Consider the following 56,568-nt stretch of genomic DNA (forward strand, 5'->3'; position numbering starts at 1 on the left):
GCGTTCGTCGCTTTCGCTCCTCGCACCTCAGGGGGCGGGCGGCTCGTCGGTCCCGGAAGCGACTCGTACGCTCATCCCGCCGACGGACACCACGTCGCCGATCACCAGTTGCCGGCCCCGTCGGGTCTCCACCTCGTCGTTGACGCTGACCAGACCGTCGGCGATCACCTCTTTGGCCTCCGCTCCTGATTCGATCAGGTTGGCGAGTTTGAGGAACTGGCCGAGGCGGATGGACTCGTCGCGAATCGTCACGTCGTACACGGCTTCGATCATGCCGGTACGGTGCGGGCGCGGCCACCCCGGCCGGACCATGCCGGGACGAGCGCGCCCCGGCGAGACGATCTGAGCCGGACAGGGCCAATCCGCGTGGAGTGCGGGGACATATCCCTGTTCCCGACTACCGTTTACGCATGGCCACCGACACCCCCCTCGCGCCGGTCGACCCGGAGAACCCCGACGAGCACCACGTCGGTCCCTCGCGCGCGCCCACTGCCGCCGATCGCCGCTCCCTGGCGCTCCTCGACAAGATCCGGCGGCCCACGGGTTTCGGAACCCGCGCGCCACAGATCGCCGGCACGGTGGTGGGCGTACTCGCCGCTATCGCGTTGCTGTCCAGCCTCTTTCCGGCGATCCGACATCTGATCCACGCCCCGCGACGCTATGTCGACGACTACATCATCACCCTGCCCGACACGAGCTTCGCCTGGGCGTTCGTCCTCGCGCTGCTCGCGGTCGCGCTGTCGGCACGCAAGCGGATCGCCTGGTGGATCAGCGTCGTCTACCTGATCTTGTTCATGGCGGCCAACGTCCTCTATCTGGTGCCGTCGCTGGAGGACGACCTGGGTGTGACGCGGTGGGACCGCACCAACATCTACCTCGGCCTGTTCATCGACGCTCTTGCGCTGATGTTCCTGTTGGCCACGTATCGCCAGTTCTACACGCGGGTGCGTAAGGGGGCGATCCCCGCGGCGTTCGGCACCCTCATCGCCGGGCTGGTCATCGCGACGCTGCTGGGCTGGGCGCTGGTGTGGGCCTTCCCGCATACGCTGACCCGGGGAGATCGGTTGCCCTACGCGTTCAACCGCGTGGTCGCCTTCGGGGCCATCGACCAGGACGCGTCGTTCGACGGCCGGCACACGCACCTCTTCGTCAACGGGTTGCTGGGGTTGTTCGGTGCGCTGGCGCTGATCGCGGCGGCGATCGTGCTGTTCCGCTCGCAGCGGTTGCGCTGGCTCATGACCGCCGAGGACGAAGCACTGATCCGCGCACTGATCGCGCGGTTCAACGACGACGATTCGCTGGCGTACTTCTCGACCCGGCGCGACAAGGCCGTCGTGTTCTCGCCCGACGGTCGCGCGGCCATCACCTATCGGGTGGAGATGGGCGTCGGCCTCGCGGGCGGTGATCCGATCGGCGATCCGGAGTCGTGGCCCGAGGCCATCGCCGAGTTCCTCACGCTCTGCGAGAAATACGGGTGGCATCCGGCGTCGATGGGGTCGAGCCCCCGCGGCGCGGCGGCCTTCGATGCCGCCGGTTTCGTCTCGCTCAACATCGGCGACGAGGCCATCCTCCACACGCGCGAGTTCAGCCTCAGCGGGTCGGCGATGAAGGCGGTGCGCCAAGCCGTGACCCGCACGCGCCGTGCCGGTGTCGGCGTCCGCATCCGGCGGCACTCCGAGATCTCGACGAGCTCGATCGACGGAAAACCGTCGGAGATGGCGCAGATCGTCGCGCGCGCCGACGACTGGCGCGACACCGACGAGGAACGCGGCTTCGCGATGGCGCTCTCGCGCATCGGTGATCCCGCGGACGGTGACTGCCTGCTGGTCGAGGCGGTGATGGACGAGGGCGGGCCCGACGAGAGGGTCGTCGGCATGCTGTCGTTCGTTCCGTGGGGGCGCCGGGGCGTCTCGCTCGACCTGATGCGTCGCGACCGCCACGGACCGAATGGTGTCGTGGAGACGATGGTCGCCGAACTGTGCCGCAACTCCGAACAATTGGGCATCACCGAGGTGTCGCTCAACTTCGCCGCGTTCCGTGCGTTCTTCGAGCAGGGGCCGCAGATCGGTGCCGGACCTGTCATGCGGATGGGTTATTCGGTCCTGATGTTCGGCTCGCGGTTCTTCCAGATGGAGTCGCTGTACAAGTCGAATGCGAAGTACCTGCCGGACTGGCAGTCGCGCTACCTGTGCTTCGAGGACAGCCGGATCCTGCCGCGCGTGGGACTGGCCGCGATCGTGACCGAGGGGTTCATCACGCTGCCCCGCTTCGGCCGGGCCAAGCATTACACGCAGGGTCCGCCGTCGATCCCGCCCGGTGTCGACGCCCCTGCCCTCATCGCCGAGCTCGAGGCCGAGACGGCGACACCCGAGGGTGCGGTCGTCCATCGACCGGAACAGGTCCGTGTCCGGCTCGAGAAGATGGACCGGCTCGTCGAGCGGGGTTTCGATCCGTACCCCCCGGCCGATCAGCCCACCCATACGATCGCGCAGGCGAAGGCCGAACCCGAGGGAACCGTCGTCACCGTCGCCGGTCGCGTGACGCGGCTCCGCGACTTCGGCAAGGTCGTGTTCGCCAACGTCCACGACTGGTCCGGCGAGGTCCAGGTGCTCGTCGAGGATTCCCGGGTGATCCCGGGAACCCCCGATTTCGGAACGGATGTCGACCTCGGCGACCTGATCCAGGCTCGTGGCATCGTGGGCACCAGCCGCAAGGGAGAGCTGTCGATCCTGATCGATGCCTGGCGGATCAACGGCAAGTGCCTGCGCCCCCTGCCCGACAAGTGGGCCGGTCTCACCGATCCGGAAGCGCGTGTCCGCCAGCGCTACGTCGACCTGGCGATCAACGAGCAGACGCGGTCGTCGCTCGCGACGCGCAGTCTCGTCGTGAAGTCGTTGCGCGACTTCCTCTCCGCGCGCGGCTATCTGGAGGTGGAGACACCGATCCTGCAGCAGATCCACGGCGGCGCCAACGCGACCCCGTTCCAGACGCACATCAACGCCTACAACCTCGATCTGTATCTGCGCATCGCCCCGGAGCTCTACCTCAAACGTCTCTGCGTCGGCGGCGTGGAGAAGGTCTTCGAGATCGGCCGCAACTTCCGCAACGAGGGCGTCGACTTCAGCCACAACCCGGAGTTCACGAGCCTCGAAGCCTACGAGGCGCACAGTGATTACCTCAAGATGCTCGACCTCACCCGGGAGATGATCCAGCACGCGGCAACAGCGGCCTACGGGGAACCGGTGATCGTGCGTACCGACGCCGACGGCAACGAAGAGCGCGTGGACATCTCGGGGGAGTGGCCGGTCAAGACCGTCCATCAGGTGGTCTCCGAGGGGGCGGAGCAGGAGATCACCCCGGAGACCTCTGTCGAGGAGCTGCGAGCGGTGTGCGATCGCCTCGAGATCAACCACCGGCCGGACTGGGATGCCGGGCAGATCGTGCTGGAACTCTACGAGCACCTCGGCGAGGACCGCACGACCTTCCCGACCTTCTACACCGACTTCCCGACGTCGACATCGCCGCTCACGCGCGCACACCGGAGCAAGCCGGGCGTCGCCGAGCGGTGGGACCTCGTCGCCTGGGGCGTCGAACTCGGTACGGCCTACACCGAGCTCACCGATCCGGTGGAGCAGCGCAAGCGTCTCACCGAGCAGTCGATCCTGGCCGCCGACGGTGATCCCGAGGCCATGGAGCTCGACGAGGACTTCCTGCAGGCGCTCGAATACGCGATGCCGCCGACCGGAGGTCTGGGTGTCGGTGTCGACCGGGTGGTCATGCTCATCACCGGACAGTCGATCCGCGAGTCGCTGGCGTTCCCGCTCGCGAAACCGCAGGACTCCTGAGTCGCCCGTCGCCCATCGTTCGCCTCAGCCGCCGAGGCGGACGACGGCGTCGTGGTCGTGCGTCGGGCCCGGCTGCCGGAACGTGGAGGCGGGTATCACTACCGCGCGTCGAGGTCAGGCGCTCCCCAATCGAGGGCATCACCGCGTGAGCCGGCGGTGCCGCTCCTTCTGGAAAGGTGTTCCCGACACCGTGGAAAGCGCGGCGTGCGCTACACCTAGCCGATATGTGTAACGGTGCGATAGGGCCGAACGACCTACTCGTCGACCCCCCCGTCTGACGAGAGGTGCCCGGAATGATCCTCGATGAGCCCATCCGCCAGGTCCGCCGGACGCGCCGACCTTGACATGCACACCGCCCTCACCGCGTCGATCGCGACGCTGCAGCTGAGCCGGTCCGTACCTCGTCTCCGACGACCCCGAAGCACCTGACACATGGCGCCGAGGGGGAGCGACGCAACCGCGAGAGCGGATGATGGGGGACCGGGGGGTGAATCGCAGATCCTGCGCGATCTGCTCGCCTCGATTGCCGCAGGGGATCGTGCCGCGTTCACCCGCCTGTACGACCTGACCAGTTCCCGGATCTACGGGCTGGCCGTCCGGGTGGTCCGTGACCGGCACTACGCCGAAGAGGTGGTCCAAGAGGCCTACCTGCAGTACTGGCAGCGGGCGACCGACTACGAACCCACCCGCGGGTCGGTGATCACCTGGATGATGACGATCGCGCACCGGCGCGCCGTCGACCGGGTCCGCACCGAGAACATGCAGGCCGAGAAGATGTCCGAGTACGGGGTCCGCAGTGCGGAACCCGAAGCCGCGCAGAACCTTCCGCTGGAGGCCGTGGTCCGGTCGGCGGAGGTGAGCGCGGTGCGCACCTGCCTCGGACACCTCACCGACCTGCAGCGAGGGAGCCTCGAGTTGTCGTACTTCGGCGGGCTCACCTATCCCGAGGTGGCCGCGCGCACCGACACGCCGCTGCCCACCACGAAGTCCCGGATGCGGGACGGGCTGCGCCGTCTGCGGAGCTGCCTGGACGCGCAGGAGGGTCGCTGATCCGGGGTGCGCCGGCGGCCGGTCCCATCGTCCGACGGCGCGGCCCCATCCGCCCAGGCACACTGAACGCGTGCACGAGACGACAGGCGACGACGATCTGAGGTCACCCGGCACGTTCGTGACGGTCGGGGAGCATCGTCTCCATGTGCTCGACGAGGGCTCGGGACCGCCGCTGTTGCTGATGGCGGCGCTCGGGAGCAACTGGTTCGACCTCGATCCGCTCGTCGCGCGGCTCTCGGCGTCGTGGCGGGTCGTGCGGTACGACCGGCCGGGATACGGGTTGTCCGATCCCATCGGCCGGGACCACCATCCCTCGTTGCTGGGCGAGGTGGAACGGATGGCCGCCGTGCTCGACGCGCGCGGCGTCGACGAGCCGGTCGTGGTCGTGGGTCACTCGCTGGCATCGCTGTACGTCGAGGCGTTCGCGCGGCGGTATCCCGAGCGGACCGCCGGTGTGGTCGTACTCGACGGGTCGTTCGTCCTGTTGCCGTGGCGGATCGTCCCGCTGTCGTTCCGCGTCGGCAACGCTCATCGGCTGGTCGGAGCGGCACGTGCGGTGACCAGTCGCGTCGGCATCCGACGCTGGCCGAGCTTCCAGGTGTGGAGCCGTGTGGTGCCCGCACCGCCCGAGGGGCGCGGCGATCAGCAGCGCAGATGGAGCACCCACGTCTTCGGGCAGCCGCCCTATCTGCTCGCCCTGCTCGTGGAGAACGCCGCCTTCGGGTCGATGAACCAGACGTTGCGAAGTCTGCGCCGATCCGCACCGATGCCCGGTGTCCCGACGATCGTCGTCGTGGCGTCGTCGAGGCTTCCCGGGTGGCGCCACTTCTGGGAATGGAAGCAACGGCGATACGCCGAGGTGCTGGGCGCCGGTGAGATCGCCGTTCTCCCGCGGGCGAGGCACTTCCTCGTGTCCGAACGGCCGGACGACGTCGCCGAGATCATCGACGGCGTCCGATCGATCCCTACCCGCGAGTAACCAGCTACTTGCGGTTACACCTAAACTGTTCGGCATGAGCGAGCTCACCTTCACCCCGACGGCCGACCTCGTCGACGAGATCGGTGCCGATGTCCGCAGCTGTGACACCCAGTTCACCCAATTCGGCGGAAACCGGGAGTTCGTCGGACGGGTGTCGACGGTCCGATGCTTCCAGGACAACGCCCTCCTGAAGTCGGTCCTCGGTGAGTCCAACCCCGGCGGGGTGCTCGTCGTCGACGGCGACGCATCGGTCCACACCGCGCTGGTGGGAGACCTGATCGCCGAACTCGGCCGGTCCAACGGCTGGGTCGGGATCATCGTCAACGGCGCCATCCGCGACGCCAAGACCATCGGTGGGATGGAGATCGGGGTCAAGGCCCTGGGCACCAACCCGCGCAAGTCGACCAAGACCGGCGCCGGTGAGCGCGACGTCCCGCTGACCATCGGCGGCGAGACGTTCACCCCCGGCGACATCGTCTACTCCGACGACGACGGCATCGTGCTCGTCGCGGCGGAGACGCGGTAGACCCGAACAGCAGTAAGACCCCGGTCGCCGAGACCGACGATCGTCATCGAACAGAACACCGGATATCCGACAGCGCTGAGGAGCACCGCCATGCCGAAGCCCACCGCCGACTATTTCGCTCGCCTCGGTGCGCTCGTCGCCATCGACGACGCCGCGAGTCGTCCCACGCGTCCCGTCCTCGAGGCGTTCAGCGGGACGGAGATGGCCACCATCCCGGTCGCCACCGCAGACGATCTCGAGGTCGCGGTCGCCCGTGCCCGCCAGGCCCAGCAGGGATGGGCGACCCGCACGCCGGCCGACCGCGCCGCGATCATCGACCGCTTCTCCGAGCTGGTCCACCGCAACGCGGCGTCGCTGATGGACATCGCCCAGGCCGAGACCGGCAAGGCGCGCATCTACGCGCAAGAAGAGGTCATCGACGTCTCGATCACCGCGCGGCACTACGCGACGAACGGACCCAAGCTGCTGGCCGATCGCAAGGTCAAGGGCATGCTGCCGGGTGCGACCAGCGTGCGCGTCCGCTACCTGCCCAAGGGCGTGGTCGGCATCATCAGCCCGTGGAACTACCCGCTGACGCTGGCGGTGTCCGACGCGGTGGCAGCGCTGATCGCCGGCAACGCCGTGGTCATCAAGCCCGACAGCCAGACTCCGTACTGCGCACTGGCCCTCGCCGAATTGCTGTACGAGGCGGGCCTGCCGCGTGAGCTGTACGCCGTGGTGCCCGGCCCGGGCGGGGTCGTCGGACAGGCCATCATGGCCAGCACCGACTACGTGATGTTCACCGGCTCGTCGGAGACCGGGGCCACCCTCGCCGAGCAGGCCGGGCGCCGACTCATCGGGTTCTCCGCCGAACTCGGCGGCAAGAACCCGATGGTGGTCACGGCAAGCGCGGACATCGCCAACGCCGTCCGGGGTGCGGCGCGGGCGTCGTACTCCAACTCCGGACAGCTGTGCATCTCGATCGAACGGATCTACGTCGACAAGAAGATCGCCGACGACTTCGCCGAGCGGTTCGCCGCGTATGTCTCGACGATGAAGCTGTCCGCCTCCTACGATTTCAGCGCCGACATGGGTTCGCTGGCCTCGGCCGCCCAGATCGACACCGCCGAGGCACACGTCGAGGATGCGGTCGCCAAGGGCGCAAAGGTGCTCGCCGGCGGTAAGCGCCGTGCCGACCTCGGGCCGTTCTTCTTCGAGCCGACGGTCCTCACCGACGTCACCGACGACATGGTGTGCTTCGCGAACGAGACCTTCGGACCCGTCGTCTCGATCTACCCGGTGGACTCCACCGACGAGGCGATCAAGCTCGCCAACGACACCGACTACGGACTGAATGCCAGCGTCTTCGCCGGCAGCAGCGACGAAGCACAACATGTTGCCGAGCAGCTCCGGGCCGGGACGGTCAACATCAACGAGGGATACGCGGCGGCGTGGGCGTCGACGGCGGCTCCGATGGGCGGCATGGGCATCTCCGGCGTGGGGCGCCGCCACGGTGACGAGGGCCTGCTGAAGTACACCGAGCCCCAGACCATCGCCGAGCAGCGTTTCCTCGGCATCGACCGCATGCCGGTGGTCCCGACCAGCATCTACCGGGCCATCACGCCGACCGCTGTCCGCGCGCTGAAGTACCTGCCCGGGCGCTAGGCGAGCACGTTCGGTCCGCCTGAACCCTGATCCGGAAGAACCACACCCACTGGCCCCTGAGGTGCGAGGAGCGCAAGCGACGAGCCACGAAGGGCTGGCGACGCGTCTCGCCACGACCCTTCGTGACGGCCTCCGCAAGCTCCGGCCTCCTCAGGGAGCGGGGGGGCTCGGACCGGCCTCCGCAAGCTCCGGCCTCCTCAGGTAGCGGGGGGGGCTCGGACCGGCCTCGGCACGCTCCGGCCTCCTCAGGGAGCGGGGGCGCGAGTGGGTCTGCGGTACTTCCGGATCAGGAAGCACGAGTGTCGTCGCCGGCGAGACGCCGGATGTCCTGCCCGATCGGTGTGAGCGTGGTTACGGTAGGCCCTGTGACCCGGAGCCCCCGCACGCGCAGAGATCCCGTAACCCGATCCCGCCGGACGCGTGTGGGTGTGCTGACCGCGGCCGTCTCGGCCGCCCTCGTCGGCGCGCTGGTGTCCACGCCCGCCGCCGACGCGGCTCCCGCGCTGCGGGTGACCACCGTCGCCGATGGGCTGAGCATCCCGTGGGGCGTCGTGGTCGCGCCGGATGGGACCGTACTGACCGGTGAGCGGGCGGGACGATTCGTCGCGGTACGCCCGGGAGGGCAACGCGTGAACGTCCGTGCCGACCTGTCACGCATCTTCGCGCAGGGCGAGTCCGGGCTGATGGGCCTTGCCATCGATCCGCGGTTCGAACAGACCCGCCGGGTGTACTCGTGCCAGGCGGAGGCGACCGTGCCCGGGGCGCCGGGCGTGCCCGGATCGCTGTCGAACCTCCCGATCGAGTTCCCGCAGACCGGGCAGACCATCCAGGTCGTGTCCTGGCGGGTCGGCGCCGACTGGACCCAGATGGCCCGTGAACGCACTGTGCTGAGTGGGATTCCGGTCAACTCGTCGGGACGGCACGGCGGTTGTGGTCTGGCGGCCACCGGCGACAGCCTCTGGGTCGGTACCGGCGACAACGCCACCCCGTGGATTCCGCAGTCCCGTACCTCGCTGGGCGGCAAGGTCTTGCACATCAAGCTCGACGGCACCCCGGCACCGGGTAACCCGAACCCGCGCAGTCCGATCTACAGCCTCGGGCACCGCAACGTACAGGGCGTGGCGGTCCAGCCCGGCACCGGTCGGGTGTATGCCATCGAGCAGGGCACGAGCCGCGACGACGAGCTGAATCGCATCGTCGCCGGCGGCAACTACGGGTACAAGCCGGATCGCACACCGATCATCTATGACGAATCGGTGCCGATGACCGATCCGGTCCGGGTCCCGGGCGCGATCGGTCCGGTCTGGAGTTCGGGCGACGAGACGATCGCGCTGCCTGGAATCGCGTTCGTGCCCGAAACCGGCTGGGGCGCTTACAACGGCGGCGTCGTGCTGACCGCCCTCAAGGGCAAGCGACTGGTGTTCCTGAAGCTCTCCGACGACAGTCGGCGCGTGGTGTCGCAGGCCGAGGCGCTGACGAATGCGCACGGCCGCCTGCGCGGGGTGGCCGTCGCGCCCGACGGCTCATTGGTCCTGACGACCAGCGACGGCGAGGGCTCGGACCGCATCCTGCGCGTGCGCTGGAACGGCTGAGGCATGTGCGACGACGCGATCGTCGGCCACGCGCACGACGAAGCCGGTCGGATGTCTCGTCGAACCGCGCTACGGGTGGCTGCGGGTGGCGCCCACACCGCGATCCTCGGTGGCGGACGGTACGCCGTCGAGGCGATGGCGAATCTGGAAGCCGTCCCCGCGCAGGGTTCGACCGTGGTCGTCGGTGCGCCGAGGTTCGCCGGCGGGACCGGTGGCCCGGCGCGGGTACTCGCACTGGTGTGAACAGACAGGAAGGTCATCGATGACGACACGCCTCACCCGATTCGATCGCGGACCGTACACCTTCGATGTCATCGACGAGGGTCCGGCAGACGGTGAACCGATCGTGCTGTTGCACGGATTCCCCCAGCGTGCCTCGTGCTGGGAGCTGGTTGCGCCGATACTGCACGACAAGGGTTTTCGTACGATCGCACCGGATCAGCGTGGTTACTCACCCGGCGCCCGACCTGCGCGGCGACGAGACTACGTACAGGGGGAGCTGGTGTCCGATGTGCTCGCCCTGCTCGACTCCGCCGGGATCGAGCGAGCACATGTCGTCGGCCACGACTGGGGCGCGATCGTCGGGTGGAGCGTCGCGGCACACCATCCCGACCGGGTGACAACGCTGACCGCCCTCTCTGTCCCGCACGCCGCGGCGTTCCTGCGTGCCATGCCCCGGGGTCAGATCCTCCGGTCCTGGTACATGGCCGCATTCCAGGTGCCGGTGCTGCCCGAGACGCTTCTCGGCTGGGCGATGCGAACGCAACCGGACTTCGGTGAGCGGATGGGACTCCCGCAACCGTTCGCATCGAGGGTGGCATGCGAGATCGGCGACTACGGCGCACTTCCCGGGGCGCTGGGGTGGTATCGCGCGATGTTCCTGCCGGACAGGCGGTCCGCGCCCCGACCGGTCCGGGTCCCGACCACTTTCGTGTGGGGCGATGCCGATGTCGCGATCGGCGAGACCTCGGCCCGGTTGTGTTCGGGCTGGGTGGAGGCGAACTACGACTTCATCGTGCTCCCGGGTGCGGACCACTGGCTACCGGAGGCGCACCCCGACGACGTCGCGGCCGCGATCCTCGCCCGAATCGACCGCCCGCACAGGGGTTCGGGCGCTACGGTTTCGAACCCGAAGCGCGAACCGGGTGCAGGGTCGTCGGAGTGAATCCCTCAGCGGAGGACACGGCGTAGCACGACGAAGACGATCAGGGCGACCGCGGCAGCCAACCCGGCGAATGCGGGCGTCAGATTGGTGGTCGGGGGTTCGGTCGGGGAACCCGAGCGCAGTTGCGCGAAAGTCGCCCGGGCCGCGTCGGATTCGGCAACCACATCGACCGGCGGGTGTGCGGGCGGTGTCGTGGGTGTGGCAGGCGTGGCGGCCGGGGGAGCGGAGGCCGGCTCCGGGGAACGGGTCACCGGCGGACCGGAGGGCGACGCCGGGGCCGACACCTGTGGCGCTTCGGGTTCGGGAGCCGGAGCCTGCGATTCCGGTACGGGCGGCGCCGACTTGGGCGGCGCCTTTTTCGCCGGTGCCTTCTTGGCTGCCGACTTCTTCGCCGGTGCGACGCCCGCGGCCTTCTTCGCCGGACTCTTCTTGGCCGGTGCCTTCGTCGGTGGTGTCTTCTTCGCGGCCTTCTTCGACGGGAGCTTGTCGCCGCCGGACTCCGCGGCCGCCGTCTCCGGAGTGGCCTTCTTCGGGGGCGCCTTCTTGGCCGCCTTCTTCGCTACCGGCTTCGCCGGAGCGGGCGCCGGCGCATCGGCGTCGGGAGAGCTGCCGGGTCCGGGATCGCCGGGTGCGTCGATCGGGAACAGTGCCTGCTCGTCGCGGTTCGGGTCACCGTCGGACGGCGTGGCGTTCGGATCCGGCTCGGTCATTCGGCGCTCCCTCGCAAGTGTCCGGCACGCGCTCGGCGACTGCTCCACCGCGCGCCCCGTGTGGGGCCATCCTAGTCTTTGCGCTTCCGGGGACTCGTGTCAGGAACGGACGCCGAGCCGCGCCAGGATGTCGGCGTCGACGGCCTCGAGCTCGTCGGCGATGGACTTGTGCGCGGTGCGACGCTGACCGGCCGACATCGTCTCGGCGGTCTGCACCGCGATGTCGAGGTTGTCCAGGCGCTTGGTCATCGCAGCGACGAAGTCCTTGGCATCGGCACTGGTGTCCTGGGCAACGACCTTCTCCAGCGCCGTGCGGGTGGTGGCGATACGCGCGGACAGGCCGGCGCCGTGACCGCTGAACTGGCGCAACACTTCCGGCGAGACCCCGGCGCGATTCGCCTGCAGTGTCGAGAGCTGCTCGCGTCCGGCGACCGCGGCCCGGTAGACGACGGGTGCGGCGATCGGCGCCACGAGCCGCGCGACGGTGAGGTAGCGCTTCACGCTGGCCGGGCTGAGCGCCTTCGCGTCGGCAGCTGCCTGTGCCTCGACGGCGAACTTCTTCGCCTCGGCCTTGCTCACCTTCGTCTGGGACTTGGCGAGATGCTTGGCGGTCTTGCGCTCGGCCTTCATCTCCTTCTGGAAGTACTTGTGCTCGTTCTTGCGTCGAGCCTTCTGTTCCTTGCGCCGCGACTTGGCGTCGAACTTCGCTTCCAGCTTGGCTTTCGCCTTGAGAGCCTTGGCCTCTGCCTTGCGCTGCGCACGCGTCGTACCGTCGGAGGAGAACAATCCCATCGAATGCCCTTTCGCTGCTGCCGAGAAGACCGCAGTCGACCCCCGGCCCGCTCTCGTTCCGCTCCCGGCGCCGGTCGACCGGCTCGCTCGCCCGCGTCCGGCGCCGCACTTCGTGGCCCCGCTCGCATCGCTCCCGGCGTCAGGTGCGCGTGATAACAAGTACAAGCATGACATGTGGTTGTATCCGACCACGTGTCCGTCTGCTCGAGCCCAGAAAGGGATGGCGTGGTCCCTGTCGTGTTGTCGCCGCGCGACCTCGCCGGCTGCGAGCACCGCGTGGCCCTCGACTTCGCCCACGCCAGGCGTCCCGTGGACGAGCCCGACCCGCCCGGTGTGCAGCGCCGGAAAGAGGCCGCCGCCGATCACCGTGCCGCGGTCCGCGAACTGCTGCGTGGCGTGCACAGCGATCAGCCCGGGGTGTTCGTGGTCATCGACCCCGACTCGAGTGCGTCGGACCGCGTTGCGGCGACGCTGCGAGCGTGTGATGACGGTGCCGCCTGGATCTGGAACGCGACACTGCCGATCGACGAGGAGCACGGGCGCCGCGGCCACTCCGAGCTGCTGGTCCGGGCCGGCGACGGATATCTCCCGGTCATCGTCGTCAACCATCGGGTCAGCCATCGGGTCAGCCAACCGGCGAAGTCGGCCCCCGACCCGGCCGGCCGGCCGGCCAGCCTCGTGACCAGTCCCTTCTGGACGTGGGCGCCGAGCCCCGATCCCTATCGGACCGGCCGGCCCAACCGCCGGGACAACCTCCGGCTGGCGCAACTCACCGCCATGCTCGTCGAGATCGGCCGGGCGTCGTCGACCGACACCGCGGATCTCCGCGGCGGGGTGATCGGTGTGGACGCCGACTGCATCGTCGTCCTGGACACCGGAGCGATGCTCGACGAGTACTCGGCGATCCTCGAGCGCAGGCTGGCGATCGCGGCGGGGGAGATCCCGACCGAGCCCCGCCGGGTCAGCGAATGCCGATCGTGTCCCTGGTGGGTCCGCTGCGGGCCTGAGCTGGAGGAGAAGCGCGACGTCAGTCTCGTGGCGTCCGGCAATCAAGGAACGGTGCTGATCGATGCCGGGATCACGACGATCGATCAGCTCGCCGCCCAGCGCGGGGCGCCCCCGGAGGGGTGGCCGGGCGGCGTTCGGTTCGGCGACGCGATCGTCAACGCGATCGCGTGGCTCACCGGCACCGAGCTCGTGCGTCGCGTCGACTCGCCCCGGGTCCACCGCGCCGACATCGAGATCGACGTCGACATGGAGAGCTATGGCGAGCACGGTGCGTATCTGTGGGGAACACTGCGCACCGACACGACTGATCCGTCGGTGCCCGTGGAGTACCGCCCGTTCGTCACCTGGGATCCGTTGCCGACCCGCGACGAGGCGCGGTCCTTCGCCGAGTTCTGGGGCTGGCTGATGACCGAGCGGGACGCGGCGCGGGACGCCGGCAAGACCTTCGCGGCGTATTGCTACTCCCAGCAGGCCGAGAACCGGTGGCTGCTGGGGTCGGCCGACCGTTTCCCGGGCGAACCGGGCATCCCCTCTCGTGCCGAGGTCCAGGCCTTCATCGGATCGTCGGAGTGGGTGGACATCTACGAGGCCGTGGGCGAGAACTTCATCTGCCCCCGAGGCAAGGGACTGAAACGTGTGGCGCCGGTCGCTGGGTTCTCCTGGCGCGACGACGACGCGAGCGGCGAGGCGTCGATGGAGTGGTATCGGGCGGCCGTGGCGCTCGGCGGGGGACGCCCCGACCACGGTCAGCAGCAGCGCCTCCTGGAGTACAACGAAGACGATGTCCGTGCCACGAAGGTCCTGCGCGAGTGGATGTCCGACGGCGCGGCCACGCAGGTGCCCCATGAGCGGGAGCTCCTCGAAGGGTTCGCGGGCGGACACGACGCGGCGCCGGCCGGGAACGACTCAGGGACGCATGGAGCGCAACGAGTCGAGGAACGACCCGCTGCCGAACAGGGCGACGGCGCCCAGCAGGAGTAGCGCGCCGGGCGCGACCCCGAGGACGAATCTGCGCATCGACGTCAACGTCGAGTTCTCCGGCGCGCCGGGCGACGCCTGAGGCGGGCCCGCCGGTGGGAGCTGCGCACCCGCGACCGTCTGCGACTCGTCGGTGTCGTCGGATGCGTTGTCGGGGTCGGCGCCGTCGTCGGCTTCCGGCCGGTCGGCACGCGACTCGCCCGCCGAACCCGCGGACGGGGGCGATCCGGACGCCGCGGCGGAACCGCCGCCGCTCGGCGGGGCGACCGACGGCACGTCGCCGAGCGCCGGTCCGGTGCCGGACGGGACGCCTGCCGGATCGGACCCACCCGCACCGCCGTCCGACGTCGACGTGGCGGCCTCCGGCGCGCGGGTGCCGCGGATGGTGACGCCGCCCTCACCGTCGCCTCCAGGAGTGGTCTGGGGTTCGCTGGTCGTCGGGTCCGGGTCGTCGGTTGCCGTGGTGGTCGTGGTCGTCGTCGTCGTGTCGCTGGTGTCCGTGGTCTCGGTCGTCGTCGGGTCCGATGTCTCGGTCGTCGGCGTCGACGGTCCGCATCCGCAGGGATGGGACGGCGACGAGGGCTCGACGGTCGTCTCGGGGTCGGTCGTCTCGGGGTCGGTGGTGTCCGGATCCGTGGTGTCGGACTCGTCGGTCGCCGAGGCGTCGGTCTCGTCGGTGTCGGTCTCGGTGGCGTCCTCGTCGTCGGTGGCCTCGCCGTCGGTGGCCTCGAAGATCGAGCCCGAATCCGTGTCGGAGTCCGAATCCGCGCCGGCGGAATCGGCGGAGTCGGGCCCGGACGAGCCGGGGTCCGAGGGCGCGGGCGATGCGACACCGGGCGCCAGGACGATGAATGCGATTGCGGCGATGACGACGAACAGGACGGCGAGGCCGCGTGGCCTGCTACGGGCTCCGGTGTCGGGCGGGAGGCGATGGGTCATGGTTCGTCAGGCGTACAGTCGGTAAGGAGAGACAACGCCGCTGACACCGCGCAGCAGACCGCCAGACGCCCCGCGTCGGAGCCGAATGTTCACCCGCCGGATCCGTGTCGGCAACCGATAACCCCCAAGAATGTGAAGAACGCCACACTAACGATCGTTACACCATCTTCACAGGTGATACGCGTCGAGCGCGGCAGTCCGGTACTTTCTGATCGTACCGACCGTTGCGACGGCCGTGTACAGCGGGCTTTAATGCTTGCAAATTCAAATTTTGCGTTTCGGAGAAGATTGTCATGACTTCAGGAGGGGCGGAGAAGCCGATGGGCGACACCGGACGCACCGACTCCGATCGTTCGAGGACGACGGACACGGATGCTCTCGACCCCGGGCTGTTCGCCCGGCGGCTCGAGGAACTGTTCCGGACTGTTCCTGGTCCGAACGGTAGGGCGTACAGCGCGAAAGCGATCGCGGCGCGATCGACCGAGCGGGGATTCCGGCTCGGGGAGTCATACCTGAGCCAGTTGCGATCGGGGAAGGCCAAGTCCCCGTCGTTCCGCACGGTCGAGGGCATCGCGGCCGCTTTCGGGGTCGATGTGCACTATTTTCTCGAAGACCGGGCGGCACAGCGCACCCGCGACGAGATCGATCTGATGCGGTTGCAGGCCGACACGAACGTCCAGCTGGCGGCATTCCGCCTGGCGGGATTGTCGAGCGATTCGGTCACGGTGGTGAACGAGCTGATCAAGGTGCTGCGTGAGCAGCAGGGTCTGCCCAAGGATCCGCCGGACGTCATCGCGGCCGGACTCAGCGAGAGCAAGCCGTCAGCCGACTCGCGTCTGCGTGTCGTCGGGGACAACAGCGACGACTGACCGCGGTCGAGGCGTTCGCGGAGCCTGATTGTCCGGACCGAGGGGTGTCGGCCCGGACAGGCCCGAGAGGCCGATCGCAGTGGGTGGATCGCGCCGACGTGCGCGCTCGTGATTCGATGAGGCCATGCGTCGATCCGAGCGCGCATTGCGTACGTTGTGCCGCACCACGTTGAAGGGGCTCGATCTCGATCTGCCCCTCGACGTCACTCAGTTGTGCGAGCGGTACGGCGAACGCCGCGGTCGGCCCATCCGGCTGATCGCGCATCCGCTGCCCGCGGGTCTCCCCAACGGCATCTGGTTGGCCGCGACCGACGCGGATTATTTCTTCCACCAGGCCGAGACGTCGCGGCTGCACCGCGATCAGATCGTCATCCACGAGTTCGGGCATCTGATCGCCGGCCACCAGGTTCTGGGTGAGGCCTCGGCCCAGGGCATCGCCGCACTGACGCAGGACGAGTCCACGGCCGCGCTCCGGCGCACGTGCTACTCCGACGACGCCGAGTGGGAGGCCGAGATGCTGGCGTCGTTGATACTCGGCTGGGCCGAGGACGCCAGCACCGGCGTCGGGAGCACCGCGTCGCACGACGAACTGCGCGGGCTGCAGCGACTGCTCGGCGGACACCGCGGGTGGTTGTGACGTGCCGGCCGGTTGCGACTGCGCGGAGAATGTGAGTCCCTGTTGGGCGTGATCACTGTCGCGGGCGGGGGCCCGACGGTCAATCCCCTGTCGACGCCCGTCCTGCCCTCTGACGTCCGGGCGTCGTCGGTCGATGTCGCGTCCGGGGTGGACGTCGGCATCGGCGCGGTCAACGCGGTCGCCGCCGTCGTCTTCGCCTTCGCGTTCTGCTGGCGCCTCGATCAGATCCGGCGCGGCGGGTGGGGGCTGCAACCGCTGGCGATGATGGTTGCCGTCGCGGCGCTGACCCTGGCTTTCGTCGTCGTCGACGAGTCGGTCGCCGACGTGTTGAACGAACTCGGCTTCGCCGGCCTGTCCCGGGTGGCGTTCTACGCCCTCCTCGCGGTCGGGGTCGCGGCGCTCGTGGTGGTGTTCTTCTTCCCGGGGCAGGTCACGCGTGAACGCCGGGCCGGTTGGGAGGCGCTGCCGCTGGTGATGGCACTCGTCGGGTTGCAGGTGACCATGCTGGTCATCCCGGTCGAGATCCGCACCGCGACCATCGACGAATGGACCGTCCAGAACTGGGGTTTCGCGCTCTTCATGCTGATCGCGAGCGGCTACCTGACGTACGGCTTCATCGCGTGCGTCAACAGTGTCCGCAAGTTCTACGCCACGGCGGACGGCTATCTGCGTGTGTCTCTCGGCCTTTTGATGACCGGCTTGACCTGTCTGGCGATCGGCGCCGTCTGTCAGATCGTCTTCGTGGTCGTCTCCGCGACGAATGTCGTTCGGTCGCCGTGGCTTCTGACGACGAACCGTGTCGTCGCCGTCGTCGGTGTGGTCGCGTTCCTGATGGGCATCAGCTATCCGATGATCTACGCGCGGATTCAGACGGTCGCCGCGAACCGGCGCCGCCGCCGCCTCGACACCGAGCTGCTACCCCTGTGGCGACTGGTGACCGACGCGGTGCCGGAGGTGGTACTGCCGGACGCCGGGCGTCTGGCGCCGACCACGCGCCTGCATCGACGCGTTGTCGAGACCCGAGACGCGTTGACCCAATTGAGTCCTCGGATTCCGGCGGTGTTCGGTTATGCCGAACCCGCGGTGCAGGCGAGGCTGCTGCGGGCCGCCGTCGCCGAGCACGATCCGGGAGACGGGTCCGGTGGCGCCGTGCGGGATCTTGCTCCGGCCGAGGGTGACGGATTGGAGGCCGACGCCGCGCCGCTGATCAGGCTGGCCCGCGCGCTGGCGGTATCCCAGGATGTCGAGGAGCCGGCCGACCGATGATCGGCCGGCCGGCTCGCGCGCGACGGAGTCGCTCAGGTCAGCCGCGACGGAGTCGCTCAGGTCAGCCGCGACGGAGTCGCTCCGATCAGCGCGGTGCCATCCGGATGGCACCGTCCATGCGGATGGTCTCGCCGTTGAGGTAGTTGTGCGTGACGATGAACTCGGCGAGCTGTGCATACTCGTCGGGCTCGCCGAGACGCTGCGGGAACGGGATGGCCTCGGCGAGGGTCTGCTGGAACTCGGGGGTCACGCCCGCCAGCATGGGGGTGCTGATGGTCCCGGGGGCGATGGTGCAGACGCGCACACCGATGCGTGCGAGGTCGCGCGCGGCGGAGATGGTCATCGCATGCACGCCGCCCTTCGACGCCGCGTAGGCGATCTGCCCGATCTGGCCCTCGAACGCGGCCACCGATGCGGTGTTGATGATGACGCCGCGCTGGCCGTCGCCGTCGATCGTCGATTCCTCCTGCATGCGGTTGGCTGCCAGCCGCATGACGTTGAAGGTGCCGATCAGGTTGATGTCGATGACCTTGCGGAACAGGTCGAGTTCGTGCGGGCCGTTCTTGCCGAGGATCCGTGCGGCCCAGCCGACGCCCGCGCAGTTGACCGCGACGCGCAGCGGTGCACCCGATTCGGCGATGGTGTCGATGGCGGCCTGGACCTGTGCCTCGTCGGTGACATCGGCGGCGACCAGCGTGACTCCCTCGGTGGGCGCGGCCTTGTCGATAGAGGCCTGCAGGTCGAGACCGAAGACCTGGGCGCCGGCTGCGGCGAAACGCCGTGCGGTGGCTGCGCCGAGGCCCGAAGCCCCGCCGGTGACCAGTACGGAAGCGCCTGAAACGTCCATGTGTGAAGTAATCCTTTCGCGGTACCCGACCCGTTCTCCTGCCGGCCGCGCCGCCGTCGTCGGCGACGCCGCTCCGGCTCATGCTGCCGTTTCACGATAGCCAGGTGCCGCGAACGGCCCTCGATCAGCCCTCGGTTTTACCGAACGAGCGCTCGGGCGCTGTCGTGGGTCCGAAGGCGGGTCTCACGGCGGATCAACACGACGCCGACGCCGGTGATGACCACAACCGCGCTGAGGGTGCCGGCGATCACGGGCACCGACGCACCGATCAGACCGTCGGTGATGAGCCAGGCCGCGAAGGCGAAGAACAGGACGGCCGCCCCGATGGCGATGACGCGCTCGGGAAGGTGACGGCCCAGCAGCACGCCCACCCCGATGGCGAGCGCGTCGGCGGCGACCATGCCGAGTGTGGAACCGATCCAGACCCCGAGCCAATCGTTGTCGGTGGCGAGGGTGATGGTCGCGAGCATGGTCTTGTCACCGAGTTCGGCGAGGAAGAACGCCGACATGACCGCGAAGAACACCGAGGCGCCCACGCGGGTGGCCCGACTGGACTCCTCGTCGTCGAGCCGGTCGCCGCGGAGGGTCCACAGGCCGAAGATCAGCATCGCGAGTCCGGCGAGGACGGACAGCAGCGCGGTGGGTATGGACAACCCGAGGAAGTGGCCGAAGAACACCGACACGGCGTGCACCGCGGTGGTGGCCACGGTGATCGCGAGGAGGATGACCCACCAGCGGTAACGCAGGGCATAGGTCATCGCCATCAGCTGTGACTTGTCACCGAGTTCGGCGACGAAGATCACGCCGAAGCTCAGGAGCAGGGCGGCAATCACGGACGCCACGTTAGTCAGGGCCAACTGGCCGGTGCAACTCGTCGAACACCCGTATTTCCGCAGGTAGGGGCATCAAAACCAAATGTTCGGGTGGCCGTCATCGGGGGCTCCGGCGACCCGTGGAGCACCGCTTCGGGGAGCCGCCCGGCTCTACGCTGCGAGAAGCATCGCGAGTACTGCGGTGTCGGGGTCGGCGTTGGGGTCGATGCCCACCTGGTTGCGAAGGTTGACCACGGTCCCGTCGGCCTCCGCCTCGGCCCAGCCGGCCCGGTGCTCGAGACCGAGCTCGGGGAGACCCGGAAGCAGCACACACCCGGAGGCGACCTGGGAGCACTCCGGCAGCGACGGACGCGTCTGCGAGGGCGGGTGCAGCATGACCAGGGCCGGCGGATTGTTCAGGAACCGGCCCGCCTCGACGAAGCTGTCGTCGACGACGTTGCCGATCGCGACCATCATGCCGACGGTGTCCGCCTCACCCTGTTCCGGGCGCTGCTCGACCACACCGAAGATCGTCGTCGTGGGTAGGAAACCCGGGCGGCAGGCGATGCGGACCGATGCCACGAGTGTCTGCGTCCACTCCAGCGTCGACTCCGGCCAGCGGCCCGAGATGAGAATCCCGTTCAGCGTGCCGTCGTGCTGGAACGGGGTGAGGCCGATCGGAATCGACTGCATCTTGTCCTCCTCCGACCCGGGCGAGACCTCGCCGATGATCCACGGACTGGGGACCGACGGCCGAGCCGGGTGAGAAGACCATCCACCCGCAGCGAGACGTCGACAACTCGAATCACCGTGTTGTGATGGATCTTTAACATGCGAACGACTGACGGCCGCGGTTCGCAGACGCTGTCCCGCCGGTGGGGACGACGACACCAGGCACACTGGACCGGTGAAGAACTCGCCCCCGCTGCGACCCATGGAGTTCGCGTCCGTCGCGATCTTCGGCGGACTGACCGTCGCGGCGGTGGTCATCGCGTCGGTCATCCCGCTGGCCCAGGCGGCCGGACTGCTCGCCCCGGTACCGCTCGCACTCATCGCGGCGCGCACCAGGCCGCGGGCCCTGCTCACCGCCACCGTGGCCACCACCGCCGTGGCGTTCGCGATGGCAGGGACCGGCGCGATGGCAACCGTCCTGGGTTCCGCGCTGGTCGGCGGGCTCGTCGGGGACATCAAGCGTCGTGGCCGGGGGATCGGTGTGCTCGGTGTGGCCACCCTGGTGGCGTCGCCGCTGCTCGGCGGGATCTCCGTGCTGATCCTGCTGGTGCTGGTACCCCTGCGTGAGCTCACGATCGAGGCGATGACCAACTCCATCCACGGTGTCGCGAAGTGGTTGCATGGCTGGGGCCCGACGGGGGGATTCGCCGACTGGCTCGACGCCGTGAGCCGGAGCATCGCCGACCACTGGTGGGTGTGGGTCTGGGTGTCGGGAACCGTGGGCACCGCGATCTCACTTCTCGTCGCGTGGTGGATCCTCGGTTCCGTCATAGCCCGGCTGCGCGACGTGCCGAGCGAGGACACGCTGGACGCCGCCACGTCGGGGTTCGCGCCGGCCACTGCCGACGGCGGACCCCGTGATGCGGGTATCGCGCCGCTTCCCCTGGTCTTCGACCACGTCGGGTTCGCGTATGCGCCCGAGGCCCGTCCGGTGTTGCACGGGATCGACCTGCGGATCGATCCCGGGGAGTTCGTCGCGGTCGTCGGCGCCAACGGTTCCGGGAAGTCGACCCTGGCGAAGATCCTCGCCGGCCGCCATCCGTCGACGGGCACCGTCCATCGGCCGGGTCTGCCGGGGCTGGGCGCGCACGGCGGGACCGCGCTCGTGCTGCAGCGGCCGGAGATCCAGATGCTGGGCTCGCGCGTCGCCGACGACGTCGTCTGGGGCCTGCCGCCCGGCGTCGACGTCGATGTCGAGGCGCTGCTCGCCGAGGTCGGACTCGCCGGCCTCGGCGACCGGGAGACCACGGACCTGTCCGGCGGCCAGCAACAGCGGCTGGCGATCGCCGGGGCGCTCGCGCGTGACCCGCAGCTCCTCATCGCCGACGAGGTGACCTCGATGGTCGACCCGGAGGGCCGGGGACAACTGCTGGCTCTGCTCGCGGCCCTCCCGGTGCGCCGGGGGATCGCCGTCGTCCTGGTCACCCACCGGGGCAGCGAGGCGGCTGCCGCCGATCGCGTGATCCACCTGGCCGCGGGCCGCCTGGTGCCGCACGCGCCGGATTGGATGCCGAGTCCCGATGCCGACCTGGCCGCGCCGGCGCAGCCGCGTCCGTCGCCGCCGCCTGCGCCGACCTCGCGGATCGGCGGGCCGCTTCTCGTTCTCGACCAGGTGGGGTACGCCCACCTTCCCGGCTCCCCGTGGGAGGTCGTCGCGCTGCACGACATCTCGCTGACGGTCTACCGCGGCGAGGGACTGCTCATCGTCGGCGGCAACGGGTCGGGCAAGACGACCCTCGCGTGGATCATGGCCGGGCTGCTCACGCCCGGGGCCGGAACGTGCCGTCTGCTGGAGATCCACGAGAAGATCAATCCCGGAGCCGGTTTCGACGCCGGCACGCCGATGACCGAACGCGTCGGCGCGATCGGGCTGGGATTCCAGCACGCGCGGTTGCAGTTGCAGAAGGTCACCGTCGCCGACGAGATCATGGCTGCCGGTGGCGAGAAGGTGGGCACCGCCGAGGTCGCCCGCGTCCTCGAACTCGTCGGACTGCCGCGGCAGATGGCGGTCACCAAGGTCGACGCGCTGTCGGGTGGGCAGATGCGACGCGTCGTGCTGGCCGGCCTCATCGCGCGCGATCCCGACCTGCTCGTCCTCGACGAGCCGCTGGCCGGTCTCGATCCGCCGGCACGGGAGGAGATCGTCGCGCTACTGGCCCGGCTCCGCGCGGACGGGATGACGATCGTGATCATCTCCCACGACTTCGAGTCACTGCAGTCGGTCTGTACACGACGGGTCCAGCTGGTCGACGGCCGTCTGCTGCCAGATGCGCAACTGCTGACCGACCAGGCGCCCGGCCGGGACGGAGGAACCCGATGACCATGCGTACCGTCCCGCTGCGGCAGGTGCCGGGCGATTCGTTCGTGCACCGGTTGTGGGCGGGGACCAAGCTCGTGATCGTCCTGATCCTCGGCATCATGACCTGGGTGCTGCCGTCGTGGCCGGCGCTCGGGATGGTCGCCGCGGTGGTCGTGATCACCGCGCTCGTCGCGGGGATCCCGTTGGGCGCCATACCCCGTCCGCCGTGGTGGTTCTGGGGACTGATCGGCATCGGCGTCGCGCTCAACGCGTCGTTCGCCGGCATCCCCGGTGCGCTGGTGTTCCTGCGCGCGATCACTCTGGCCCTCGTCCTCGTCGCCAGTTCGATCCTCGTCATCTGGACCACGCCCATGGCAGATGTGGCGCCCGCGCTGGCACGACTGATGCGTCCGCTGCGGTGGTTCCGGCTGCCCGTCGACGAGTGGGCGGTCGCGATCGCGTTGTGCCTCAGGGGTCTTCCGTTGCTGATCGAAGAGTTGCGCATGTTGCGTGCGGCGCATCGACTGCGGCCCACGGCGAAGGGTCGCAGTGATCACCCGTCGGCGGAGATGGGGATCATGGATCTGATCACCGCGGCGATGTCGTCGGCGCTTCGACGCAGCGCCGAGATGTCCGAGGCGATCACCGCCCGCGGCGGAACCGGCCGCCTGACCGCCCATCAGGCCGGCCCGGGGCGCGCAGATGTGGTGGCGCTCTTCGTCATCGGCCTGGCCTGCGCGGTCGCCATCACGGTCACGCTCGTCCTGTGATCGGGAGTGGGCGTCAGCGTCCCTCGTTCGCGCGCCCCGCTCCCTGAGGAGTGAGGAGCGATAGCGACGAGCCACGAAGGCTGGCGAGGCACGTCACTGGGCCCTTCGTGGCTCGCTTCGCTCGCACCTCAGGGAGCAAGGGTTCAGCTTCGGGCGCTCCTCAGGTCAGGGAGCAAGGGTTCAGCTTCGGGCGCTCCTCAGGTCAGGGAGCAGGGGTTCAGCTTCGGGCGCTCCTCAGCTCAGTGAGCAGGGGTTCAGCTTCGGGCGCTCCTCAGCTCAGGGAGCAAGGGTTCGGCTCCGAGCGCTCCTCAGGGGGCAATGGGAGTCGCTTCGCGTCGCGCAAACAAACAGCGCCGGTCACCCGAAGGTGACCGGCGCCGTTGACGTTCGGCGAACCGGGATCAGGCCGGGACGACCAGTCCGCTGCCCTGGCTCTTCGCGCGAGCGAGGCGCTCGTTGGCGTCGGCCCAGTTCACGACGTTCCACCACGCCTTGACGTAGTCCGGCTTGACGTTCTGGTAGTCGAGGTAGAAGGCGTGCTCCCACATGTCCAGCATGACGACCGGGATGATGGCGGCGGGGATGTTGCCGCTCTGGTCGGTCAGCTGCAGGATGACGAGCTTGCCGCCGATGGTGTCGTAACCCAGGATCGCCCAGCCCGACCCCTGCAGGGTGGTGGCCGCGGCCGTGAAGTGGGCCTTGAACTTGTCGAAGCCACCGAACTGTTCGGTGAGGGCGGCCGCGAGGTCGCCCTCGGGCTCGCCGCCGCCGTTGGGCGACAGGTTCTTCCAGAAGATGGAGTGGTTGGTGTGACCGCCCAGGTGGAACGACAGCGTGGCGGAGAGGCCGTAGACCTTGCCGGCGATGCTGTCGTCGTCGCGGGCCGCGGCCAGCTTCTCCAGGGTGTCGTTGGCGCCCTTGACGTAGGTGGCGTGGTGCTTGCTGTGGTGGAGCTCCATGATCCTGCCGGAGATGTGCGGTTCCAGTGCCGCGTAGTCGTAATCGAGATCCGGCAAGGTGTATTCAGCCACGATGTTCCTCTCTGAGGTGCTACTCGTTTTCCCTGTCCACGCATGGCGCCGGCGAGTCGGCCGCGCGTCACACGAACGCTTCCAGCCTTCCCCAGAGCACTAGTGATTGCAACAATCCCGCGCCAAGAAACATCAAGTGCGGTTGAGCTTTCAGTGACCTGTCGACGCCGCGACGGGCAACGAGAACAGCGACGTCAGCGCCGCGCCGAGGCCGTGCGGCTCAGATCAGGATGAGCAGAATGAAGACCGCGATGAGCCCGAGAATCGTCAGGGCACTTGTGCGGCAACTCCTCGCCACGTCGTAGGTGGCGCGCGGGGCGGCTCGGCCAACCACCGGGGCGCGTCGGAGATCTCCGCTCGCGTGCGTCGCCATCGTCGCCTTTCGTCCCTGGACCGGCTGCACATCCCTCTCGTCGAACAGACCGAGACGGCGTCGAAGTGATCGGTATCACACTGCCGTGGATGTGACCGCCATCATAAACAGACTCGAACGATCACCTCAACTCGCCGTCGCCGGGACCCGGGGTCTGCCGCGCGTAGACTCGGCTCATGTCTTGGCTCGACCAGTTCTTCGCCGCCGGCTCACGCAAACAGGATCTCGTCGCCGCCGACGCTGCTCTGCCCGGCCGCACGTCCGAGATCACGGTTCCGGGCGAGCACCTGGTCCTGGGCACCCCGATGCGCGGCCGGCCGGAGTCCGACGGCACGTACGTGCACGGGATCGGGCGGTTCGACGCCGGTCTTACCGCGATCGTGCTGGCCGGGGGCTGTTTCTGGGGGATCGAGGAGATCTTCTGGCAGGTTCCCGGCGTGTACACCACGGCGGTTGGTTATGCGGGCGGGTACACGCCCAACCCGACGTACGAGGAGACGTGCACCGCGCGGACCGGGCACACCGAGGCGACGCTGGTGGTCTTCGATCCGGCCGTGATCGACCTGGAGGGTCTGCTGAGGATCTTCTGGGAGTCGCACGATCCGACGCAGGAGATGCGTCAGGGAAACGACATCGGAACCCAGTACCGGTCGGCGGCGTACGCCCTGACCGACGAGGACCTGGCCACCGTACGGGCAACCGCCGCGACCTTCCAGACCGCACTCGACGCCGCCGGCGAGGGGACGATCGCCACCGAGATCAAGCCGCTCGCGGAGGCGGGCGACGGACGGTTCTACTACGCCGAGGACCATCACCAGCAGTATCTCGCGAAGAACCCCCACGGATACCGCTGTCACGCCGCGACCGGCGTCGTCTACCCGGGCTGACGCCGCGGTGCCGGGCCGAGACGACGACCGACCTCTTTCTCGACGAGACATGCAGTGACCGAACAGATCTCGCTGCGGCAGTGGAATCGCACGCTGCTGCAGCGCCAGCACCTGCTCGCTCGCGTCGCCGAAGATGCGATCGAGGTACTCGACCGATGCGTCGGGCTGCAGTCCCAGGACCCGCGTGCCGCGTTCTTCGGATTGTGGTCGCGCATCGAGGATTTCGATCCGCTCGAGCTGGACGAGTTGCTCACCGACCGTGAGGTCGTGCGGATGGCGTTGCTACGGTCGACGATCTTCCTGATCGACGCCGAGGACGCCCGCTGGATTCGTCCGCTCGCCGATCCGACGCTGCGCCGCGAGTCGACCGACATCCACGCGCCGAAGCTGGCCGACGCCGACCCGGCACAGGTCCTCGCGTCTGCCGCGGAGATCCTCGCGGGCCGCGAGCTGGCCGGCGCCGAACTCGGCAGAGAACTGGCCGCCCGCCACCCGGCCGAGAACCCGTCGACGCTCACCACCATCGCCCGGTGCGGTCTGCCGCTGGTCCAGGTGCCGCCACGCGGCCTGTGGCGCGGCCGGGGCGGACCGACCTATCGCCTGTTCGACGAGTGGGTCGGTCCCGGCGAGCCGGCGGTCGTCGACGACGATGCCCGTGCCGATCTGATCAGGCTGTACCTGCGCGGGTTCGGTCCGGCGACCGTCAAGGCCATCCAGACGTGGTCCGGGCTCACCCGGTTGCGGCCTCTCGTCGAGAAGCTCGAGGCCGAGTGGGAACTCGTCCGACTCGCCGGGCCGAACGGCGAGGTGCTCTACGACCTCGACGGCCTCGCGCTGGCCGACGCGGATGCACCGGCGCCGGTCCGGCTCATCGCACCGTTCGATCATGTGATCGGCGCTCAGGCCGACCGGATCCGGGTCGCCGAGCCGGAGTTGTATCGGCGCACGGTGACCGCCAACGGTCGGTCGCCCGGATTCGTGTTCATCGACGGATTCCTGGCCGGCACATGGTCTCTCGATGCCGATGAGGTCCCCGTGGTGGATTTCCTGCGAGAGGTGTCCGCCGTCGAGCGCCGCGAGGTCGACGCCGAGGTCGACCGGCTCCGCGAGTTCACGACCGGTATCTGAGTTTCGACCGCAGAGCGCCGGTCCTCGACTCAATCGCCGGTGCGGGGGTTCCGAGAGGTGATGCAGTAGAGGCGACCGACCGGATCCGCCATCGTCGTCCAGTGGGGAAACTGCTCGACCGCACGGGCGCCCCAGTCCTCGTGCCGGGCCACCTCGTCTTCGACCGAATTGGTGGCGATGTCGAGATGGGCGGTCGCCGGGCCGTCGTCGTGCGACACATCCTGTTTGCGCTGCAACAGGATTCCGAGGGTGACTGCCGGGTCGCGGCGCAGCGCGATCAGTTCGGGCCGGCTCCGCGGTGTGGTCGGCCAGCCGGTGAACCGGGTCCAGAACCCGACCTCGGCGTCGAAGCCGTCCGCGGGGATGTCGATGCACAGCTGATCGATGATGCTGATCGCGTCGCCGGGCCATCGAATGGGTCGCGACCGCTTCGACTCGCCCTCCCAGGGCACGAGGCAGAACACGAAGCCGGCGGGCGATCGAAGCGTGAGATGGGTGCCGGCGTCGTGGACGAGGGTTGCCCCGAGTGCGAGCGCCTCCGCGGTGGCGGTGTGCGGGTCATCGGTGTGGATGTCGAGGTGAACGCCGCCCGGGCCGTCGTCGATGCGCTGGACCCGTAGGTGCGGATCGCCGTAGAACGGTTCCAGCGACGCGAACTCACGATGGTCGCCCCGTGGCGGGGAGACAGTACTGCCCGAGATCGCGCGCCAGAAGGTCACCTCGCTGCCGAACACGTCGGCGGGGAAATCGAGGAATGCGCTGAGCCACCGCACCTGCACCCGGCTGATTCTACGGTGCGTCCGACGCCGCCCGCTGTCGCGGCGCACGCGAACGGGAGGCGGACGCTGTCCGTACGCGTCGTTACACTCGGGCAGATGACTGTCGGACCGCTAGCGGCGGTGGGGAAGAAGTTCTCGAAGGCGCGGACCGAGCAGGTCGCGGTCGTCCGTCTCGACGGCCCGATCGGTATCACGGGGATGGGCAAGCACGGCGTCAACACCGAGTCCGTCGAACCGGTCCTGAAGAAGGCCTTCGCCACGGAGCGTCTGCGGGCCGTCGTGGTCGTCGTCAACTCGCCCGGCGGCTCGCCGGCACAGTCGGAGTACATCGCCGAACGCATCCGCCAGCTCTCCGCGGAGAAGGGTGTGCCGGTCCTCGCGTTCTGTGAGGACGTCGCAGCCTCGGGCGGCTACTGGATCGCGTGTGCGGCCGACGAGATCTTCGCCGCGCACACCTCCATCGTCGGCTCGATCGGCGTCGTGTCGTCGGGCTTCGGTTTCTCGGCCGTGCTCGACCGGTTCGGTGTCCAGCGCCGGCTCTACACAACCGGCGAGAACAAGGCGCGACTCGACACGTTCTCGCCCGAGCAGGCCGAGGACGTCGAATGGCTCAAGGGATTGCAGGGGCAGTTGCACGAGGCGTTCATCGCGTGGGTCCGTCAACGACGCGGCAAGAAGCTGACCGCATCCGACGAGGAGCTGTTCAACGGAGACGTGTGGATCGGTAGCCGGGCCGCCGAGCTCGGTGTCGTCGACGGCATCGGCGTGATGCGCTCCGTCGTGGCCGAGCGGTATCCGGACGCCGAGATCACCGTCGTGGAGACGCCGAAGCCGCTGCTGATGCGGCTGGTGGGGAGCCAGACGTCGGTCGCCGGGTTCGCGGAGAGCGTGACGACCGGGGTGCTGGCGGCGTTCGATCGCGCGCCGTCGTTGCGAATGTCGCTCCTGCACCGGGACTGAAACCCGTCGGAGGCGTTTTGCACATGGTTTTGTTTGTGCATTGTCCCCAAGTTATCCACAGGTGCTGTTCACTGAAGTGGAACTTCAGGGTGTCTCGACCCGTTCACTGACGTGAATTTCCTACGCGCACATCCGATCAAACAAGTGACCGCTGTCACAAGTAGATGACCCTTGGCCTGCGTTTTTCCACAATTCCACAGTCTCATCCCCAAGTAGACGGTCAGTCTGCGACCTGGGGACAAACGTCCAGAACGCACATGTGGATAAAATTATGTAGTTCGTCATAACAGCAGTTCGACGTCGGCCGGCGAGTGGCGGAAGCGGCGCGCGGACGGCCGTCGTGCACAGGTGGCGTCGCACCCGGCCATCTCTGTGCCACCATGGAAAACGTGACCATGGGCGACATCACTCAGGTGCCGGTGACCGATCTTCCGGACGACTTCACCGGGCGGACCGACGCGGTCATGCTCGATGTCCGCGAGGACGACGAATGGGCCTCCGGCCACATCCGGGGCGCGGTGCACATCCCGCTCGCCGAGGTGCCGGGCCGACTCGACGAGCTCGACCCCGATCACGACCTCTATGTGGTCTGTCATTCCAGCGGCCGGTCCATGCGCGTCCTGCAGTATCTCGCCCAGGTCGGCTACGACGGGATCTGTGTCCGCGGCGGCATGCTCGCCTGGCAGGAACACGGCAAGCCCGTCGAGACCGGCGACTCGCGATCCGAGGGCGACGCCGGCCGATGATCGACCTGTGCCCGCGGTGCCGAATCCAGGCGCCGCATCGTCCCGGACGCGAACACTGTCCCCGATGTGGTGGGCCGTTGAGCGTCGTCGACGATGCCGCCCGTGCGCTGGCCGCGCGTCGAGAGTCGTCGGTACGATCTGCGGCCCCCACCGGTGCGATGCGCCCGGGACGGCCCGGCCCGGCTCCGGCGCCCGCCGGGCGTCTGTACCGCAGTCGCAACGTGCGATGGGTGGCCCGCCGGCCACCAGAGGCCATACCCGCCCGCCGCGGCCCCTCGGGCCGACGCGGCCCGCGACTCATCCCTCGCTACGTCTACGTACCCACGTGGGGTCTGCACGACGAACCGGCCGGGGCCGACACCACGCACCACAAGCTCGAGAGTTCCCGCGCCCGATTGGGGCTGGCGCTGGTGCTCGCGGGTTCGGCGCTGACCGCGTCCGCGCTCGTCCATCTCCTCCGATACATCCTGCTGGTCGTCAACCGCGACCGTCCGCTGCCCGAGTTCGTCATCGTCGCCTCGGACTGGCTCACCGTCTTCGTCGGAGTCGTCGCGTTCCTCGGATTCGTGCTGGCGACACTGGCTTTCATGCGGTGGGTGCTCGAACTACGCGCCGACACCTATGCCTCGGCGGGTCTCCTCGATCCGCGCCGGCCCGGGTGGGTCGCGGCGATGTCCGGGCTGCCGCTGGTCAACCTGATCGGCGCCCCGCTGGTGCTGCAGGAGGTCGCCGCGCACCGTGTCGGCCAGGATCCGACACTCGACGCCGACCTCGTGGGCCGGCGTCTCCGCAAGTTGTGGGTTGCCTGGGTGCTGGTGAACGCGGCGGCCGCGGTGGCGATCGTCGCCCGGCTCGTGGCCTGGCGCTCGGACTCGCTGCAGACCGGGGCGAACGCGCTGGCGATGGTCATCGTCAGCACGGCGGTCTCCGCCGCCTTCGCCTTCTGGATGGCGCGCCGGGTGCGGACACTGTTCGAAGCCGCCGCGGCGGCCCCGGTACCGACGAGACGGTGGGTGGCAGTCGGATGAACTCAGGGGTGAACGTGGGCGCGGCCGAAAAGGTCTCCCGTTCGGGCAAGCCTGCGGTGGTGGCGCACCGCGGGGCGTCGGGGGACTGTCCGGAACACACCCTCGCCGCCTACGAGCTCGCTCTCGCGCAGGGCGCCGACGGACTCGAATGCGACGTACGGTTGACCGCGGACCATGAGCTCGTGTGCGTGCACGATCGGACTGTGGACCGCACGTCCGACGGCTCGGGCATCGTCAGCGAGATGACTCTCGCCGAGCTACGCGAACTCGACTTCGGCAGCTGGCATGCGTCGGGTGGACCGGCGTCGATCCTGACGCTGCGTGAGTTGTTGACGCTGACCCTGGACTGGCGTCGACCGGTCCGGTTGTTCATCGAGACCAAGCATCCGGTGCGTTTCGGCAGTCTCGTCGAGCAGAAGCTCCTCGAGATGCTGCACGAGTTCGGGGTGGCGACCCCGCCGTCGGCCGATCACAGCCGCGCCGTGGTCATCTCGTTCTCCTCGGCCGGGGTCTGGCGCATCCGCCGCCACGCACCCATGCTGCCGACGATCCTGCTCGGCGACACAGCGCGGGTCCTCGGCGGCGGCGCCGCGACCGCGGTGGGGGCGACCGGCATCGGACCGTCGGTGATGACCCTGCGGCAGTATCCCGACCTCGTCGATCGCGCCGCCGCAGCCGGTCGGGTCACCTACTGCTGGACCGTCGACGAGCAGGTCGACGTCCAACTCTGCGCCGACCTCGGTGTGCGGTGGCTGGCCACCAACCATCCGGCGAAGGTGCGCGACTGGCTGGTCACGGTCGACTGACCGCTGCGCCCACGACGTGTCGGACGGCGCAGTCGGTCGTGAGAGAGTGGACCGATGGGCAAGAAGAGCAAACGGGGCAGCGGACCACGTCCGGGAAGCAATCGTGCCGAGCGCGTCGCCGCACGTAAGGCGCGGCAGGCGGCAGCTCTGGCGCCGCCACCCCGGCCGTTCGCCGGGTTCGCCTCCGAGTGCGACTTCGTCGCACTGCGGACCTTCGTCGCCTCGGCGACCGCGCGGCTGGAACTCACCGAACCTGCCGGGGAGCGCAACGACGTCTCCATCGTGACGATCCTGCCCGGCGCGGTGCCCGCTCTCGCACGCGAGGTCGACGGTGCCACAGAAGGTTTCGTGGGGCTGCAGACCGACCCGGACCGGACGGCGCTGACCGTCGAACTGGCCGCCGCCATCGCATGGGCCGCGCACGCCGACGCCGGCAGCGAGTTCGACCTCGAGGCCGCCGACGAGGCCCCGACCCTCGATGAGGTCGTGAAGACCGACGCCGTGCTGGACATCACGGTCCACCAGGACTTCGGCTGGTGGTTCGTGGAGGGTACCGACGTCCCCGCCGAGATCACGGCGATGTTCGAGCGCGCCAACGACTCGGTGCTGCCGACCGCGCGACTCGTGGTCGACAGCGGCGCGAGTGCGCCCTGGTGGGTCGACGCCGGGGAGCGTGCCCACCTGCGCTGGATCCGGCCCGAGCCGGAAGACGACCTGATGTCGGCGATGGCACGGCTCCACGCGGCCGGGCGTCTGACGATCGGCGAGGGGTCGCGGTTCGCCGGCTCGTTCCGCACCCATGGGCTGCTCGTGCCGGTCTTCGATCTCGACAACGAGATGCACCACGAGGAGTGGTACGCGGGTCTGAATCAGTTCGACCAGTGGCTCGGCGAGGCGCTCGCCGACACATCACCGCTGACGATCGAGCAGCGCAGCTCGCGGGACGGCATCCGCGGTCGACAGGTGACCCTGCGCTGATCGCCGCGCCCCTGATCCGAGGGAACAACAAAAGCTCCGGTCCCTGAGGTGCGGGGAGAGTAAGCGGCCGGCTACCCCCTGCTCCCTGAGGTGCGGGGAGAGTAAGCGGCCGGCTACCCCCTGCTCCCTGAGGTGCGGGGAGAGTAAGCGGCCGGCCACCCCCTGCTCCCTGAGGTGCGAGGAGCGATAGCGACGAGCCACGAAGGGCATGGCGAGGCAGTCACCATACCCTTCGTGGCTCGCTTCGCTCGCACCTCGGAGGCGGGAACGCTTGTGCGTCAGATGTTCCCGCCGGCCGCGGGCGGCGCGGTGGCGTCGGACGTCTTCTCGCCGTTGAACTCTCGCTCGACGAAGTTCTCGAGGTCGAAGAGATTGCCGTTGCAGCGTTCGGCGATGGTCTGCAGGGTCGTCATGGTCGCGACCTCTTCGACCTGTTCCTTGAGGAACCACTGCACGAACTGCTCACCCAGGTAGTCGCCGGTGTCGCGCGCCGACTTGGCGAGGTCGACGACCTGCTGGGTGACCGTCTTCTCCTGTGCGAGAGCGAGATCGATGGGTGCGCGGTAGTCCTCGAAGCGGTTGTTGGGCGCCGGGATTCCAGGGATCTCGACCTCCATGTCCCGGTCGAGGAAGTACTGCACGATCATCATCGCGTGATTGCGCTCTTCGACTGCCTGGCGGTAGAAGAGCTTCGCGAGCTGCGGCATGTCGTGGTTGTCGAAGTAGGTGGCGACCGCGATGTACTGCTGAGAAGCGTAGAACTCGTTGCTGATCTGGTCGTGCAGCAGTTGGTGGAATTTCGTGTGTTCGGTCATGCGGCCCATCGTAGAGCCGAAAAATGGCTCTCACCAGCAAGTTCAGGCTAACTAAGGCAAGTCTCGCCTGCGTTTGGGAACCCTTCTACGACGGCCCGCCGGCGTCGACGAGAAGGTCGTCGGGGATGGGTTGACCTGCACGGAGGAGCGCGAAGAACTCCTCGGTCTGTTCGTTGACCGGTAGCGCGAGTCCCTCATCGGTGAAGGTGCTCTCGCCGGCGGGTGTGGTCGTGGTGATGGGGTCCCGAAGAGCGAACATGAGCGACGCGAGGTTCCAGATGTGATCTCGCTCATCGACTGTGAGCGCATCGATGGCGCCGCCGATGAAGCCGAAGAGCCGAAACGGATTCAGCAGCACCGTCGGACTTGTTGCGCGAGAGACCAGTGCCGCGAGGAACTTCCGCTGATTGACGACTCGCTCGAGGTCGGCGCGGGGGAATGCGCGGGTGCGCACCAGACCCAGCGCCTGGCGGCCGTCGAGCCGATGGCAACCCTTCGCAAGCCGCAGACCGGCTTTCGGGTCGTTGAGAGGCTGGTCGATACACATGTCGACGCCGCCGACCGCGTCGACCAGGGTGTCGAACCCGCCGAAGCCGATCTCGGCGTAGTGGTCGATGTGGATTCCGGTGAGGTTCTCCACGGTCTGCACGAGCAGTGCCGGACCGCCGATGCTGAACGAGGCGTTGATCTTCAGGCTGCCCTGTCCCGGGACCTCCACGTACAGGTCGCGCGGGATGCTCACCACGATCGCCTTACCACCGCCGGGCGGGTTGTGGACGAGCATGATCGTGTCGGTGCGGGACCCGTCGGCGTCACCGGTGGCCAGCGCCCGGCGCTGTTCTTCGGTGAGATCGGAGCGGGAGTCGGTGCCGACGATGAGCCAATTGGTGCCGGGGGTGTCCGACGGGCGTCCGGCATAGGCCCGCAGCGCGTCGATCCGGTCGAGTCTCGAGTCGTAGTAGAACAGCAGTCCGACGGAACCGAGGACGACGACGAGCAGCAGGATCAGCAGGATCTTGCCGACGCGGACCGCACGACGGCCGCCGCGCCGGGGACGAGGAGGTGCGGTCGGGCGCGGGGGCGCGGGTGGGCGTGCGGCGGATCGGTCACGGTCGCGACGGTCCGCAGGGGACGACCGACGACCGCGGGAGCGATCGCCCGGGATCGGCTCGGGTTTCTGGGTGGGGGCATACCCGCCGGGGCCGGGCTGTCCCGACGGGGAGGGGCGGTCGGCCGGTGCGGGATGCGTTGGACGACCACCGGGTGCCGGGGCCCGGCGCGGATCGGGACCGCGCGCGGGGATCCGCGGCATGGCCTGCGGATGAGCGGACGGGCCGCCGGTGCCGGGAGGAGGGCGATGGCCCTGGCCGGGTGGTGGCCCCGGACGCAGCGGCGGGCCCGCTGGCCGCCCGGGCGGCATCGGCGGCCCGGGGCGACCTCGCCGGAGGATCGGCGGGTCCTGCTCGTTCATCCCATCAAATGTACGCATGGGCGGCCGTGACGGATGTCGGTCGGTTGGTGTGCGATCTGGCGTCGACCCCCTCGAGAGGGATTCGCCACAGAGGTCTTGATCCGGCCCGAACGGGGTACAGGACTCGCCATGACCGACAAACACGTCGCCGACGCGGGCGACACCGCCTCAGCGGACACCGGGACCGGCTCCGGCACCGGGGCCGGGGGTGGGCACACACCGCTGCGCCGCGCCATCACCGGCAAGTTGCTGTTCCTGTTCATCCTGGGCGACGTCCTCGGCGCGGGGATCTATGCGCTCGTCGGCGAGGTCGCCGGGGAGGTCGGCGGGGCGATCTGGGTGCCGCTGGCCCTGGCCCTGGCGCTGGCGATGCTGACCGCGGCGTCGTACGCCGAGCTCGTCACCAAGTACCCGCGGGCCGGTGGGGCCGCGGTGTTCGCGCGGCACGCCTACCGCCATCCCCTCGTCTCGTTCCTCGTCGGCTTCTGCATGCTGGCCGCCGGGGTGACGAGCGCCGCCGGACTCGCACTCGCCTTCGCGGGCGACTACCTGCAGGTATTCCTCGACGTACCCACCACCGTGGCGGCCCTGGTGTTCCTGCTCGCGGTCGCGGCGCTCAACGCCCGCGGGATCAGAGAGTCCCTCCGCGCCAACGTGGTGATGACCATCGTGGAGGTCTCCGGACTCGTCCTCGTCGTCGTGTTGGCGGGCATCGTGCTGGGGCGTGGTGACGGTGAGCCGCAGCGGGTGCTGGAGTTCACCGACGAGACCACACCGGCGCTGGCGGTGCTGGGCGCGGCGTTGCTGGCCTACTACTCGTTCGTCGGGTTCGAGACCTCGGCGAACATGGCCGAGGAGGTTCGCGACGTGCGTCGGGTGTACCCGAAGGCGCTGTTCGGTGCGCTGCTCGCCGCCGGCGTCGTGTACGTCCTCGTCGGCCTGGCGGTGTCGGTGGTCGCAGCACCCGAGCGGCTGGTGGAGTCGTCGGGTCCGCTGCTGGAGGTCGTCTCCATCGCCGACGTCGGGATACCCGACCAGTTGTTCTCCCTGATCGCGCTGATCGCCGTCGCGAACGGCGCGCTGCTCACCATGATCATGGCGTCACGCCTGACCTTCGGCATGGCCCGGGACGGGCTGCTCCCGGGGACGCTGGCGAAGGTGCTGCCCGGTCGGCGCACGCCGTGGACGGCGATCGTGGCCACCACCGCCGTCGCGATGATCCTCTCGGCGACGGGTACGGTCGCGGCGCTCGCGGAGACCGTGGTGCTCCTGTTGCTGTTCGTCTTCGTCAGCACCAACGTCGCGGTGCTGGTGCTGCGCCGTGATCGGACGGACACCGACCACTTCCGGGCCCCGACGATCGTTCCGGTACTCGCGGTGATCTCCTGCATCGTGCTGATGACACAGCAGAGCGCGTCGACCTGGTTGCGTGCGGGCATCCTCATCGTCGTCGGGTTGGCGCTCTATCTCCTCGCGCGGGTCACCGGGTCGGGTGGACGACCGGACGGTCAAGACGAGAGCGAGACCGTCGAGGACGAGAGTGTCGACGGCAACTCCGAGCGGCTCACCTGACGCGGATGGTGCTCGTGTGGTGCCCATTTCGGCATCTCGGGTCGGCGGACAGGGGTGCAGGCCGAGGCCCGTGGGATCCGTATGACGTCGAGCCCGGAATCCGGGCACGACGTCATACGGGTCCGGCGCCGCCGGTTCCGAGGCCCAGACCGCGTCACGACGACGCCGCGAACGACAGCCCCGATGCGACGATCAGCGCTCCGCGAGCGTCCCGATCTGCGGTGCGTCGGGGCCGAAGTGGCGGAAGAGGGCTCGGCGTCGTGCGCGGGCGCCGGTCCATTCCAGATAGCGCGGGCCGACCGGTGTCCGAGCGATCACCTGGTAGGTGAGGGTGTTGCGCACCCACGCGAGCCCGAAGGCCCATGGCAGGGCCGGTCGCAGACCGAGGTCGCGCATGCCGCGCACCCCGAGAAAGCCCTGCAGCATGCTGACCAGGCGCGCTCGGGTGTAGCGGGCGGCCACGCGGGGGAGCAGGCGGTAGTGCAGGCGACTCTGGGCGTCGACGATCGCCGTGGTGAGCGCCGCGCCGGCGTCGGTCACGTCGTGTTGCGCCAGCAGGACGGCGTAGCTCAGCTGATGCTGGTCGTGTTCGGAGTCGAAGAGCCAGTCGTCGTCGACGCCGATCAGCCACCCGACGTATTTCCACAGGTGCATGAGGGCGCGGGAGTCGTCGCGACTCACCGGGACGCCGAGGGCGCGGACCCCCATCATCAGAGCGCCGCTGAAGAGGTTGAGGGTGGCGGCGAGGTCGGACTGGTTGATCGGCAGACCCCATTGGTCGCTGTCCCAGCGACCGTTGTGCTCGTACCGCTCGTTGACCAGGGCATGCATGAGGCGCACGTGAACGGTGAGTCGCCAGCCCTCGCCGTCGCGTGCCATCCCACCTGGTTCGCCGACCGCGATGGCCCACGTCTGTGTTTCGCCGAGTCGTCGGATGACCGTGTTCCCGGTGAGTCCGCCGGTCGCGACCAAGAGGTCGGCGGGTCCGCCGAAGCGGTAGCCGCCGATCAGGGAGAGCTGTAGCAGGACGTCGTTGGCGTTCTGGCCGAAACGTCGGTAGACGGCGGCGCCGCGGTCGCAGAGGTCGGGATCGACCCAGTCCGGCGTGTTCTCGACCAGTGCGAAGAAGTCGCGAAGCGCAGCCGGGGCGTCGGACGGCAGGTCGCCGGCCAGCGCCTGCTCGAACTGGCGCATCGTCACCCGCCCGTCGACGTCTCGCGGGAGGCGCATGGCCCGGACCAGCGCCGCGGCGGGTTCGTCCCGGGTGCGCAACCGACGTCCGAGCTGCGCGAGCTCGTCGTCGCTGGGTTCGCGGAGGCGGTTGTAGACCTTCAGGAGCTTGCCGATGCGGCGGCCGCGGGACTCGGCGGCCCGGTGGCGTCGCGGGAAGGAGAGGCTCGCCGGCTCGGCGGTCGGGCCGGGCGGCACATCGACGGTCATGAGACGAATCTAGCGAATCATCTCACTGGGTTCAACGGTGGCCGGATGGGGCGCACGGTCGACGGAAAGCGGCGCCCAGTCGACGAAAGCGACGCACGGTCGACGGAAACGGACGCACGGTCGACGGAAACGGACGCACGGTCGACGGAAAGCGACGCACAGTCGACGGTCTGTCGGGGTCCGGTCACCCGACCCAGGAGAGATGGTCCCGCAGCAGTCCGTATCCGACGAAGGCGACCACATCGATGACCGCATGGGCGATGACGAGCGGCCAGACGCGCCCGCTGACCTGGTAGAAGCGGCCGTAGACGACGCCCATGGCCAGGTTGCCGATGCCGGCGCCGAAGCCCTGGTAGAGGTGATAACCGCCGCGGAGGAGCGCACTGGCGGCGAGGGATGCGCCGTCGGACGCCCCGAGCTGGCGCAAGCGGGTGATGAAGTAGGCGACCACGACGATCTCCTCGGCGGCGGCGTTGCCGATCGCGATCAGCACGAGAACCGGCCACTCCCACCAGGTGTCGGCCTGGCTGGGCACGAGACTCGCATTGAGGCCGAGGGCTCGGGCCGCGGCGACGAGCGCCAGTCCGGGCAGGCCGATGATTGCGGCGAGAACCATCCCGGCGGGGACGTCGCGGCGCGGAGTCCACCGGCCCAGTCCAACGCGTGAGAGCCCGATTCCGCTGCGCCACAACAGATACACGCCCAGGGCGGCGATGGCGAACAGACGGAGCCCGCTCATGATCTGCCGGATGGCGTCGATGAGGCCGAGGTCGGAGCGGCTGGGGTTGAGGGCGACGGTCGTCTCGCCGATGCCGCCGGCAAGCTGTGCCTCGAGCAGGGCGAGGGCCGCCGACAGGGCCGAGAACGCGAACGTCAGGGTCCCGACGATGACCAGCTCGACGATGATGCCGCGTCGTTCGATCCGATCGGTGACGACCGGGATGCCGTGCGGGGACGGCTTCAGGTACTCGCGCAAGGCCATGCGGGTCAGCCTAGGACCCCGCGATCCGGGGAGTTGATTCGTCGATTGCGCGCTGGTGCTGAGAAACGCGGGTCAGTCGGGCATCGAGTTCAGGAACGGGCAGCCCGCGAGGTTGCGCAGCGCGCGGGAGAGTTCGAACACGTCCGACACCGGGCGGGCGAAGGGGAGCCGGACGTCGGAGTCGCCCTCGAGTCCCTCGATGCGGAAGCGGATGCCGAAGCGATCGAGGCCGAGCGGCCGCACGCGTCCGGTCCGCAGGTCGGCGGGGAGCTTGCGGACGAGCTGCCCGACGATGTCGGCGTGGTCGGTGTCGAGGTGCTCGAGCCAGCTGCCCTCGTGCTCCCAGAACGGGTCGGGGTCGGCGTCGGCGAGTTCGGTGGCCGGGACAGAGGCCGCACCGGCCGACGACGCGATGACCGCGGTGTCGACCTGCAGGCGCAGCATCGAGGCGCCGTGACCGATGTCGAGCAGCCCGTCGTCGGGGTGTTCGGCCGCGATCTCGATGGCCAGGTCTCGTTCCAGATCGCGGGGGACCTCGTGCAGGGTGCCGTTCAGCCAGATCACCGAGCGCACCCGTTCGCGCAGGTCGATGGGCGCCCAGTCGGTCACCTCGAGCATGGCGGGCACACCCTCCGCCTCGTCGACCGCCCGCATGGCGTCGCCGGCGGTCGGGACGAGGACGAATGCCTGGGACTCGAAGAGGTGGACGACGTCGATCGGGGTGGCGTCGGCACCCTCGATGGCCAGGATGGCGGAACCGACCCGACGACAGGCCGTCTGGATCATCTCGGCTTCCGTCGGGCGGTCGGTCGTCGTTCTCGTCATGACAGTCTCTCCGGTCGGCGTCGCGGGACGCGGGTCGTTGAAAGGTAACCCTAACCTAAATTCCCGGGCCGGATGCGTCAATGGTTTCGACACTCCTGCGTAGGGCCTGGGACACATGCGTGAAAGGGTCTCGGCCGGCTTGTTCCACTAGGCTCGTGTGGTGCCTGTGATCGCTTACTTCGGCCCGCCCGGAACCTTCACCGAGATGGCACTCGATGCGGTTCTCGCCGCACACCAGCCCAGCGCCGGCCTCGACCTGACAGGCGAGATCGAGCGGGTCGCCGCGTCGAGTCCCGCCGCCACCATCGCCATGATCCGCAGCGGGGCGGCCGACTACGGCTGTGTGCCGATCGAGAGTTCGATGGAGGGTTCGGTGCCCGCCACGATGGATGCGCTGGTGCCGTCCGCGGGCGATGCCGGCCACGGGCGCGTGCAGGCCTTCGCCGAGACCGTGCTGGACATCTCGTTCGCGATCGCGGCGGTCACGCCGTTGCCGGCCGCAGAGGTCCGCACCATCGCCGCCTATCCGGTTGCGTCCGCGCAGGTGCGACGTCGGGTGGGCGAGTTGTTCCCGAATGCCGAGTTCGTCATCTCGAGCTCCAATGCCGCTGCCGCGCAGGATGTCGCGGCCGGCACGGCGGATGCCGCGGTCACCACCGGACTGGCGGCGCGCCTGTCCGGACTCGTCGTGCTCGCCGACGGCGTCGCCGACGCGCGGGAGGCGACCACGCGCTTCCTCCTGCTCGGCAAGCCCGGGGTCCCGTCGCCCCGCACCGGCGCCGACCGGACGTCGGTCATTCTCGACCTGTCGAACGAGCCGGGCAGCCTGATGGCGGCGATGAACGAATTCGCCTCGCGTGGAATCGACCTCACACGTATCGAGTCGCGCCCGCAGCGTGACGAGGCCCAGGGGCGCAGCATCGCCGGACGGTACCGGTTCTTCCTCGACGCCGTCGGTCACATCGACGACGCGGCCGTCGCCGAAGCGCTTGCCGCCCTACATCGTCGGTGCGAGCGCGTGGTGTTCCTCGGGTCGTGGCCCGCGGTGCGCACCACCGGCTCCGCGCCACCTGATCACACCGAGTCGCTCGCCTGGGTCGACTCGATGCGCCGAGGGGACAAGTGATGGCGCGCCTGCATCTGGTCCGGCACGGCGAGACCACCTCGAATGTCATGCGCCGCCTCGACACCGCCCTGCCCGGTGCTGCGCTCACCGATTTCGGTGCGCGACAGGGTGTTCGATTCGGCTTGGAGAACGCTCCGGAACATCACGCGGTCTTGCTCAGTTCGCGTGCACTCCGCGCACGCCAGACCGCCGAACTGATCGGTTCGGTGTGGGATGTGGAGACCGCGGCCGTCGACGGTGTGCACGAGGTGCAGGCCGGCGATCTCGAGGACCGTACCGACCGCGAGTCCTATGAGGTCTTCCAGGACATCATGCACCGCTGGCACGACGGCGATCTCGACGCACGCATCCCGGGCGGCGAATCCCTGGCGATGGTCTACGACCGCTATCTGCCGACGGTCGAGGACCTGGCCGACATGTACCTCACCGGACCGGATCAGCGCGATGTGTTCCTGGTGAGTCACGGTGCGGCCATTCGCCTGATCGCTGCACGGCTGGCCGGGATCGACTCCCGGTTCGCCGCGGCGACCCACCTGGGCAACACCGGTTCCATCGAACTGGAGTACTCCGAAGGGTTGTGGGTGTGCCGGCGTTGGGGTGCCGCGACGGCCCCGTTCGAGGTCGTCGACGAGCCGCTCGTCGATGAACCGATGGGCTGAGGGCGTCCCTCCGCTCCGTGAAGGGCCGGCGTCACTCCGTTCCCTGAGGAGCGAGCTTGCGAGCGTCTCGAAGGGTCTCGCAACCTCGGTCGCCGGACCCTTCGTGACGCGCCCTCCGCAAGCTCCGGGCGCTCCTCAGGGGGCAGGGGGCTACTTGATGATGGCGTCGACCGTCTTCTTCAACGCCGACGGTTGCGACGGCCGGCGAGGAGCCTTCTCCCGGCGGCGTAGCATCTCCTCACCGATCTCGCGGAGCTCCTTGCGGCTCAGCGCTTCTCGGACCTTCGGGAACCACTCGTCCTCTTCCTCTTCGATGTGGTGCTCCACGTTCTCGATGAGGACGGTGGTCTTGGCGTCGAACCGCTCGGCGTCCGGCGAAAGGGCGGCCAGCTCGACGACGAGGACATCGGCGACGTGGTGCTCCTCGTAGGACTCGAGGATGTCGTCCTCGAGCTCGGGGACGCGCTTGCGGATCTCCGGGTACATCACCTCGTTCTCGATGTAGGTGTGCACGGTGAGGGCCTCGATGATCTTGTCGACGATCTTGCCCTTGGTCTTGACGGCGTTGTCGCCCTGCGACTTGAAGTCGCGGAACAGTTTGCGGATCTCCTTGTGTTCATCACGGAGGATGACGATGGCGTCTGAGGACATGGATGTACTCCTGAGATAGAGGGCTGCTCGATCTGCTACCCCTCGTACCGCGTTCCGTCGCAGGTCAAACATCGAACCCGCCGAATCCGCCGCAACTAACCCCAGCCGTTGGCGTGCAACCACTCGTCGTCGATGCCGAAGTGGTGCGCGATCTCGTGGACGACGGTGACCGCGACCTCGTGGACGACCTCCTCCCGCGAGTGACACATCGCGAGGATGGGATCACGGTAGATGGTGATGGTGTCCGGCAGGAAACCGCCGTAGTCGCTGGTCCGCATCGTCAGTGCGACACCGTGATACAGGCCGAGGATGCCCGGCTCCTCGGGGTTGAACGGCTCGACGAGGATGACCACGTTGTTCATCGCGTCGGTCAGATCGGTCGGGATGGTGTCCAGGGCGTCGGACACCAGCCCGTCGAACTCGTCGTCGGACATCGGAACGGACATCGCTCAGCCCGCCGGGGCCGGGGCTTCGTCGGGGTTGGGCGCGATCCCCGGTGGCAGCGGCACCGGGGTGGGCAGGGCACGTCCCGGAGGGGCCTCCGGCGGCGCGACCGGCGCCCGCCCGTTGATCAGCAGCGCGCCGCCCTTGGCGTCACCGACCAGGGTGGCGAATCCGCCACGCTTGTCGGGGAGGCCCAGATAGCAGACCACCTTGCGGCTCCCGGCGAGCCAGCTCGGCTCGCTGAGCACCGACCACTGGACGTTGAGCGTGGTCGCGTCGAGCGGCTTGCGTCCGCCGACGAACCGTTCGGCCTGAACCGGACAGATCGACCCGAGGTAGCTGTTCTGCGCGCCGGTCGGCGGCCACGGCTTGTTCGACATCCGATCACCGAAACGGACCGACAGGTCGACGATCCCGGTCGTCTGGAAGGCGTGCGGCTCAGCGCAGTTCACCGCGAAGCCGGTCGGGGCGCGGGTTTCGGTGTCGATCCCGACGCACGTTCCCTCGGGCCAGACGTAGGACTGGTTCTGATCGGCCACCCGGCCGGAGAACTGGACCGGCGCACCGTCGGCGCCGTTCTCCTGGACCCCGCAGCGCAACTGGCGCGCGCCCTTGTCCCACTGCGCCTGCGAGGGGTACATCATGCCGACCGCGAAGCGGCCCTGCGGGTCGAGGCGTCCGTCGAGATACTGGTCCACCATCACCGGGCACTGCTCGTCGCGGATCGTCGCGAAGCGCTCGGCACCGGGCCAGAGGGCGTCCTCGCCGAACTCGGCGCCCGGGATCAGGGCGGTGTCGATGGCGCCGGCGACCTCGAAGCGGTGCTTCTGCTCGCACGGCACGTCGACCGGTTGACCGGGGTTGCCGGCAGGCCAATCGAGGCAGTCGCCCGCGACCGACTTGGTGAAGGCGTTCTCGGTGAGGCGTTCGCCTTCGCCGATGTTGCTGCCGCCGACGCTGCCGCTGTCGTCGAAGACCCCCATGGCGAAGGCGATCCCGCCCGCCACGAGCGCGCCGACGACGATCGCGCCGAGGATCACGAATACCGGATTACGGGCGGACTTGCCTGGTCGGCGTGTTCCGCCGGCCGGTCGGCCGGATGCCGGCGCGGGCGGTGCGTCGGCATCGGCGGGGCGGCTGCGGTCGGGGTCGGGCGCGTTCATCGGGATCCATCATGCCTAACGGACCCGACCGGGCACACCCTCGTGCGCGGATGCTCCGACCCGGCCGCTGCGCGGGAGCGATGTCGGTGCCGGTTCGGGCGACCGGTCGATCACGCGCGGTGGGGCGTCAGGTGCTGTGCGGCGAGTCCGGTGAGCTCGTTGCGGAAGTCCTCGTACCCGTCCCGGAGACGGTCGCCGGGCCACGGCTCCGGTAGCAGTTCGCCGGGCAAGAGCGGGTCGCGCAGGATGTGGCGCACGATGGCGGCGGCGACCTCGAAGCGGTCGGCGATGCCGGGCGCTGCCCCGAGCGCATCGAGCAAATCGACGGCCGATGCGGCCCAGGTCGCCGGTGCGAACAGGCGCGACGCCAGGTCCGTCGACGCCTCCTCGGGAGCGGCGCGGAACAGGTCCAGGCGTCGGCGCAGATCCGGGGGGAACTCGAGGTCGAGGTTGGCCGGACGGGCCCACACGCCTTCCCGGATCTCGCCGAGGCGCGCCTTCCGCAGGGTGTCGCGCAGGAGCGCACGTTCGGTCGAACTCTCGGAACCGACGGTCACGACGGCGAGATCCCACATCCCGTCCCAGTCGCGCCGCGCCGGATGCAGTGCGTGGTCCTGTCGTTGCTGTCGTTCGACGAGCCGCGGGGAGAGCCGGCATCGACCGTTCGTGCGTTCCAGGTCTCCCGCGGCGACCAGTCGCGTGAGGGCCACCCGGACGGTCGATTCGCGCAGTCCGAGATCGGTGGCCATCGCCAGGAGCCCGTTGATCGATGCGTCGGGCGAATCGAGTCCGAGCAGAGCGCTGAGGATGACCGAACGCGCCGTGAGCTTGGGGATCTCCACGCGTGCGGGCACGTCGACGATGCTATCGGGCGTGAGGTGGGGGACCGCGGGGGCGAGCTATTACAAAAGTCTGGCGACGATCAGAAATGTGTAATAGCGTGGCCGACGACCCCGATCAGGAAGGCGGGTCCCGCCATGTCCACCCATGTCGTCACCAATCAGGTCCCCGAGCTCGTCGACTTCGACGCCGCGAACAATCCGGCCATCTCCGAGGCGGTCCACCGCGCGGGCGCCGACCACATGCTCGAGGAGCTGCATCAGATCGGCCGTCTGGCCGGTGGCGCCGAGGCGCTCGGCTGGGGCGATCTCGCCGAGTCCCGTCCGCCGGAGCTGCGGACCCATGACCGGTACGGCAACCGGGTGGACGAGGTGGTCTACGACCCCGCCTACCACCACCTCATGCGGACGGGCGTCGGCCTGGGCCTCGCCGGAGCCGCGTGGTCGGACCCGAGCCCGACGGCGCATTTCGAGCGCGCCGTGAAGTCGAGCGTGTGGGGGCAGGTGGACGCCGGGCACGGATGTCCGATGTCGATGACCTACGGGGTGGTCCCGGCACTGCGGGCCGACCCCGAACTCGCCACTCTGTACGAGCCGCTGCTCGTCTCCACGACCTACGACCCAGGATTGCGCGCCCCGCTGTCGAAAGCGGGACTGACAGCGGGGATGTCGATGACCGAGAAGCAGGGTGGCTCCGATGTCCGCGCGAACACGACGACCGCCGTGGCGCAATCGGACGGGACGTACCGGATCACCGGCCACAAATGGTTCACCTCGGCGCCCATGTGCGATGTGTTCCTGGTGCTGGCGCACGCCCCGGGCGGCCTGTCGTGCTTCTTCGTCCCCCGCGTTCTGCCCGACGGGACGCGCAACACCTTTCTGCTCCAGCGATTGAAAGCCAAGCTGGGCAACCACTCCAACGCGAGTAGCGAAGTGGAGTACGACGACACGGTCGGGTGGCTCGTCGGTGACGAGGGCCGCGGGGTGGCGACGATCATCGAGATGGTGAACATGACCCGCCTGGACTGCACCCTCGGCTCGGCGACCGGTATGCGGGTCGGCGTCGCCCAGGCCGCCCATCACGCCACCCACCGCCGGGCCTTCGGCGCCGCGCTCGTCGACCAGCCGCTGATGCGCAACGTTCTCGCCGACCTGGCGATCGAGTCGGAGGGTGCGACGATGACGGCGCTCTGGCTCGCCGAGCTGACCGACCGGGCCGGCGCCGGCGACGAGCGGGCCGATGCCCTGCGTCGGATCTCCCTCGCGGTGAGCAAGTACTACGTCTGCAAGCGTGCCCCGACCCACGCCGCCGAGTCGCTGGAATGCCTCGGCGGCAACGGATATGTCGAGGAGTCGCGGATGCCGCGCCTCTACCGGGAGGCGCCGCTCATGTCCATCTGGGAGGGCTCGGGCAACGTCGCCGCCCTGGATGTCCTGCGAGCGATGGCCAGGCAACCCGGCACGGTGACCGCCTTCCTCGACGAGATCGACTGCGCGGCCGGGGCAGATCGTCGTCTCGACGCTGCCGCGGCCGACCTGCGGCGCGAGTTCGGTGACCTCGACGCGATACAGTACCGGGCCCGCCGGGTGGTCGGCCGCATGGCGCAGCTGCTGCAGGCCTCCCTGCTTCTGCGGTACGGGCATCCCGCCGTCGCCGATGCCTTCGTCGCGAGTCGCCTCGGCAACGACCGGGGTGACGTGTTCGGCACGTTGCCGTCCGGGGTCGACACGGCGTCGATCATCGAACGAGTGGTCCCGAAAATGGTGCAGGAGAACACACATGGATGAGTCGAGCGGGTCGCGCCCGGCCGAGTGGCGCGACGACCTGCGCCATGGTGAGGACTCGTTGTTCGCCGGACGCGCGGAAGGTGGACCGGACGTCGACTACCGCACGCTGACCTACGAGGTCACCGGCCGGGTCGCCCGTATCACCTTCACTCGGCCCGACCAGGGCAACGCGATCACCGTCGACACCCCCGTCGAGCTGTCGCACGCGGTGGAACGCGCCGACCTCGACCCCGGTGTCCACGTGATCGTCGTGTCCGGGCGGGGCAAGGGTTTCTGCGGCGGATACGACCTGTCGATCTTCGCCGAGAACGGTGGCGACCCGTCGCAAGCCGTCGATCCCCGGACCGGCACCGTCCTCGATCCCGTTGTGCAGGCGCGCAATCACGACCCGAACCGCACCTGGGATCCGATGATCGACTACGCGATGATGAGCAGGTTCAACCGCGGTTTCGCCAGCCTGCTCCATGCGAACAAGCCGACGGTCGCCAAGCTGCACGGATTCGCGGTCGCCGGCGGCACCGACATCGCGCTCTACGCCGACCAGATCATCTGCGCCGACGACACCAAGATCGGGTACCCGCCGACCAGGGTGTGGGGGATTCCCGCCGCCGGGATGTGGGCGCATCGGCTCGGCGATCAGCGCGCCAAACGGCTGCTGTTCACCGGCGACTGCCTGTCCGGCCGACAGGCGCACGAGTGGGGGCTGGCCGTCGACGCGCCTCCCGCAGCGGAACTCGACGACCGCACCGAGGAACTCCTCGAACGGATCGCGCGGATGCCGGTCAATCAGCTCGTGATGGCCAAGCTGGCGCTCAACAGCGCGCTCTTGGCCCAGGGGGTCGCGAACTCGGGAATGATCAGCACGGTCTTCGACGGGATCTCACGGCACACCCGCGAGGGGTACGCCTTCCAACAGCGCGCGGCGACCGCGGGTTTCCGAGAGGCCGTCCGCGAGCGCGACGAGATCAACGGCGACTGGAAGCGCGCCCAATTCCGCTCGCCGCCAGAGTGATTCCACGCCAGGGCGGCGAGGAGGCGGCCCCTGCTCCCTGATCCGAAAGAACTGGCCGGCAGGGGTTGGTTCGCGAGCCCACCCCTGCTCCCTGAGGTGCGAGGAGCGAAAGCGACGGCCCCACCCCTGCTCCCTGAGGTGCGAGGAGCGAAAGCGACGGGCCCACCCCTGCTCCCTGAGGTGCGAGGAGCGAAAGCGACGGGCCCACCGCTGCTCCCTGAGGTGCGAGGAGCGAAAGCGACGGGCCCACCCCTGCTCCCTGAGGTGCGAGGAGCGAAAGCGACGAGCCTCGAAGGGTCCGGCGAGATCAGGGCGCGTCGGGCACGAGGTCGGCGTCCCCCGGTGCGGACAGGGTCAGCACCGCTTCGGCGATCCGAGGGTCGCGCTCCAGCTCGTTCTCCAGTTGCCGTAGGGCCACGGCGACCGAGGACTCGACGTCGTCGCCCGCGAAATCGACTGCGGCGACAAGGAACAGCTGAACGGGGCCGGTGTACTCGACATGAAGGTAGGTGACGCGATCGATGTTGCCGTGCGCGAGCAGGTCCCGGAGGACGCGCTGCTGGACCGCGTCGTCGACCGCCTGCCCGAGCAGGAATCGTCGGTTCTGGTTGATCAGGACGATCGCGACGACCCCGAGGAGTACGCCCACCAGGATGGACCCGATCGCGTCGTAGGTGGCCGACCCGGTGACCTGGTGCAAGAGCACGCCGACGAAGGCGATCGCCAGACCGACGAGCGCGGCCGCGTCTTCGGCGAAGACGGCACGCAGGGTCGGGTCGGAGGTGCGGAACACCTGCCGGAGCAGGCTGATCCGTCGCTTGACGGCGCCGCGCTTGGCCTGCTGGTAGGACCGCAGGAACGAGATCCCCTCCAGCACCGCCGCGATCGCGAGAACCGCGTAGGCGATGCCGTAATCCGTGGCCGGTTCCGGCGACAGGAGTTCGGAGATGCCGTGCTGCACCGACACTGCCGCGCCGACGGCGAACAGTCCGAAGGCGGCGAACATCGACCAGATGTAGGCCTCGCGTCCGTATCCCTGCGGATGACGGGAGTCCCGCGGCCGATGTGCACGACGCTCCGCGATGAGCAGCAGGATCTCGTTTCCGGTGTCGGCCCACGAATGCGCCGCCTCGGCCACGAGCGACGCGGATCCGGTGACCGTCGCCGCTCCGGTCTTGGCGACGGCGATCAGCAGGTTCGAGACGAACGCGATGACGACCGTCAGGAAACTCTCGCCGGCACCGACGGATTCGCTCTGCGTTTCGGGAGGAGGAGACACTGCGCTCAGTCTCCCACACGACGCGGCCCCGCCGGTTTCATCCGGGCGGGAATGCCCCGGGGCGCGCCTACACTCGCTGAGGTGGCAGCCCATCCCGACGATCGTCCCGCCGACGGCGCCCCGAGCCCCGCGGTCGTGGAGCTGGCGACCAGGCTCTTCGACATGGCCCGAGCCGGTGACGCCGAGACCCTGAGGGGTTACCTCGTCTCCGGTGTACCGGCCGATCTGCGCAATCAGTCGGGTGACTCGTTGCTCATGCTCGCGGCCTACCACGGGCACGCTTCGACGGTGTCGGTCCTCCTCGACCACGGCGCCGACGCCGGCCTCGCGAACGACAAGGGACAGACACCGCTGGCGGGTGCGGTGTTCAAGGGTTTCGACGACGTGGTGCGCGCCCTCGTCGACGCCGGTGCCGACCCGCACGGCGGAACCCCCTCCGCGGATGCGGCCGCGAGCATGTTCGGCCGCGAGGACCTGCGCCGCCTGTGGACCTGAGTCGCCCCCGGGGACCGAGGCGGCGTGCTCGGGTTCGCATCGCGCTCTCAAGTAGGGTTTGAAGTCGTGATCGACCTCAAGACTGTTCGCGACAACCCCGACCTCGTCCGCACCTCACAGCGTTCCCGCGGTGAGGACCCGGGTCTGGTGGACGCGCTGCTCGCCGCCGACGCGGAGCGGCGGGCGGCCATCGTCGAAGCGGACGCGTTGCGGTCCGAGCAGAAATCCCTCGGCAAACAGGTCGGCAAGGCGCAGGGCGAGGAGAAGCAGGCGCTGCTGGCCAAGGGCAAGGAACTCGCCGAGCAGGTCAAGGCGGCGGTGGCGCGTCAGTCCGAAGCCGATGCGGCCGCCGCGAAGGCGCACCGTGCCATCTCCAACATCGTGGCCGAGGGCGCACCGGCGGGCGGTGAGGACGACTACGTGGTCCTCGAGCACGTCGGCGAGCCTCGCGACATCGAGAATCCGAAGGACCACCTGGAAATCGGTGAGTCGCTCGGACTCCTCGACATGGAGCGCGGCGCCAAGGTCTCGGGGTCGCGGTTCTATTTCCTCACCGGTCAGGGCGCGCACCTGCAGCTCGCACTGCTGAACATGGCCGCGCAGAAGGCGACCGCGAACGGGTTCACCCTCATGATCCCGCCGGTGCTGGTGCGCCCCGAGGTCATGGAGGGGACGGGGTTCCTCGGCGCCCACGCCGACGAGGTCTATCACCTCGACAAAGACGACGACCTCTACCTGGTGGGCACGTCGGAGGTGCCGCTCGCGGGTTACCACATGGACGAGATCCTCGACCTGTCCGACGGTCCCAAGCGCTACGCCGGATGGTCGACCTGCTTCCGGCGGGAGGCCGGCAGCTACGGCAAGGACACCCGCGGCATCATCCGTGTCCACCAGTTCGACAAGGTCGAGGGCTTCGTCTACTGCCGTCCCGAGGACGCGGAGGCCGAGCATCAGCGCCTGTTGGGCTGGGAGAAGGACATGCTCGCCGCGATCGATGTGCCCTACCGGGTGATCGACGTCGCCGGCGGTGACCTCGGCTCGTCGGCCTCGCGCAAGTACGACTGCGAGGCCTGGGTGCCGACGCAGGGCACCTACCGTGAGCTGACCTCGACCTCGAACTGCACGACGTTCCAGGCGCGCCGCCTCTCGATCCGGTACCGCGACGAGAACGGCAAGCCGCAGACCGCCGCAACGCTCAACGGAACGCTGGCGACGACCCGCTGGCTGGTCGCGATCCTCGAGAACCACCAGCAGCCCGACGGTTCGGTCCGACTGCCCGCCGAACTCGCGAAGTTCGTCGGTACCGACGTGCTCGCACCGCGCTGAGCTGAGCTCGTCCCGTGACCGCCGGCATCGTCATCGCGGTGATCGGATCGCTGGCGTTCGCCGCCGCGGCCGTTCTGCAGGCGCTCGGCGCCGAGCAGGTCGCGCAGCGAGCGGCGATCCGCGAGGAGCGGCGGCGATCCGCGGCCGCGCATCCGTCGTTGCGCTCGACGGCGGCCACGATGCTCACGGTGCCGTTCCTGATCGGCTTCGTCTTCGACATCATCGGTTTCGTCGCGACGATCGCCTCGGCACGGCTGATCCCGCTGTTCCTGTCGCAGACGATCATCTCCGCCCGGCTCGTGGCCACCGCCCTGCTCGCCATGGTCTTCCTGAAAGTCGGGCTGACGCTGCGGGATTGGATCTCCGGCGCGGTGATCGTGCTGTCGCTGGTACTGCTCGCGGTCTCCGCGGGTCGCGAAGGCGTGGAGCACACCTCGTGGATGCACTGGGCGGTGCTCGTCGCCGGGCCGGCACTGATCGCGCTGGGGGTGATCATGATGCGCCGGCTGCGCACGCACATCGCGGCGGTCACCGGTCTCATCGCCGGGGCCGTCTTCGGCGTCATGGCGGTCGCGTCGCGCATCCTCGACGGACTCGACCCCCTCGACCTGTCGGTGCTCTTCACCGACCCGGCGCTGTACGCCCTGCTGCTCAGCGGGATCGGTGGTTTCTACCTGTTCACCGTGGCGCTGCAGACCGGCTCGGTCAACGCGGCGGCGGCCGCGCTGGTCGTCGGCCAGACGGTCTTGCCCGGTGCGGTGGGCATCGCGTTCCTCGGCGACGTCACGCGGGCCGGATGGGGGCCGGTCGCGATCGTGGCCTTCGTCGCGGCCGTTCTCGGCGGGGTGGTCCTGTCCTCCTCGGGCGCGGTCACCGCGGTCGAGACGGCCGACGCCGCGAACGCCCCACGCGGATACGGGCATCCGCCACGCGAGGCCGGCCACCGATGAGGCGGCGGTAGCGTCCTTGCGATCCGGTTGCGTCTCTTGTCCCGGAAACCGGGACAAAGTGCATTGCGATCTCGCCGGCGATCCCTCAGATGATCGCGCCGAGCAGCCGGTCCAGCGCGCGATGTGTGCGTTCGCGGGCCGTGTCGTCCTCGGGGTGCCGGGCCAGCCAGAGGGCGGCCTCGTTCATCGCGCCAGAGAGCAGCACGGTGAGGACGTCCACCTGCTCCTCGTCGACGCCCACCGTCTCGAGCGCCTCACGGAGATGGGCGGCCGACCCGGCCTCGTCGAGTCGTCGCCATTCCTCCCAGCCGACGACGGCCGGGCCGTCGATGAGCAGGATTCGGACGGCGGGCCCGTTGGTGATCGCGTCGACGAAGGCGTGCGAGCCGGCACTCAGTTGGCGTGCCGGCTCGGGACCCGCGGCTTCGGCCGCCGCGACGACGGCGTTGGCGACCTCCTCGTGGCAGGCCGCGGCGACCGCCGCGAACAGCGCTGCCTTGCTGCGGAAGTGGTGATAGACCGCGCCGCGGGTGACCCCGGCCGCCTCGGCGACATCGTCGAGGGACACGGCAGCGAATCCGCGCTCGGCGAACTGGCGGGTGGCGGCGGCGAGGACGGCGCGAGCCGTCTCGGCTGCTGCTGCGGCAGAGGCTCTCGGCACGAGACATTCCTTTACGTACGTAGCGTATGTATAGTCCTGATTACATACTCATCGTACGTAAAGGAGATCCGTCATGACCGTCACCAGCGTGTACCCGGTCCTCATGTCCACGGACGTCGCTGCTGCGTCGACCTTTTACCAGCAGGTCCTCGATTTCGACGTCACGTTCTCCGCCGACTGGTACGTCAGCCTGCGCACCGGGGTCTTCGAGTTGGCTCTCGTGGACGCGGCGCACCCGACGATCCCCGACGGCCATCGCCGTCCTGCCGCTGGAGTACTGGTGAACATCGAGGTCGACGATGTCGACGCCCTGTACCAGCGGCTGACAGACGAACACGGACTTCGTCCGGTGCTCGATCTGCGCGACGAGGACTTCGGTCAGCGGCATGTCATCGTCGAAGGTCCCGACGGGGTGCTCCTCGACTGCATCCAACCCATCACCCCGGTCGGCGAGTTCGCCGATGCCTACGTAGCCGGGGCGTCCGAGGAGTGATCCCGCCGCAGGTGGCTGCTCAGCGGCTGCTGCCGCGACGCCCACTCGGCGACATCGTCATCGTCCCGCATGACCGCCCGGCGGTGGCTACTGTTCGACCATGCTGATCGGAATCCTCGCAGCGGTGTTCGCGGCGCTGGCGTACGGCACCGCGTCGGTGTTGCAGGCGCGCGGCGCCCAGAGTGTCGAGGACACCGGCGGGCCGGGGGAGGCTCCGTCGCTACGGTCGACGATCACCGCGATGCTGACGGTGTCGTTCCTCGCGGGCATGGCCCTCGACGGCATCGGCTTCCTCGGCAACATGGTCGCCGCCCGCATGATCCCGCTGTTCCTCGCGCAGCCGATCGTCAGCGCGAACCTCGTGGTGACCGTCGTGCTGGCCACGCTGTTCCTGCACGCGCGGTTGTCGGTTCGTGACTGGACGGCGATCGCGGTCGTCGTGGTCTCGCTGGTTCTGCTGGGCTTCGCCGCAGGCGACGAGGGTCACGAGCACGAATGGTGGCTGCACTGGGCGGTTCTCGTCGTGGGGGCGGCGATCCTGGGACTCGGCGCCGCGATCCTGCCGCGGATGCAGGGTCGTGTCGCGGTTCTGGCCGGCCTCTCCGGCGGCGTCCTCTTCGGTGTCCTCGCGGTCGCGGTGCGCATCCTCGACGGCCTCGATCCCTTCGATCTCGGCGAGTTGCTCACCGATCCGGCGCTGTACGCGATCATCCTGTGTGGCCCGGGCGGTTTCTACATGTTCACGGTCGCACTGCAGAAGGGTTCGGTCAGCGCGGCGTCGGCCGCCCTGGTCGTCGGCGAGACGGTCGTCCCCGGTGTCATCGGCATCCTGGTGCTCGGCGACACCACCCGAGCCGGCTGGGGTGCCGTCGCGGTGATCGCGTTCGTCGCCGCGGTGGCCGGTGCGGTGGTGGTCGCGATGTCGCCGGTGGTCGAGGCGGTCGAGCGGGCCGGCGAGAATCCGGTGCCGGACGCCACTCCTGGGTGACGCGACGGGCCCGCCCGGGCGCGCAGTCGGCACGAAAGGCGTTGCAGACGGCGCATATCGGGCATGATGTCGAGTCATGCGGCTTCTCTCCCGCGGCCTCGGAACGCTGACCGCGATCCTCGGGCTGACGACGACCCTGTCCGTCCTCGCACCCACGGTGTCGGCGGCGCCCGTTCCGGTACCGGCGGCGGCTCCGGCGCAGTTGCCGTCCGACGACCCGTTCTATGATCCGCCAGCGGGTTACGAATCCCGTTCCCCGGGCGCTGCGCTGAGGACGCGTGAGGTCGAGTTGGGTTGGCGCGGAACCAGTATCCCGATCTCGGCCACCCAGATCCTCTACCGGACGACGAACCAGTTCGGCGGGCCGACGGCGACCGTGACCACAGTCATCTCACCGCCGGGCGCGCCCGCCGGGGCTCCGCGACGCGTCGTCTCCTACCACTCGTTCTACGACGCGCTGGGCTCGCAGTGCGATCCGTCGTACACGCTGCGCGGCGGTAATGCCGCGGAGGCGCCGATCGACATCACGCTCATCTCCGGGTTGCTCGCCGCGGGCTACACCGTCGCCGCCCCCGACTACGAGGGGCGGGGTCTGCGCTGGACGATGGGGCGTGAATCGGGATATGCCGCACTGGACGGTGTCCGCACCGCGCTCGGCCACCTGCGGGCGCCGGCCCGCACACCGGTCGGGCTCTTCGGCTACTCGGGGGGTTCGATACCCACCGGCTTCGGGGCGGAACTGGCGCCCCGGTACGCACCGGAGCTGAACATCGTCGGTGCCGCTGCGGGTGGTGTGCTGGTGAACCCGGCCAACAATCTGGGCTACGTCAACGGCAGCGAGAACTGGGCCGGCGTGATCCCCGCGTTGATGGCGGTGTACGGCGAGACCTACGGCATCGACATGCAGTCCTACCTCTCCCCGAAGGGCAAGCAGGTTCTCGGTCAGGTGGCGGGGGAGTGCATCGAGGCCTTCGCCGACAAGTACCCAGGCCTGACCGATCACCAGCTCCTCGTGCCGTCGGTCGGCGGCCTGCTGGATGTTCCCGGTGTGCGACAAGCGATCTCGCAGAACGTGATGGGCACGCGCGGCACCCCGCGCAGCCCGATGATGCTCGGGGTCGGCAACGTCGACGGCACCGGAGACGGTGTGATGATCGCCGCCGACGTGGGACGCCTCGCCGGTTCGTTCTGCGAGCGTGGAGTACCGACGACGTTCACCGAATACCGCGGCTCGACGCACACCCGGGCGTTCATCCCGTGGAGCGCGGACGCACTCGGCTTCCTCGACCGGCGGTTCTCCGGGAAACCGGCCCGCGGGTGCGGCCGGTGACAGCGGTCCTCCCGTGCGTGCGCCGAAGGCCGGTGACACCGTGAGTCGGTGGACGACGCGCGCCGAGCGTGCCGGGGACGCCGACGCGATCCGGGACGTGGTGGTCGCCGCGTTCCCGACCCCCGACGAGGCGCGGATCGTCGACGAGCTGCGCGCCGATCGCGCCGCCTGGATCGACGAGTTGTCGATCGTCGCGACCGACACCGACGGCACGATCGTCGGGTACGCGCTGTACTCCAGGTGTCGGGTGGACGCCGAGCCCGCGCTGACGCTCGGGCCGTGCGCGGTGCTGCCGTCGCAGCAGCGGACCGGGGCCGGCTCGGCGGCAATCGTCGCCGGTCTCGATGCGGCGCGCGACCTCGGCGAGAACCTGGTCCTGGTGCTCGGTCACGCGGACTACTACCCGAGGTTCGGCTTCGTCCCCGCGTCCCGGTTCGGCATCCGTGCCCCGTTCGACGTCCCGGACGAAGCGATGATGGCGCTGCCACTCGACGATGCCCGTCCGGTGCCGAGCGGAACCATCGCCTACCCGGCCGCGTTCGGGGTCTGACACGCACTCGCGCCCCAGGGAATCCCTGGGGCGCGAGCCCGGAAACCGACTGACCCGTCGAGGGGGGGGACAGGGTCAGTCGGCGTCGGCCGACGGACTGGCGTTGGTTCCCCCGTCGGACACCTCGAAGTTCTTCCACTCACCGTCGTCGTGCACCTGCATCACGGTGCCCAGGCTGTCGTCCGGGGCGGCGACGGTCTTGAACCAGTCATAGGCGCTGGTGGCGTCGTCGAATTCCTTCTCCTCGACGACGTTCTCGCTCGAATCCACTACGCGGTACTGGGCCATGATGTTCTCCTCACGGTCGGTGTTCGACGTCTGGTCCCACGTCCTGTTCGGGCCGAAAGTCCGGACGCCATCGTATGAATCGGGTCGCCATCGTCGGCCGGATGTCCGTGCGTCGACGTCGGATCGTGTCTGCACGCAACGGGTCGGTAACGATCGACTCGGGCGGACCTTCTCCGCCGTACCGGAGGTCTACCCACAAGCGCGGCGGGATAATCCGGGTGGCGGATCGTCCAGGTCAGGGCCGCCGAGCGAGTGACGTCGGGTCTCGGTGGGTACACCACCGAACGGCATCGACGTCGTGTCGTGAGGAGGAACCGTGAACGATCGGATCGAGGATCTGTGGGGACCGCGCACACCCTTCGCACCTGGGGAACAGTGGCCCACACGTGTCGACCAGCATCTCGCCGACGGGCTGTCCGACGACGACGTACAGCGGTGGGTGCAGTCCGCGTCGGTGCTGCACTCCAACGGCGATGCCCTCGACATCGCAGTGGCCGGCGATCGGATCGTGGGTGTCCGGGGCCGGGCCGGGGACCGCGTCAACCGTGGCCGCGTCGACGTCAAGGACCTCTACGGATGGCAGGCCGGTTCGTCGCCAGACCGGCTGACGCGCCCACTCGTGCGGGAGGACGGCCGCCTCGTCGAAGCCACCTGGGACACCGCGATGAACCGGATCGTCGAGCGGTCCCGGTTGCTGCTCGATGAGCAGGGGCCGTCCGCGATCGGCTTCTACACGTCCGGTCAGCTCTTCCTGGAGGAGTACTACACGCTGGCAGTCATCGCTCACGGCGCCATCGGCACCGACCACGTGGACGGCAACACCCGATTGTGCACGGCAACGGCGGCCGAGGCGCTCAAGGCATCGTTCGCCAGCGACGGCCAGCCGGGCAGCTACACCGACATCGACCACGCCGACACCATCGCGCTGTACGGACACAACATCGCCGAGACACAGTCGGTCACCTGGATGCGCATCCTCGACCGCCTGGCCGGCCCGAATCCACCGGCCATCGTCTGCGTCGACCCGCGGAGCACCGCCGTGGCCCGGCGCGCCACCGTCCATCTCGCCCCGATGCCCGGGACGAATGTCGCGCTGATGAACGGCCTGCTGCACCAGATCATCGCCAACGGGTGGGTCGACCGCGAGTACATCGACTCGTACACAGTCGGTTTCGACGACCTGTGCCGCGTGGTGGCCGACTACCCGCCGGAACATGTATCCGCTGTCTGTGGTGTTCCGGTCGA

At 69.0% G+C, this 56,568-nt stretch carries 55 protein-coding genes and 1 pseudogene (1 of these 56 only partly in view); 34 read left to right on the forward strand and 22 right to left on the reverse strand.

What is annotated here, in order from left to right; all coding sequences use genetic code 11:
* Positions 1-27: 27 nt before the first annotated feature.
* Positions 28-273 (reverse strand): RNA-binding S4 domain-containing protein, encoded by a 246-nt coding sequence (locus CA982_RS00005; RefSeq protein ID WP_086533594.1) that lies wholly within the window; start codon positions 271-273, stop codon positions 28-30.
* Between the two features lie 137 nt (positions 274-410).
* Here CA982_RS00005 and lysX point away from each other — a divergent pair, with 137 nt between their 5' ends.
* The 8 genes and pseudogenes from lysX to CA982_RS00045 all read left to right on the forward strand — a co-directional run bounded on the left by lysX (position 411) and on the right by CA982_RS00045 (position 10,801).
* Positions 411-3,845: a bifunctional lysylphosphatidylglycerol synthetase/lysine--tRNA ligase LysX gene (gene lysX / locus CA982_RS00010; protein WP_086533317.1), complete on the forward strand. Its 3,435-nt coding sequence runs from the start codon at positions 411-413 to the stop codon at positions 3,843-3,845.
* Between the two features lie 432 nt (positions 3,846-4,277).
* On the forward strand, positions 4,278-4,895 hold the full coding sequence (gene sigK / locus CA982_RS00015) for an ECF RNA polymerase sigma factor SigK (protein ID WP_086533318.1): 618 nt from the start codon (positions 4,278-4,280) through the stop codon (positions 4,893-4,895).
* A gap of 70 nt (positions 4,896-4,965) precedes the next feature.
* The gene (locus CA982_RS00020) at positions 4,966-5,874 is read left to right on the forward strand and encodes an alpha/beta fold hydrolase (RefSeq protein WP_208617839.1); all 909 of its coding nucleotides are present in this window, start codon (positions 4,966-4,968) and stop codon (positions 5,872-5,874) included.
* 34 nt (positions 5,875-5,908) lie between these two features.
* The gene (gene rraA, locus CA982_RS00025; protein ID WP_086533319.1) at positions 5,909-6,400 is read left to right on the forward strand and encodes a ribonuclease E activity regulator RraA; all 492 of its coding nucleotides are present in this window, start codon (positions 5,909-5,911) and stop codon (positions 6,398-6,400) included.
* 90 nt (positions 6,401-6,490) lie between these two features.
* Entirely contained in the window at positions 6,491-8,044 is a 1,554-nt protein-coding gene (locus tag CA982_RS00030; protein ID WP_086533320.1) for a succinic semialdehyde dehydrogenase, read from the forward strand.
* Positions 8,045-8,472: 428 nt separating this feature from the next.
* The gene (locus CA982_RS00035; RefSeq protein ID WP_086533596.1) at positions 8,473-9,636 is read left to right on the forward strand and encodes a PQQ-dependent sugar dehydrogenase; all 1,164 of its coding nucleotides are present in this window, start codon (positions 8,473-8,475) and stop codon (positions 9,634-9,636) included.
* An 87-nt stretch (positions 9,637-9,723) separates the two neighbouring features.
* Positions 9,724-9,879 (forward strand): annotated as a pseudogene (locus CA982_RS00040) (cyclase family protein); the annotation flags it as partial.
* A gap of 19 nt (positions 9,880-9,898) precedes the next feature.
* A complete protein-coding gene (locus tag CA982_RS00045; protein ID WP_086533321.1) occupies positions 9,899-10,801 on the forward strand; it encodes an alpha/beta fold hydrolase in 903 nt (300 codons plus the stop codon).
* 5 nt (positions 10,802-10,806) lie between these two features.
* On the opposite strand, the gene CA982_RS00050 is transcribed toward CA982_RS00045, so the two are convergent.
* Together CA982_RS00050 and CA982_RS00055 are read right to left on the reverse strand one after the other, a co-directional pair.
* Positions 10,807-11,511 carry a hypothetical protein gene (locus tag CA982_RS00050; RefSeq protein WP_086533322.1) on the reverse strand — a complete coding sequence of 235 codons (705 nt, stop codon included), beginning with the start codon at positions 11,509-11,511 and terminating at the stop codon, positions 10,807-10,809.
* A gap of 99 nt (positions 11,512-11,610) precedes the next feature.
* Positions 11,611-12,303, reverse strand: a complete 693-nt coding sequence (locus CA982_RS00055; RefSeq protein ID WP_086533323.1) for a DUF6474 family protein — start codon at positions 12,301-12,303, stop codon at positions 11,611-11,613.
* Positions 12,304-12,528: 225 nt separating this feature from the next.
* Here CA982_RS00055 and CA982_RS00060 point away from each other — a divergent pair, with 225 nt between their 5' ends.
* Entirely contained in the window at positions 12,529-14,292 is a 1,764-nt protein-coding gene (locus CA982_RS00060) for a TM0106 family RecB-like putative nuclease (RefSeq protein ID WP_086533324.1), read from the forward strand.
* On the opposite strand, the gene CA982_RS00065 is transcribed toward CA982_RS00060, so the two are convergent.
* Complete coding sequence (locus CA982_RS00065; RefSeq protein WP_086533325.1) at positions 14,218-15,228, reverse strand: hypothetical protein; 1,011 nt, start codon at positions 15,226-15,228, stop codon at positions 14,218-14,220. The two genes, CA982_RS00060 and CA982_RS00065, sit on opposite strands and share 75 nt — an antisense overlap.
* Before the next feature lie 293 nt (positions 15,229-15,521).
* Here CA982_RS00065 and CA982_RS00070 point away from each other — a divergent pair, with 293 nt between their 5' ends.
* The 3 genes from CA982_RS00070 to CA982_RS00080 all read left to right on the forward strand — a co-directional run bounded on the left by CA982_RS00070 (position 15,522) and on the right by CA982_RS00080 (position 18,000).
* Positions 15,522-16,097, forward strand: coding sequence for a helix-turn-helix transcriptional regulator (locus CA982_RS00070; protein WP_086533326.1), 576 nt, complete (start codon positions 15,522-15,524; stop codon positions 16,095-16,097).
* 124 nt (positions 16,098-16,221) lie between these two features.
* Complete coding sequence (locus tag CA982_RS00075) at positions 16,222-16,734, forward strand: hypothetical protein (protein ID WP_086533327.1); 513 nt, start codon at positions 16,222-16,224, stop codon at positions 16,732-16,734.
* Positions 16,735-16,836: 102 nt separating this feature from the next.
* Positions 16,837-18,000: an MAB_1171c family putative transporter gene (locus CA982_RS00080; protein WP_086533597.1), complete on the forward strand. Its 1,164-nt coding sequence runs from the start codon at positions 16,837-16,839 to the stop codon at positions 17,998-18,000.
* 85 nt (positions 18,001-18,085) lie between these two features.
* On the opposite strand, the gene CA982_RS00085 is transcribed toward CA982_RS00080, so the two are convergent.
* The 3 genes from CA982_RS00085 to CA982_RS00095 all read right to left on the reverse strand — a co-directional run bounded on the left by CA982_RS00085 (position 18,086) and on the right by CA982_RS00095 (position 20,352).
* Positions 18,086-18,847, reverse strand: a complete 762-nt coding sequence (locus CA982_RS00085; RefSeq protein ID WP_086533328.1) for an SDR family NAD(P)-dependent oxidoreductase — start codon at positions 18,845-18,847, stop codon at positions 18,086-18,088.
* Positions 18,848-18,984: 137 nt separating this feature from the next.
* A complete protein-coding gene (locus CA982_RS00090; RefSeq protein WP_086533598.1) occupies positions 18,985-19,680 on the reverse strand; it encodes a TMEM165/GDT1 family protein in 696 nt (231 codons plus the stop codon).
* Between the two features lie 150 nt (positions 19,681-19,830).
* A complete protein-coding gene (locus CA982_RS00095; RefSeq protein ID WP_004021426.1) occupies positions 19,831-20,352 on the reverse strand; it encodes a hypothetical protein in 522 nt (173 codons plus the stop codon).
* 214 nt (positions 20,353-20,566) lie between these two features.
* On the opposite strand from CA982_RS00095, the gene CA982_RS00100 reads away from it, so the two are divergent.
* On the forward strand, positions 20,567-22,711 hold the full coding sequence (locus tag CA982_RS00100; protein WP_208617840.1) for an ABC transporter ATP-binding protein: 2,145 nt from the start codon (positions 20,567-20,569) through the stop codon (positions 22,709-22,711).
* A complete protein-coding gene (locus tag CA982_RS00105) occupies positions 22,708-23,460 on the forward strand; it encodes an energy-coupling factor transporter transmembrane component T family protein (protein ID WP_086533329.1) in 753 nt (250 codons plus the stop codon). The genes CA982_RS00100 and CA982_RS00105 overlap by 4 nt, the downstream gene beginning before the upstream one ends.
* Before the next feature lie 401 nt (positions 23,461-23,861).
* Here CA982_RS00105 and CA982_RS00110 read toward each other — a convergent pair whose 3' ends face one another.
* The gene (locus tag CA982_RS00110) at positions 23,862-24,491 is read right to left on the reverse strand and encodes a superoxide dismutase (protein WP_086533330.1); all 630 of its coding nucleotides are present in this window, start codon (positions 24,489-24,491) and stop codon (positions 23,862-23,864) included.
* A gap of 220 nt (positions 24,492-24,711) precedes the next feature.
* Complete coding sequence (locus CA982_RS26635; RefSeq protein ID WP_167383308.1) at positions 24,712-24,864, reverse strand: hypothetical protein; 153 nt, start codon at positions 24,862-24,864, stop codon at positions 24,712-24,714.
* Positions 24,865-25,040: 176 nt separating this feature from the next.
* Here CA982_RS26635 and msrA point away from each other — a divergent pair, with 176 nt between their 5' ends.
* A complete protein-coding gene (msrA, locus tag CA982_RS00120; protein WP_086533332.1) occupies positions 25,041-25,751 on the forward strand; it encodes a peptide-methionine (S)-S-oxide reductase MsrA in 711 nt (236 codons plus the stop codon).
* A 54-nt stretch (positions 25,752-25,805) separates the two neighbouring features.
* Positions 25,806-26,879, forward strand: a complete 1,074-nt coding sequence (locus tag CA982_RS00125) for a winged helix DNA-binding domain-containing protein (RefSeq protein WP_086533333.1) — start codon at positions 25,806-25,808, stop codon at positions 26,877-26,879.
* A gap of 29 nt (positions 26,880-26,908) precedes the next feature.
* Here CA982_RS00125 and CA982_RS00130 read toward each other — a convergent pair whose 3' ends face one another.
* Entirely contained in the window at positions 26,909-27,658 is a 750-nt protein-coding gene (locus CA982_RS00130; RefSeq protein WP_086533334.1) for a VOC family protein, read from the reverse strand.
* 96 nt (positions 27,659-27,754) lie between these two features.
* Here CA982_RS00130 and CA982_RS00135 point away from each other — a divergent pair, with 96 nt between their 5' ends.
* From CA982_RS00135 to CA982_RS00155, 5 genes are all read left to right on the forward strand, one after another.
* Positions 27,755-28,618, forward strand: a complete 864-nt coding sequence (locus tag CA982_RS00135; protein WP_086533335.1) for a S49 family peptidase — start codon at positions 27,755-27,757, stop codon at positions 28,616-28,618.
* A gap of 395 nt (positions 28,619-29,013) precedes the next feature.
* A complete protein-coding gene (locus CA982_RS00140; protein ID WP_086533600.1) occupies positions 29,014-29,364 on the forward strand; it encodes a rhodanese-like domain-containing protein in 351 nt (116 codons plus the stop codon).
* Positions 29,365-29,441: 77 nt separating this feature from the next.
* On the forward strand, positions 29,442-30,392 hold the full coding sequence (locus CA982_RS00145) for a DUF4328 domain-containing protein (protein WP_244176069.1): 951 nt from the start codon (positions 29,442-29,444) through the stop codon (positions 30,390-30,392).
* Positions 30,389-31,198, forward strand: coding sequence for a glycerophosphodiester phosphodiesterase family protein (locus tag CA982_RS00150; protein ID WP_086533337.1), 810 nt, complete (start codon positions 30,389-30,391; stop codon positions 31,196-31,198). Before CA982_RS00145 ends, CA982_RS00150 begins: the two co-directional genes overlap by 4 nt.
* 54 nt (positions 31,199-31,252) lie before the next feature.
* Positions 31,253-32,176: a DUF5926 family protein gene (locus CA982_RS00155; protein ID WP_086533338.1), complete on the forward strand. Its 924-nt coding sequence runs from the start codon at positions 31,253-31,255 to the stop codon at positions 32,174-32,176.
* 278 nt (positions 32,177-32,454) lie between these two features.
* Here CA982_RS00155 and CA982_RS00160 read toward each other — a convergent pair whose 3' ends face one another.
* Both CA982_RS00160 and CA982_RS00165 read right to left on the reverse strand, forming a co-directional pair.
* Entirely contained in the window at positions 32,455-32,991 is a 537-nt protein-coding gene (locus CA982_RS00160; RefSeq protein ID WP_086533339.1) for a ferritin, read from the reverse strand.
* Between the two features lie 85 nt (positions 32,992-33,076).
* Positions 33,077-34,303, reverse strand: coding sequence for an LCP family protein (locus CA982_RS00165; RefSeq protein WP_244176087.1), 1,227 nt, complete (start codon positions 34,301-34,303; stop codon positions 33,077-33,079).
* Between the two features lie 288 nt (positions 34,304-34,591).
* On the opposite strand from CA982_RS00165, the gene CA982_RS00175 reads away from it, so the two are divergent.
* Complete coding sequence (locus CA982_RS00175) at positions 34,592-36,034, forward strand: APC family permease (protein WP_086533341.1); 1,443 nt, start codon at positions 34,592-34,594, stop codon at positions 36,032-36,034.
* A gap of 192 nt (positions 36,035-36,226) precedes the next feature.
* Here the strand turns inward: CA982_RS00175 and CA982_RS00180 are convergent, their stop codons facing one another.
* The 3 genes from CA982_RS00180 to CA982_RS00190 all read right to left on the reverse strand — a co-directional run bounded on the left by CA982_RS00180 (position 36,227) and on the right by CA982_RS00190 (position 39,281).
* Entirely contained in the window at positions 36,227-37,474 is a 1,248-nt protein-coding gene (locus CA982_RS00180; protein ID WP_086533342.1) for an oxygenase MpaB family protein, read from the reverse strand.
* A gap of 184 nt (positions 37,475-37,658) precedes the next feature.
* Positions 37,659-38,456, reverse strand: coding sequence for a CPBP family intramembrane glutamic endopeptidase (locus tag CA982_RS00185; protein WP_086533343.1), 798 nt, complete (start codon positions 38,454-38,456; stop codon positions 37,659-37,661).
* A 72-nt stretch (positions 38,457-38,528) separates the two neighbouring features.
* Positions 38,529-39,281 carry a DUF2470 domain-containing protein gene (locus CA982_RS00190; RefSeq protein ID WP_086533344.1) on the reverse strand — a complete coding sequence of 251 codons (753 nt, stop codon included), beginning with the start codon at positions 39,279-39,281 and terminating at the stop codon, positions 38,529-38,531.
* Positions 39,282-39,438: 157 nt separating this feature from the next.
* On the opposite strand from CA982_RS00190, the gene pheA reads away from it, so the two are divergent.
* Together pheA and CA982_RS00200 are read left to right on the forward strand one after the other, a co-directional pair.
* Positions 39,439-40,407, forward strand: a complete 969-nt coding sequence (gene pheA / locus CA982_RS00195; RefSeq protein WP_086533345.1) for a prephenate dehydratase — start codon at positions 39,439-39,441, stop codon at positions 40,405-40,407.
* On the forward strand, positions 40,407-41,066 hold the full coding sequence (locus tag CA982_RS00200; protein ID WP_086533346.1) for a histidine phosphatase family protein: 660 nt from the start codon (positions 40,407-40,409) through the stop codon (positions 41,064-41,066). The genes pheA and CA982_RS00200 overlap by 1 nt, the downstream gene beginning before the upstream one ends.
* 150 nt (positions 41,067-41,216) lie before the next feature.
* On the opposite strand, the gene CA982_RS00205 is transcribed toward CA982_RS00200, so the two are convergent.
* The 4 genes from CA982_RS00205 to CA982_RS00220 all read right to left on the reverse strand — a co-directional run bounded on the left by CA982_RS00205 (position 41,217) and on the right by CA982_RS00220 (position 44,178).
* On the reverse strand, positions 41,217-41,717 hold the full coding sequence (locus CA982_RS00205; RefSeq protein WP_086533347.1) for a hemerythrin domain-containing protein: 501 nt from the start codon (positions 41,715-41,717) through the stop codon (positions 41,217-41,219).
* A gap of 95 nt (positions 41,718-41,812) precedes the next feature.
* On the reverse strand, positions 41,813-42,163 hold the full coding sequence (locus CA982_RS00210) for a metallopeptidase family protein (protein WP_086533348.1): 351 nt from the start codon (positions 42,161-42,163) through the stop codon (positions 41,813-41,815).
* Positions 42,164-42,166: 3 nt separating this feature from the next.
* On the reverse strand, positions 42,167-43,324 hold the full coding sequence (locus CA982_RS00215) for a septum formation family protein (RefSeq protein WP_086533349.1): 1,158 nt from the start codon (positions 43,322-43,324) through the stop codon (positions 42,167-42,169).
* Between the two features lie 110 nt (positions 43,325-43,434).
* Positions 43,435-44,178 (reverse strand): PaaX family transcriptional regulator C-terminal domain-containing protein, encoded by a 744-nt coding sequence (locus CA982_RS00220; protein ID WP_086533350.1) that lies wholly within the window; start codon positions 44,176-44,178, stop codon positions 43,435-43,437.
* A gap of 123 nt (positions 44,179-44,301) precedes the next feature.
* On the opposite strand from CA982_RS00220, the gene CA982_RS00225 reads away from it, so the two are divergent.
* On the forward strand, positions 44,302-45,951 hold the full coding sequence (locus CA982_RS00225; RefSeq protein WP_086533351.1) for an acyl-CoA dehydrogenase family protein: 1,650 nt from the start codon (positions 44,302-44,304) through the stop codon (positions 45,949-45,951).
* Entirely contained in the window at positions 45,944-46,963 is a 1,020-nt protein-coding gene (locus CA982_RS00230) for a crotonase/enoyl-CoA hydratase family protein (protein WP_086533352.1), read from the forward strand. Before CA982_RS00225 ends, CA982_RS00230 begins: the two co-directional genes overlap by 8 nt.
* 307 nt (positions 46,964-47,270) lie before the next feature.
* On the opposite strand, the gene CA982_RS00240 is transcribed toward CA982_RS00230, so the two are convergent.
* Positions 47,271-48,242 (reverse strand): cation diffusion facilitator family transporter, encoded by a 972-nt coding sequence (locus tag CA982_RS00240; protein ID WP_086533353.1) that lies wholly within the window; start codon positions 48,240-48,242, stop codon positions 47,271-47,273.
* Between the two features lie 81 nt (positions 48,243-48,323).
* On the opposite strand from CA982_RS00240, the gene CA982_RS00245 reads away from it, so the two are divergent.
* The 3 genes from CA982_RS00245 to CA982_RS00255 all read left to right on the forward strand — a co-directional run bounded on the left by CA982_RS00245 (position 48,324) and on the right by CA982_RS00255 (position 51,013).
* The gene (locus tag CA982_RS00245) at positions 48,324-48,737 is read left to right on the forward strand and encodes an ankyrin repeat domain-containing protein (RefSeq protein ID WP_086533354.1); all 414 of its coding nucleotides are present in this window, start codon (positions 48,324-48,326) and stop codon (positions 48,735-48,737) included.
* Positions 48,738-48,803: 66 nt separating this feature from the next.
* Entirely contained in the window at positions 48,804-50,063 is a 1,260-nt protein-coding gene (gene serS, locus CA982_RS00250; RefSeq protein WP_086533355.1) for a serine--tRNA ligase, read from the forward strand.
* A 14-nt stretch (positions 50,064-50,077) separates the two neighbouring features.
* Positions 50,078-51,013 carry a hypothetical protein gene (locus tag CA982_RS00255; RefSeq protein WP_086533356.1) on the forward strand — a complete coding sequence of 312 codons (936 nt, stop codon included), beginning with the start codon at positions 50,078-50,080 and terminating at the stop codon, positions 51,011-51,013.
* Positions 51,014-51,098: 85 nt separating this feature from the next.
* Here CA982_RS00255 and CA982_RS00260 read toward each other — a convergent pair whose 3' ends face one another.
* The gene (locus CA982_RS00260) at positions 51,099-51,674 is read right to left on the reverse strand and encodes a TetR/AcrR family transcriptional regulator (protein WP_086533357.1); all 576 of its coding nucleotides are present in this window, start codon (positions 51,672-51,674) and stop codon (positions 51,099-51,101) included.
* Positions 51,675-51,747: 73 nt separating this feature from the next.
* On the opposite strand from CA982_RS00260, the gene CA982_RS00265 reads away from it, so the two are divergent.
* The 4 genes from CA982_RS00265 (at position 51,748) to CA982_RS00280 (ending at position 55,035) form a co-directional block, all read left to right on the forward strand.
* Complete coding sequence (locus tag CA982_RS00265; protein ID WP_086533358.1) at positions 51,748-52,167, forward strand: VOC family protein; 420 nt, start codon at positions 51,748-51,750, stop codon at positions 52,165-52,167.
* Between the two features lie 100 nt (positions 52,168-52,267).
* Positions 52,268-53,155, forward strand: coding sequence for a DMT family transporter (locus CA982_RS00270; protein ID WP_086533359.1), 888 nt, complete (start codon positions 52,268-52,270; stop codon positions 53,153-53,155).
* 76 nt (positions 53,156-53,231) lie between these two features.
* Entirely contained in the window at positions 53,232-54,485 is a 1,254-nt protein-coding gene (locus CA982_RS00275; RefSeq protein WP_086533360.1) for a lipase family protein, read from the forward strand.
* 40 nt (positions 54,486-54,525) lie between these two features.
* Positions 54,526-55,035 carry a GNAT family N-acetyltransferase gene (locus CA982_RS00280; protein WP_086533601.1) on the forward strand — a complete coding sequence of 170 codons (510 nt, stop codon included), beginning with the start codon at positions 54,526-54,528 and terminating at the stop codon, positions 55,033-55,035.
* A 75-nt stretch (positions 55,036-55,110) separates the two neighbouring features.
* Here CA982_RS00280 and CA982_RS00285 read toward each other — a convergent pair whose 3' ends face one another.
* Positions 55,111-55,323: a hypothetical protein gene (locus CA982_RS00285; RefSeq protein WP_086533602.1), complete on the reverse strand. Its 213-nt coding sequence runs from the start codon at positions 55,321-55,323 to the stop codon at positions 55,111-55,113.
* Positions 55,324-55,639: 316 nt separating this feature from the next.
* On the opposite strand from CA982_RS00285, the gene CA982_RS00290 reads away from it, so the two are divergent.
* Positions 55,640-56,568: the beginning of a molybdopterin oxidoreductase family protein gene (locus CA982_RS00290; protein ID WP_086533361.1), read on the forward strand. Its footprint extends 1,393 nt past the window's final position; the window shows 929 of its 2,322 coding nt (coding positions 1-929); the start codon lies at positions 55,640-55,642; its stop codon lies off the right edge, out of view.

It is taken from the genome of Gordonia lacunae, assembly GCF_002149015.1.
In the GTDB taxonomy this organism is placed as follows: domain Bacteria; phylum Actinomycetota; class Actinomycetes; order Mycobacteriales; family Mycobacteriaceae; genus Gordonia; species Gordonia lacunae.

Bases quoted from the DNA above. Each gene is read 5' to 3' on its own strand.
- CA982_RS00155 (WP_086533338.1), top strand. From the start codon at position 31,253: ATGGGCAAGAAGAGCAAACGGGGCAGCGGACCACGTCCGGGAAGCAAT.
- CA982_RS00205 (WP_086533347.1), bottom strand. From the start codon at position 41,717: ATGTCCTCAGACGCCATCGTCATCCTCCGTGATGAACACAAGGAGATC.
- CA982_RS00070 (WP_086533326.1), top strand. From the start codon at position 15,522: ATGACTTCAGGAGGGGCGGAGAAGCCGATGGGCGACACCGGACGCACC.
- CA982_RS00175 (WP_086533341.1), top strand. From the start codon at position 34,592: ATGACCGACAAACACGTCGCCGACGCGGGCGACACCGCCTCAGCGGAC.
- CA982_RS00180 (WP_086533342.1), bottom strand. From the start codon at position 37,474: ATGACCGTCGATGTGCCGCCCGGCCCGACCGCCGAGCCGGCGAGCCTC.
- CA982_RS00265 (WP_086533358.1), top strand. From the start codon at position 51,748: ATGACCGTCACCAGCGTGTACCCGGTCCTCATGTCCACGGACGTCGCT.
- CA982_RS00065 (WP_086533325.1), bottom strand. From the start codon at position 15,228: ATGACCCATCGCCTCCCGCCCGACACCGGAGCCCGTAGCAGGCCACGC.
- CA982_RS00045 (WP_086533321.1), top strand. From the start codon at position 9,899: ATGACGACACGCCTCACCCGATTCGATCGCGGACCGTACACCTTCGAT.
- CA982_RS00105 (WP_086533329.1), top strand. From the start codon at position 22,708: ATGACCATGCGTACCGTCCCGCTGCGGCAGGTGCCGGGCGATTCGTTC.
- CA982_RS00275 (WP_086533360.1), top strand. From the start codon at position 53,232: ATGCGGCTTCTCTCCCGCGGCCTCGGAACGCTGACCGCGATCCTCGGG.
- CA982_RS00165 (WP_244176087.1), bottom strand. From the start codon at position 34,303: ATGCCGCGGATCCCCGCGCGCGGTCCCGATCCGCGCCGGGCCCCGGCA.
- CA982_RS00055 (WP_086533323.1), bottom strand. From the start codon at position 12,303: ATGGGATTGTTCTCCTCCGACGGTACGACGCGTGCGCAGCGCAAGGCA.
- CA982_RS00075 (WP_086533327.1), top strand. From the start codon at position 16,222: ATGCGTCGATCCGAGCGCGCATTGCGTACGTTGTGCCGCACCACGTTG.
- CA982_RS00270 (WP_086533359.1), top strand. From the start codon at position 52,268: ATGCTGATCGGAATCCTCGCAGCGGTGTTCGCGGCGCTGGCGTACGGC.
- CA982_RS00230 (WP_086533352.1), top strand. From the start codon at position 45,944: ATGGATGAGTCGAGCGGGTCGCGCCCGGCCGAGTGGCGCGACGACCTG.
- CA982_RS00030 (WP_086533320.1), top strand. From the start codon at position 6,491: ATGCCGAAGCCCACCGCCGACTATTTCGCTCGCCTCGGTGCGCTCGTC.
- CA982_RS00210 (WP_086533348.1), bottom strand. From the start codon at position 42,163: ATGTCCGTTCCGATGTCCGACGACGAGTTCGACGGGCTGGTGTCCGAC.
- CA982_RS00005 (WP_086533594.1), bottom strand. From the start codon at position 273: ATGATCGAAGCCGTGTACGACGTGACGATTCGCGACGAGTCCATCCGC.
- sigK (WP_086533318.1), top strand. From the start codon at position 4,278: ATGGCGCCGAGGGGGAGCGACGCAACCGCGAGAGCGGATGATGGGGGA.
- rraA (WP_086533319.1), top strand. From the start codon at position 5,909: ATGAGCGAGCTCACCTTCACCCCGACGGCCGACCTCGTCGACGAGATC.
- CA982_RS00215 (WP_086533349.1), bottom strand. From the start codon at position 43,324: ATGAACGCGCCCGACCCCGACCGCAGCCGCCCCGCCGATGCCGACGCA.
- CA982_RS00225 (WP_086533351.1), top strand. From the start codon at position 44,302: ATGTCCACCCATGTCGTCACCAATCAGGTCCCCGAGCTCGTCGACTTC.
- CA982_RS00150 (WP_086533337.1), top strand. From the start codon at position 30,389: ATGAACTCAGGGGTGAACGTGGGCGCGGCCGAAAAGGTCTCCCGTTCG.
- CA982_RS00285 (WP_086533602.1), bottom strand. From the start codon at position 55,323: ATGGCCCAGTACCGCGTAGTGGATTCGAGCGAGAACGTCGTCGAGGAG.
- CA982_RS26635 (WP_167383308.1), bottom strand. From the start codon at position 24,864: ATGGCGACGCACGCGAGCGGAGATCTCCGACGCGCCCCGGTGGTTGGC.
- CA982_RS00190 (WP_086533344.1), bottom strand. From the start codon at position 39,281: ATGACGAGAACGACGACCGACCGCCCGACGGAAGCCGAGATGATCCAG.
- CA982_RS00140 (WP_086533600.1), top strand. From the start codon at position 29,014: ATGGGCGACATCACTCAGGTGCCGGTGACCGATCTTCCGGACGACTTC.
- CA982_RS00050 (WP_086533322.1), bottom strand. From the start codon at position 11,511: ATGACCGAGCCGGATCCGAACGCCACGCCGTCCGACGGTGACCCGAAC.
- CA982_RS00095 (WP_004021426.1), bottom strand. From the start codon at position 20,352: ATGCAGTCGATTCCGATCGGCCTCACCCCGTTCCAGCACGACGGCACG.
- CA982_RS00200 (WP_086533346.1), top strand. From the start codon at position 40,407: ATGGCGCGCCTGCATCTGGTCCGGCACGGCGAGACCACCTCGAATGTC.
- CA982_RS00185 (WP_086533343.1), bottom strand. From the start codon at position 38,456: ATGGCCTTGCGCGAGTACCTGAAGCCGTCCCCGCACGGCATCCCGGTC.
- CA982_RS00085 (WP_086533328.1), bottom strand. From the start codon at position 18,847: ATGGACGTTTCAGGCGCTTCCGTACTGGTCACCGGCGGGGCTTCGGGC.
- CA982_RS00160 (WP_086533339.1), bottom strand. From the start codon at position 32,991: ATGACCGAACACACGAAATTCCACCAACTGCTGCACGACCAGATCAGC.
- lysX (WP_086533317.1), top strand. From the start codon at position 411: ATGGCCACCGACACCCCCCTCGCGCCGGTCGACCCGGAGAACCCCGAC.
- CA982_RS00135 (WP_086533335.1), top strand. From the start codon at position 27,755: ATGACTGTCGGACCGCTAGCGGCGGTGGGGAAGAAGTTCTCGAAGGCG.
- msrA (WP_086533332.1), top strand. From the start codon at position 25,041: ATGTCTTGGCTCGACCAGTTCTTCGCCGCCGGCTCACGCAAACAGGAT.